Raw genomic sequence first — 57,671 nt, 5'->3', positions numbered from 1 at the left:
TTTCCCGCACCACCGCCAAGTCGTGCGAGATCATCAGTACCGTCAGGCCGAGTTCCTGCTGCAGGGTTACGAACAGCTTCACGATCTGCGCCTGAGTCGAGACATCCAGCGCCGAAAGCGGTTCGTCACAGATCAGAATTTCGGGCTCTAGCATCAGGGAGCGAGCAATCGCGACACGCTGCCGTTGCCCGCCGGCCAGAGACCATGGCAGACGCTCACCCGCCGTTTCAGGCAGCCCCACCAGATGCATCAGTCGGGCGATGCGCTGTTGACGATCCTTGCGACCGAACCTGTGGATCGAGAGGGGTTCCTCAAGCGACTGATAAACCGTCTGGCGACGGCTGAGCGCACCCAGCGGGTTCTAGAACACGAACTGCATCTGTTTTGCCAGCGCCTTACGGTCGCGCATCCCGTCGGCCAGATCCTGCCCCAGAATGCGCACCGAACCCGATGTGGCCGGTTGCAGCCCGACCATGGCTCGCGCAAGTGCGGTCTTGCCGCAGCCGGATTCGCCAACGATGGCGTGAAAAGCGCGCGCGACGGTCAGATCTACGCCATCCACCGCACGCACCATCCGGTCGGGGCCGCTGCCGGGGAAATGAACCTTCAGGTCGTGAACCTCGATTGCGTTTTGCGTCTCCATCTCAGGCACTTTCCAGTTCCGCCTGCGCCGCGTGGCAGGCTGTGACATGAATCCCGTCCTCAGGCACCGGGATGAGCGCCGGGCGTTGGGTGGCGCAGACCGGGAGCATGCGCGAACAGCGCGTATCGAACGGGCAACCGGTGCGCAGCCGCGACTGATCAGGGGACGATCCGGGGATGCCCTTGGGTACTTCGTTGCTGTTGGCCCGCAGATTAGGGACCGAGGCCAGCAACCCCTGCGTATAAGGGTGCACCGGTGCGGTTAGCACCTGCGCAACCGTGCTGCTTTCCACCACCCGACCCGTATAGAGCACCGCCACGCGGTCGGCGACCGAAGCGACCACGCCGATATCATGGGTGATCAGCACCACCGCGATATCTTCCTGTTGCTGGATATCCTTGATCAGTTCCAGAATCTGCGCCTGCACGGTGGCGTCCAGTGCCGTTGTCGGCTCATCCGCGATCAGCACGCGCGGATTGCCCGCCAGCACCCGGTCGGAGCGGTTCAGCAGCGATTGCCCGCCGCACACAGCACTGCCGCGAATATCGACTGATACGCCTTCGGGCAGAAGGCCCAACGGGCCCAACGTCATCACCGTTTTGCCCGATCCGCTTTCGCCGACAATTGCCAGAATCTCACCCGGCATCACCGACAGCGAGGCGGTATCGACCGCCCGGACCGAGACTTGCTCAGTGTAAAGATCGATCACAAGATCCTCGATTTGAAAGACGGGTTGGGTCATGCTTTGACCTCCTTGGCCTGAATCTCGGCCTCGTCGCCGAGGCGTTCCCGCTTTAGCTTACGCAAACGGCGCGGGTTCAGCGCGCGCGGCACTTTTTACAACGCGAAATGTTCACCCAGCAGGTTGAAGTTGACCACCACCATGGTCAGGGCAAGAACGGGCGCGATGACGAGGCGGGGATATTCCTCAAGATAGCTCATGCCGTCGACCAACATCTGGCCTCATTCCGGTGTGGGCGGTTCGACCCCCAAACCCAGAAAGGACAGCGTGGCAATCGCCAGCACCAGCGCGCCTGAATCCGCTGAGGCATAGACCACCACCAGCGCCAGCACATGCGGCAGGATATGGCGCGAGAATATGCGTACATGGCCCGCACCCATGATCCGCGCGGCCTCGATATACGGCTGATGCAGTTCTGATGCGACGACGGAGCGGCTCATGCGGGTATAGTTGGCCCACCATGCCATGGTCAGCGCCGCGATCAGGCTGGGCAGCGACAGTACGATCTCGATGGCGCTGATCAGCACAAGCTCGACCTTGCCACCGACATAGCCTGCTAAAGACCCGATCACCACGCCAATCAACAACGCCGAGGCCAGCACCATCGAAATGGCAAACAGAGACACACGCGCGCCATTGATCAGACGGCTGAGCATATCGCGGCCCAGATAGTCGGTGCCAAGCCAATGGGCGGCACTAGGACCCTGCAGGATGGCGCCATAGTTCTGCGCAGTTGGATCATAAGGGCTGATCCACGGAGCGAGAATGGCGATCAAGGTGAACAGGGCCACAGGGGTGATCACCAGCCACGGCAATTTTTTCAGGATATGCATTCTTCTGCCTCCGGATGCGGCGGTCGATCAGCATGCACAGCAGGTCGACAAACAGGTTAACGAACACAATGAACACGATGAAGGTCAGCAGGATCGCCTGCATCGAGACGAAATCGCGGAACCGGATCGCCTCGATGAAGAACGCGCCGACGCCGTTTGAGGGCAAAGACCGTCTCGACCACAATCGACCCGATGATCATCAGCGTGAACTGCGCGCCGAATGTGGTCAGGTAAGGCACAGCTATATTGGGCAGCGCCTCGCGCAGCAGCACGCCTGACCGGCCATATCCCTTGGCAAAGCCAGTTGTGGCGAAAGGGCGAGCCATCACCTCTTGCAGGCCGACGCGCACCACACGGCTGAGCACCGCGCCGGGAAACAGCGCAATGGTCAGGCACGGCATGATCCGGCTGGCCACGCCTGCGCCGCCAAATGCGGGCAGCCAGCCCAGCGTGACGGAAAACAGAATCACCAGCAGAGCCGCGACAAAGAAATTGGGGGTCGAGGCCGCCAGCAGCGAAAACACCCGTAGCAGCCTGTCGATCCAACCACCATTACTGATTGCGCCCGCAAGGCCGACCAGCAGCGATAGGAAAAAGGCGATCACACCACCCCAGATCAGCAGGGTGGCGGTTATGGGCAGGCGTTCGGCGAACTCCTGCCCGATGGGTTTGCCGGACCGCAGCGAGATGCCCAGATCACCGGTCAGTGCATCGCCCAGCCATCGGACATAGCGGACGGGCAGAGGGTCGTTCAGGCCCAGCTCGTCCTCGATCTGTGCAACCAGTTCCGCCTAAGCCAAAGGGCCGACGACACGCTCGGCCATCAGCGCGGCGCGGCGGGTAAGAATTGGCATTTCGATTCTCAAAAACTGTTGGGTCAGAAAGTCCGACGTCAATACTCAGAGCTTCTGATGTGACTTTTGATTGCGCATTAGATTGCCCGGGTGGGCGGACACTTCGCTATCAGTCTGAAGAAGATTTCAGCCCGTGCGATACGTGAACTTCATGCGTGCGATCACCCAAGTCTTGGAGGATGGAAAATGTCCGTTGACAGCTCAAACACCTGCGAACACCGTGACGACACAAGGCAGATCGATCGATAACCCCGCTCAGCCGCCGTCGCCAACTAAAATGCGACAAAAGATACTTCATGTACATGCGTCGTGCTGTGGTTAGCAGTGAGTTTTACCGGAGCACTGTCGTCGTCCGAGGATTTGTTACTTTGATTGTGCGACACATGTCGTGAAGCGAATTGAGCACCCAGCCCAGAAGCCACAGGAGCCGATTTGGCTGACGCTTCTGCCTGATGGGTGACTGCCCGATCTTTATGAACATGAGAACCAGCTACAAGTGAGGCTGTCAGACAATCAAGAAGCAGTCCAAAATACACTGTGCGGGCCCAGTATAGACAGCCCGTAAAGTGAAGCGGGGTGGTGCTTCTATACGTTGTAGCTCTGCAACCAACTTCGCTCCCATCCATGGGTGGTTCAGACAAAAGGCGTTTACCTTTGGCACTGAATGCCTAGTGAAGACGGATAAACACGTCCAATACCATCTTTTATAAACATGCAATACATCATTATGTCTACACATTTATTAAGGGCTTTTCGAATAGCAGCACCTCATAGGCGATCAGAGGCTCGCACCGAGCGCGTCAGCTGGCGATGCAAACTGTCGACGATGATCACATGTTTGTGTGGCCCCGCACCTTTCAGGTGAGGGTGGTCGGGCGGCAAATCTGGATGCTCATGCTTTACAGGTAGATCTGCGTCTATTGGCCAGATACACCATGCCGTAATCAAGCCGAGGCACGCCAGAACCGCCAGCACGAGCATCGTAACCAAGGTTCCGAATTCAGTGATCAACCAGCCGGAAACCGGGTAAAAGACCAACCAGCAGGCGTGTGACAATGCAAACTGCGCTGCAAACACGGAAGGCCGATCTTCAGGATGGGCGGACCGCGTCAGAACACGCCCCCCAGGAGTGAGCATTGCTGAGTACCCCGCGCCGATCGTAAACCAGCCAACCATGATGGTCGACATTGATATAGGAATGGCTACAACGCTGAGGGCCAATAGCGCCAATGCAAGTATGTTCAGTATTGCACCGGATAGCATGACCGCGCGCGCGCTGTGGTGATCCAGCAAGCTCGGGATAGTCATCGCCATCATCATTGACCCTGCCCCGAAAGCGGCAAGAACCAAAGCGACGGCACTTTCTGACAATCCCAAATCACTGCGGACAATGACAACTGTGTTGACAATGACCATGGCGCCCGTAGCAGAGATGACCCAATTTACCGCCAGCAATCCTCGCAATCGGGGCGATCTGAGATATAACCGCATTCCGCGTGTTGTCCGATCGTAGATACCTCTCGGTTTGGAAGGTTTCGGCGATGGCAGCAATACGGATGCAACCAGAACGGCTGATGCAATGAAGCCCAAGACGGTGCCCCAGAACAGATTGTCATAGCTCATGAACGTTAGCAGTGCGGCAGCCAAAATCGGGCTCAACAAGCTCTCCATATCCACGGCCAATCGCGAAAGAGAAAGTGCTTTGGTGTATTCTCTCTCATCCGGCAAGACATCAGGAATGGTTGCCTGAAAGGCCGGTGTGAATCCGGCGGATGCCGATTGGAGGATGAAGATCAGCACATAAATCTGCCATACCTCGGAAACAAAAGGCAACGCCAAGCCGACTGCCGCTCTGACCAGATCTAACGCGACCAACATTGCGCGCCGGTCCAGACGTTCCGAGAATGCGGCAGCTAAAGGCGCCACCGTGACATATGCGACCATCTTGATCGTGAGCGCAGTTCCCAGCACCAACGCAGCAGAATCTTCGGCAAGCTGAAAGGCGAGCAAACCGAGAGCCACTGTTGCCAAACCAGTGCCCGACAACGCTACGATTTGGGCGAAGAACAGACGGCGATATGTTCGATTTTTCAGAACTGAAAGCATCGGATCAAAGATATTTGCTAATACTCTTCAATTCTTCCGCGGCTTGCCTGGAATCATCCCTGCCCGTCAGACAATGATCGATATGGTCGTGAATAAGCGCTCGTTTTGCGTTCATAACTGCTTTTTCAACGGCGTGTAGTTGCTGCGCGACGTCTGCGCAGGGACTCTGCTGTTCTAACATCTTGATGACTTTCGCAAGATGGCCTTCGGCCCGCTTAAGCCGCGCGATAATTGTTGGGTGTGAGGTGTGCATGTGATTCATATCACAACCACATATCCCTACCAGGGGGATAGGACAACAGGAAATCCTGCCGCGTCAATATGGGTTCGAAATTTGACTCGATTATACTAGAGATCTGGTTCAATGGCGCACTGGCATCAACGCTAGCTGACCAGCTCAGTCGCGCTCACAATGAAATTCCGCGTGTATTAACGGCAACTGCTACTCAGCTGCGCTCTTTAGTGAAGCCATAAGGTTGCGAAACTTCTCACCCTGTACGGCGACATGGTCACGCAGCGCATTCGCTGTTTCTTCCGGTACGCCTTTTTTCAGGGCTCTGACAATTTCTTCGTGTTCGGCCATGGACTGGGCCATACGACCACGGAACCGAAGCTGCTGTCGACGGAATGGTTTGAGCCTTCTGTGCAGCTTGGAAGTTTCTTGCTCTAAGAATGCATTGCCGGACTGTTGATAGATGATTCGATGGAACCGCTCGTTTTCCAGGTAGTACGCATCGGGATTGCCCGCATCCACGGCCAGTTGGCATTTGCTGTTAGCTTCGGTCAGTTCAAGCAAAGCTTCATCGGAAATGCGCAACGCCGCAAGTCGACCACAAACGGCTTCAAGCTCGGCCATGACCTCGAACATCTCCATCAGTTCCACCGGGCCGGGCTGTCGGACAAAAGCGCCCCGCCGCGCTATCAGATCGACCAACCCCGACAAGGCAAGTCTCTGGAATGCTTCCCTAAGTGGCGTTCGTGAGACCCCGAACTGCTCAGCCAGTTTGACCTCATCTAGACGGTCACCGTCCGAAAATGTCCCGTCAAAAATCAGCTCTTCCAAATCCTGAGCGATGGTATCTGCAAGTCGTTGGTCCATAGGTTTCTGTTTTACTTGTGATTAGGCGAGAACTCAAGAAATCATATCTTGTATACAAAAACCTTGACTAAAAAAACATTACTGCCCTATGCTTCTATTCATCCCCGGCTCATCCGGGACTGAAAACGGGAGGAAAAAATGAAATCAGTGTTCAAAACGGCCGTCGCTGCGTTGGCGCTTGCATCCGCAGGTACATTGGTGTCAGCGGAGGAACTGCGCCTGTCACATCAGTGGTCGAACAAGGACATTCGCCATCAAGTAGCACAGATTGTTGCAGACGAGGTTGCGGCGGCGGACGTTGATCTGGAAATCAAGATTTTCGGCTCGAAATCGCTGTTCAAGCCGCGCGAGCAGTACAAGCCGCTCAGCCGCGGTCAATTGGATATGACCATACTGCCGCTGTCCTACGCCGGCGGTCAGCAGCCTGCCTATAATCTGACGCTGATGCCGGGATTGGTGAAAAACCACGATCACGCTGCCCGTCTGGCCGACTCGCCCTTCATGGAGGCGTTGGAAGAGAAAATGGCTCAGGACGACGTGATGGTGCTGGTGCATGGCTATCTGGCCGGTGGCTTCGCCGGTAAAGACAAGTGCATCACGAACCCTGAGGATGTCGCAGGCCTGCAGACTCGCGCGGCAGGTAAATCCTTTGAGCAGATGCTGGCCGGCGCTGATGCCTCGATCGCATCAATGGCGTCGTCAGAAATATATAACGCCATGCAAACCGGCGTTTTGCAGGCGGCCAACACGTCGTCCTCGTCCTTTGTCAGCTACCGCATCTACGAGCAGGTTGCCTGCTATACCCCAGCCGGCGATGTGGCGCTGTGGTTCATGTATCAGCCGCTGCTGATGAACAAATCCACCTTCGACGGACTGAACGAAGATCAGCAAGCCGCATTGCTGGCTGCATCGAAAAAGGCACAGGCCTTCTATTTGGAAGAGGCCAAGAAACAGGACGCCAACTCGGCGAAAGTTTTTGCCGACGCCGGTGTTGAGATTGCGGAGATGAGCGCCGAAGACTTCGAAGCATGGCGTACGCTGGCAATGGAAACATCTTACAAGGCCTTCGTAGAAGAGGTTCCTGATGGGCAGGACCTGCTGGACAAGGCTCTGGCAGTCGAATGACCCCATCTTGCCGGGCGGCCTGCCGCCGCTCGGCATCCGATCTTGGTTCTGATCTTCTCTGATCTTCAGACTTAATTGCATCTCAATCACAGGAGGCGCAAATGGCCGGTCATAGCTCTGCCGTTGCTTCCCACACAGGGAACAATCCCTTCCTTCGCTTTGTCGCTGCACTTTCAACTCTGGCTGGATGGTGTTCCGCAGGCATGATCGTCGCTGCTGTCGCAATCACCTGCCAGATGATCATCGTGCGCTTCGTGCTGAATCAATCGACCATTTGGCAAACCGAAGCGGTCATTTATCTGGTCATCGCCGCAACCCTGGTCGGTCTGCCTTATGTGCAGCGTCTGCGCGGTCACGTGAATGTTGACCTGATCCCGATTTCGCTCGCACCTCGAGCCCGCTTTGTCATGGCGATCCTGACTTCGGTCCTGTCCATCGCCATCGTCTCAGTCATGCTGTTCTACGGCTACGAATATTGGCATTTCGCATGGGAGCGCGGATGGAAATCCGACACCGTTTGGGGCGTTCGCCTGTGGATTCCCTACCTCGCCATCCCAGTTGGCTTTGGTCTGCTGCTGTTGCAACTGCTCGCCGATCTCGTCGCCGTCCTGCTTGGCATCGATAAACCATTTGGTCTGGAGTAAAGCCGATGGATCCCCTTCTGCTCGGCGCTATTGTCGCCATCGCCACCATCCTTGTTCTTTTCTCGGGCGTGTCCGTGGCCATCGGCCTGCTGATCGTCTCGGCTGGGTTCCTAATCGTCTTTGACGGACCGCGCTCGCTGGAACTGATGCCGGAAATCCTGTTCGGCAAACTCGATAACTTCGCCCTTCTGTCTATCCCGATGTTCATCATCATGGGGGCCTCAATCGCCTCTACCAGAGCTGGAGCGGATTTGTACGAAGCGCTGGAACGCTGGCTGACCCGTGTTCCCGGCGGTCTGGTCGTATCAAACCTCGGTGCCTGTGCCCTATTTGCGGCTATGTCCGGTTCGTCACCCGCGACCTGTGCCGCCATCGGCAAGATGGGTATCCCGGAGATGCGCAAACGTGGCTATCCTGACGGCGTCGCCGCCGGTTCGATCGCTGCAGGCGGTACTCTGGGAATCCTGATCCCGCCATCGGTCACCATGATCGTTTACGGTATTGCCACCGAAACCTCGATTGGCCGTCTGTTTCTGGCCGGTGTGATCCCGGGCCTTATGCTGGTGGGTCTGTTCATGGCCTGGTCGCTGTATTCGACCTGGAAATCCGGTGACGCGACCCGTCTGGGTTCGGGCAGCTACACCTGGGCCGAACGGTTCGAGATTCTGCCGCGCGTGCTGCCCTTCCTCGGCATCATTCTGGGTGTGCTTTACGCCATGTATGGCGGTATCGCCACCCCGTCGGAAACGGCTGCTGTCGGTGCCCTGCTCTGCCTGCTGATCGCGATGATCATCTACAAGCTGTGGAACCCCAAGGACATCTGGGTCGTGCTGCGCGACAGCACCAAGGAAAGCGTGATGATCCTGTTCATCATCGCCGCTGCCGGTGTGTTCTCTTACATGCTCAGCTCGCTGTTCATCACACAGGCGATTGCCGAATGGATCGGTACGCTGGACGTGAACCGTTGGGTTCTGATGGGTGCGGTCAACGTGTTCCTGCTGATCGCCGGGTTCTTTCTGCCGCCCGTCGCTGTGATCCTGATGGCGGCACCGATCCTGCTGCCGATTATCACCACCGCTGGCTTCGATCCGATCTGGTTTGCGGTTGTACTGACCATCAACATGGAGATTGGCCTGATCTCGCCCCCTGTCGGCCTGAACCTCTATGTGATCAACGGCATTGCGCCCGACATCTCGCTCAAGACCATCCTGACAGGCTCTCTCCCCTTCGTGGCCTGCATGGTGATCGCGATTGTCCTGCTGTGCCTGTTCCCCGGTCTAGCCACATGGCTGCCTGACCTGGTGATGGGAGCAGCGGTATGACCCTGCTGGCGGATCTTCTATCCACCGTGTTCGAGCGGCGTTACCGCCGCGACGGCGCGGTGGCTCCGGATGGCCGACCACTGACCGAACTGGCCGACGCGCTGGTTGGGTCAGCGGGGGAAACTTCGGGGCTGGCGCTGGCCGAGGAAATCCTGACCCGGTTCGATACGCTGAGTGATGACGACAAGCTGGAGTTCTTCCGCTATCTCGCCACCGCCATGAATATCGATCCCGAGGCGGTACGTTCGTCACTGGACGAATACGAGCGCAACCCTTCGAAAGCGACCTATCGCACCTTTGCGGCTGCGGTGGAACCGGCCCGGCAGGAAATGATCCGCCGTCTGAACCGGGTACCCGGTGCCACCGGAGCGCTGGTTCAGATGCGCGCCGACCTATTGCGACTGGGCGGCAAGGAGCCCGAATTGCAGGCGCTTGACCTGGACTTCCGGCACCTGTTTGCCAGCTGGTTCAATCGTGGCTTTCTGGTGCTGCGCCCGATCAACTGGGAAAGCCCGGCGCATATTCTGGAAAAGATCATTGCGTATGAGGCGGTCCATGCCATCGACAGCTGGGATGACCTGCGCCGCAGGCTGGAACCCACTGACCGGCGCTGCTTTGCCTTTTTTCATCCCTCGATGCCTGATGAGCCGCTGATCTTTGTCGAAGTGGCGCTGAACAGCGGTATTCCGGGTTCCGTACAGGCCTTGCTCGCCGAAGACCGCGATCCATTGCCCGAAGATCAGGCCGATACGGCTGTGTTCTACTCGATCTCCAACTGTCAGGCCGGGTTGGCCAGCATCTCTTTCGGCAATTCGCTGATCAAACAGGTGGCCTCGGACCTGTCGGCTGAGTTGGCGGGGCTGAAAACCTTCGTCACGCTCTCGCCAATTCCGGGGCTGACCAAATGGTTGTCGCAGGAAGGCATCGATTGGAACATCGAAGAGCCCGATCAGATGAAAGCACTGGCCGCACATTACCTGTTGAACGCCAAAGGTCGGGGCGATCTGCCGTTCGATCCGGTGGCACGGTTCCATCTTGGCAACGGTGCGCTGGTCCATGCGGTTCATGCCGACGCGGATGTTTCGGACAAGGGCCGGGCACAGTCCGGTGGCACCATGGTCAACTATCTTTATGACCTTGGCCGCGTAGCGCAGAACCACGAACAGTTCGCCAACACCCGCGAGGTAATCGCCTCGTCCGAGGCCAAATCGCTTGCCGCGTCAGCCTCTCTCACCACGACACAGGAAAGGTAACCCTTATGGCCAATCCTCTCTATGACGGTTTGTTCGGCGCACATGCCGGTAAAGACACAGCCTTTTTGCAGTTGCTCGACGGAACGACCATCACCCATCAGGACTTCCTGAGCACCGCGGCACAAATCGCCCATGTGGCGACGCAGCTGGGCCTGAAACCCGGCGACCGGGTTGCGGCACAGATCGAGAAATCGCCCGAAGCGCTGGCGCTATATGCTGCCTGTGCGCAGGCAGGTCTTGTATTCCTGCCGCTCAATACCGCTTACACTGTGGATGAATTGACCTATTTCATCGAAAACAGTGGCGCCTCGCTGATCGTTTGTGACAGCCGCAGCGAAGAGAAACTCGCCCCGGTTGGTGCGCAGCTTGGCGCGAAGGTCGAAACCCTGAACGCCGATGGCAGCGGCAGCCTGATGGAGCAGGCTGCAGCAATGCCTGCCAGCTTTGAGACCGTTGACCGTGATGGCGACGATCTGGCCGCATTCCTCTATACATCGGGGACCACAGGCCGATCGAAGGGTGCGATGCTGACCCAGAACAACCTGTTGTCGAATGCACAGACGCTGGTCAAAGAATGGCGATTCACATCCGACGACGTGCTGCTGCATGCACTGCCGATCTTTCACACTCACGGACTATTCGTGGCCACCAATGTCACGCTGGCTGCAGGCAGCAGCATCGTTTTTATGCCCAAGTTCGATCTGGATGAGATCATCGGGCGGATGCCCAATGCCACGACCATGATGGGCGTGCCAACCTTCTACACCCGCCTTCTGGACGATGACCGCTTCACCAAGAATCTGGCCGCACATATGCGCCTGTTTGTTTCAGGCTCGGCACCCTTGCTGGCCGAAACCCATGTACAGTTCGAAGAACGCACCGGCCATCGCATCCTTGAACGCTATGGCATGACCGAAACTAACATGAACACCTCGAACCCCTATGACGGTGACCGCCGCGCAGGCACGGTGGGCTTTCCATTGCCTGGGGTCGAGCTGCAGATCTGTGATTCAGACGGCAATGCGCTGGCTCAGGGCGAGATCGGCGAGATCGAGGTACGCGGGCCCAACGTGTTCAAAGGTTACTGGCAGATGCCGGAGAAGACTGCCGCCGAACTGCGCGAGAACGGGTTCTTCATCACTGGCGATTTGGGCCGGATCGACGAAGACGGCTATGTTCATATTGTTGGCCGCAACAAAGACCTTATTATTTCAGGCGGTTACAACATCTATCCCAAAGAAATCGAGCTGGTTCTGGATGACCAGTCCGGCGTGCTGGAAAGCGCCGTGGTGGGCGTTCCACATCCCGATTTCGGCGAAACTGTTCTGGGCGTGATCGTTGCAGAGCCGGGCCAAACCCCCGATCTGGACGCAATGATGCAGGCCGTGCGCGGTAGCTTGGCGCGGTTCAAGCATCCACGCAAACTGATCCTGCTGGACGAACTGCCCCGCAACACCATGGGCAAAGTTCAAAAGAACATCCTGCGCGACCGATACAAAGACATGTTCGTGGCAGCGTAAGATGACCCTCCCCGGCCCGATAGCCCCTCTTCTCGATAATGCTACGGGCCTAACTTCAACAACCAGGGCAGGCGGACCTGTTCCCTTCTCTGGTTGTTGAATTTTTCTACCTGCTGGAGAACCAGAAATGTATGGAAATATTCTAGTCCCTGTTTCCTTTGATACCGACCGCGACGCGCAAAGAGCGCTGGATGTCGCACAAACTCTCCGCTCGGATGGTGGTCATATTACTCTATTGCATGTCATTGAGCACCTTCCGCAATACACAAGCGACCTGCTTCCTGAAAACCATCTGGATATCGCAAAGACCAGCGTTACTGACAAACTGGGCCCACTAGTCGACGGGGTTGCGGACTCCAAAATTGAAATTGTCGAAGGACAGTCGGGCCGTGGAATTCTCGATTATGCAACGAATAACAATGCAGACTGCATCGTTATCGCAAGCCACCAGCCTGGATTGCAGGATTATCTTCTGGGGTCCACAGCGGCACGCGTAGTCAGGCATGCAAACTGTTCCGTACACGTGGTGCGATAGTCTGGTCTACGGACCAGACGCAACGCCCACACACGACCGTCATACACCGCTAATACATCTGAAATGGCACTGAGCGGTCTATTCCAAGTCGTGCTTACGATATTCTCTAAGAGGAAAAAGAGTGACCAGCCCGAATACGTCTAAAGTGTTAATCCTTCTCGGCCCTCCTGGTGCCGGTAAGGGAACGCAATCCCGACTGCTTGAGCAAAAATTTGGCTTGGTTCAGTTGTCGACAGGCGATTTGCTCCGAAGATCGATTGAAAGCGGCAGCGAAACAGGCAAGGCGGTGGAATCTATCATGGCTGAAGGCAGGCTCGTCGGAGATGACATCGTCATTTCGATCTTGCGTGACCGTATGAGGGATTCGGACTGTGCCGGAGGGGTGATATTAGACGGATTTCCACGCACGCTTAGCCAGGCGCGCGCATTGGATCAACTATTGGCGGAAACGGGGCAGCAGATCAGCGCTGTCGTCAGTCTTGCGGTGGATGACAAGAAGATGGTCGACCGCATTTCCGGTCGCTTTACTTGTGCAGGATGTGGCGAAGGTTACCATGATACATTCAAACCGCTTGAGGCAGCGGAACGCTGCGACAATTGCGGAGGCTCTGAGTTTATGCGCCGCGCTGACGACAAGGCCGAAACAGTCGCTGCACGTCTGATTGAATATCGTGAACAGACTTCACCCTTGATCGACTACTATAGCCATATGGGCGTTTTGGCGAATGTTGATGCAATGGGACCGATCGAGGCAATCAATCGAAGCATCGAGGCCACCATATCATCAAGGTCGTGATGACAAAAGAAAGCAGAGGAATAAGACCTTTGCAATTACGCTTAGCCAAAGCAAAAACAGACCCAAGAAAGGCTGTTCAGACGTCATTTTCTTAAATGCGAAGCGTCTTTAGGAAAAGAAAAGCGCTTGCGGTAATCTCCCGGCGAGAGGTCGACTATTTCGTGAAACATTCGGCGGAATGCTGAAACATCCATATACCTCATATCCCGGGCGATGGTTCGATACTGGACTGCGATAGTTCCAGCCTCTGACAGGCATTGGTGATGCGACGCTGTTGCAGGTATTCCGATGGCGTGAAACCCGTGGCCGTCAGGAATCGGAATCCAAAAGTGCGCAGCTCAAGTCGAGCGGTGCGGGCCAATTCGGAAACCGGGATCGGGCCCGCATAACGCATTTGCACCCAATGCTGCGTTCGAAGGATTGCGTTGTCCCCATGAGTCAGGTTGGTCGAAAAAGAGATGTAAAAGCTCTGCGCCCGCTCGCCAGGGTCGATCAGAAAAAAACCGGGCGACCTGCATCAGTGGTCGCGATGCGAGCAGCTTGGTAGGCAAAGTGCTACTGCCACCTCCAACGAACAAGACAGGAGATGCCAGATTGAGATCGACGTTCACTCGGTCCCAGATCTATTGTTCATAAGGCATCACCAAATTGGACTATGTAGTTCTAGGAGGTTTAGTCGGTAAGATCCTTTTGCGACGCATGTAAGGTGCGCTCTGCAGCATTCCAGCCACTACTCGAGCACCCATTGCAGAAAGCAGTCCCATGACCGTCGGAGATGATGCCATTGGGACAGTCATCACGACAAGCGCCGCTCGCACATTATTGATCGCAGCCTTGCACTCGTATTTTGCGACAAGGCTTCGCACGCGCTGCCTGAGGAAACCCGGCGAGGAAGGTTGCGATGACTGCAACCCATGTCACCAATGGGGTGTCGAAGAACGAGGCAATTACACGGCCTGCGGCGACCTCAAATATTAACCCTATGGCAGCCCAAAAGAGGATCGAACTGATTGTGAACAAGAACATCAATGCGATCCAGTCAAAAGCCACCTTAATTCGCGAGTTGCTCCTGAGTTGCAGGTTCTCTTTACACCGATCTGTCGAGATGTCGGTAAAAACTGAGTTTCGGAATACAAGCAAAATGAGAAATCCACTGCGACTGAGATTCCCAAGTGTTGTTATTGCCCGCGCCTACGCAGTGTCATGTTTTGTATTTAAGTGATTTTCTTTTCGCTCTTTCAGCAGGTTCGTCAACCAATCCGGGTCCATCTCGGGAACCGAACTTAGCAGCAGCTTTGTATAGTCCGGGAAGGGTTCGGATAGAACGGTATTCTTCAATCCCTGCTCGACGACTTGACCATTCAGCATCACAACAATCTCGTCCGAAATAGCCTCGACCGTGGCAATGTCATGCGTGATGAACAGATAGGAGATTCCGCGCTCTTTTTGTAGGCGCATCAGCAATTGCAGTATGCCTTCCTGCACAATCTGGTCCAGTGCGGACGTCACTTCGTCACAAATAATCACCTCAGGGTCCGCGGCCAGAGCGCGCGCTATGCAAATTCTCTGTTTTTGTCCGCCGGACAATTCGCTGGGAAGACGATCGTAGAAGTCTTCCGACAACTCGATGGCTTCAAGCAGTTCGATGACCCGGTCTTCCTGCGCCCGGCCCCGCAGACCATGATAGAATTCCAGCGGACGTCCAATGATTTCACCTACGGTTTGACGCGGGTTCATCGCGGTATCGGCCATCTGATAAATCATCTGAATTCTGCGCAGCTGATCACGGCTGCGATTTTTCAGTTCGTTTGGCAGGACCTCGCTATTGAACGTGACCTGCCCGCTTGTGGCTGGCAGCAAGCCGGTGATCACCCGCGCCGTGGTCGATTTACCAGATCCGGATTCGCCGACAATCGACACCGTGCGCCCCCGCGGCAGGCTGATTGACACATTGTGCAACACCTTGGCGCTCTTGCCATAGGCCGCATCCACACCGTCAATTTTAAGGATGATATCATCCGAAGTCTCGGCTTGTTTTTGCAACAGCCGCACGGACCAGAGGGATTTGGTATACTCTTGCTCGGGCGCAGACAGCATTTTGCGCGTTTCCGCCTCTTCTACCTCTTCTCCATAGCGCAGCACCTTGATCCGGTCCGCCATCTGCGCGACCACCGCCAGGTCATGGGTTATGTAGATTGCGGCGGTATGAAATTCTTCGACGATCCGGCGCATAGCAGTCAGAACCTCGACCTGGGTCGTCACATCCAGCGCAGTTGTCGGTTCGTCGAAAATGATCAAATCGGGACGGGGTGACATCGCCATGGCTGTCATGATCCGCTGTAACTGGCCACCGGAGACCTGATGCGGATAGCGGTCACCAATCGTTTCGGGATGCGGTAACGACAACGAGGCATAAAGCGCGCGGGCATCCTCACGCGCGAAATTCTCGGGTTGCAGTCCCTCGCGCACCGTTGCAGCGACGGTCTGATCCAACAACTTTTGCGCCGGGTTGAACGACGCAGCCGCCGATTGGGCCACATAGGCTATCCGCGATCCCCACAGATGCTGCAGCACGTGGTCGTCCAGATCGCGCAACTCCTGCCCCTTGAACCGGATCGAACCGCCCGTGATACGACAGCCGGGCTGCGTGAATCCCATAGCCGCTTTGCCCAGCGTCGACTTGCCCGCGCCACTTTCGCCTATCAGGCCCAGCACCTCACCGCGCTTTAGGTTCAGGTTGACACCTTTGATGATCGGATTCCACTTTTCGTCCGAGAACCCCTCGATACGGATGTCGCGCATATCCAGCAGAAGATCAGTCTCAGTGTTCATCGCGTAATCCGCTTGTTTTGTGCAAGAACCAGTCGACGACAAAGTTGACCGCCACAGTGATCAACGCGATCGAGGCAGCGGGCAGCAGTGGCGTGATCCCGGCCTTGAAATCATATTTGGCGAACTGGATCAGGTTGGCGGTCTCGCGCACCATGGTGCCCCAATCGGCGGTGGGGGGCTGAATACCGACGCCCAGAAAGCTGAGCGCAGCGATGGTTAGGAACACGAAACAGAATCGCAGCCCGAACTCGGCCACCAGCGGAGGCATGATGTTGGGCAAAATCTCGCGACGCATCACCCAAGGCAGTTTTTCGCCGCGCAGCCGGGCTGCCTCGACATAATCCATCACTGCCACGTTCACCGCCACAGCGCGAGTCAGGCGGAACACGCGGGTTGAATCCAGAATCGCAATAATCAAAATCAACGACAGCGCCGACGAGCCGAAAATCGACAGCAGCATCAGCGCGAAAATCAGGCTGGGAATGGCCATAAATACATCTACGCCCCGGCTGATCAATTGATCCAGCCAACTGCGGTTAATCGCAGCGATCAGCCCCAGACCGCCTCCGATGAAGAACGCCAGCAGCGTAGTGAAAAAAGCGATACCGATGGTGTTGCGCGCGCCATAGATCAGCCGCGACAGGATATCACGCCCGATCTGGTCGGTACCCAGCCAATGCTCGGACGACCAGGGTGCGTAAGGCGTCGGGAATACCTCGGCCTCACCATAAGGCGCGATGACCGGCGCTCCGATTGCCATGATTAGATAGAACAGGATCACAAACATGCCGAAAATTGCTGTCGGCGGCGCTTTCTTCAGCTCGATCCAAATACGCTCGCGCTTGCTGCGACGGGTCCGCACGCGACCCACCTCGGCGGCGGCTGAATATGTCTTGCTTGTCTGGCTCATTTTGGGTGCAGAAGCCTCGGGTTGGTGACGATTCCAATGATGTCGGCAATCAAGTTCAGAAGGACATATGTGGCGGCGAATATCAGGGCGCACGCCTGAACCACCGGGATATCGCGCGAGCTGACCGCATCGACCATCAGTTGGCCGACGCCGGGATAGACGAACACCACCTCGACCACGACCACTCCAACTACCAGATAGGCCAGGTTGAACGCGACCACCGTTGAAATTGGCGCCCACGCATTGGGCAGCGCGTGATGCAGAACCACGCGGCGGGCGTTCTCTCCTTTCAACCGCGCCATCTCGACATAGGGTGAAGCTAGAAGACTGATCAGCGAAGCCCGCGTCATACGCATCATGTGCGCGACGATTACAAGTGTCAGTGTAAGCGCAGGTAATATGCATTTGACGATCCGCTCGACCAGCGGCATCCCTGGCTCCACATTGGCCAACGACGGCAACACCGGCCATAGCGTTCCGAACAGCAAAATCAGGATATAGGCCACGAAGAACTCGGGGAAAGAGATCGCCGTCAAGGTGCTGGCGCTGGCCAGCTTATCATAACGCGAATTGCGCCACAGCGCGGTGGTGATGCCCAGAAACAGCGCTAGCGGAACCGAGATCAGCGCCGCCATACCCGCAAGAAACAATGTGTTCCATAAGCGCGGTGCGACCAGTTCCACTACCGGACGTGATCGATCCACACCCGAACTCGCCCGACCTGAGAACGACGTTCCCAGATCCCCGGTCGCCAACGCACCGATCCAGTCGAAATATCGAATATAGGCAGGTTTATCGAGGCCAAGCTCGGCCCGGAACGCCGCCACCGTTTCCTCAGTCGCGGCCTGGCCCAGTACAGCCTCACCGAAATCGCCGGGCAGCATTTGTATTGAACAGAAGATAATGATGGAAACGACAACTAGGGTCACTACGCCAAGTCCCAGGCGTTTCAGTATCGTCACCAGAACCGGATGCATCTGAACTCCTTGCGTCTGCGGGGCTTCATTCGGCGGGTGCGCGCAGTCTAGACAGATCATCTCCGCAACACTGACAAAGAAAACATGACCTATGTCCCCGTTTTCTTCGTTTGTTGAAGCCGTACAGCCGAGTGATCTTCGCTTGGACGTTCGGAACGGGCCTGCGTGCTGCGGTTCAAAGAACATTGTGAACAACAGGTTCAACCAGGAGGCCCCAAATGAAAAAGCCCGGATCACCTTTCCTGTCCTCTCAGATGCAGAAACTGCAGAGCGGTCGGGTTTCACGTCGCAGCTTCATGTCAAGCGCACTGGCTGCAGGCCTTGCCGTTCCAGCAGCATTGAGCCTATCCGGACAAGCACTTGCGCAGGTCCCCAAAAAAGGCGGAGCGATCAAATTTGGCTTTGGCAGCGGTTCGACCACCGACTCGTTAGATCCAGCAACCTATGAAGGTACGATCAACACCGCTGTCGCCTATCTGTTCGGCAACAACTTGGTCGAAGTAGATGCAAGCGGCAATTTGGTGCCCGAACTCGCGACCGAGTATTCCTCGGACGACGCGATCACTTGGGTATTCACCCTGCGTGAAGGGGTCGAGTTCCACAATGGCCAAATCCTTAGCCCTGCCGATGTCATCGCCACTATCGACCACCACCGTGGCGAGGGATCGAAATCTGCGGTGAACGGCTTGGTCGCCCAAATCAAATCAATGCGCGCCGATGGCAACAACGTGGTGTTCGAGCTGGAATCAGCCAATGCCGACTTCCCATACATCCTGTCGGACTATCACTTGGTCATAATGCCTTCGACCGATGGCAAATTGACCGACCCGCAATCCGGTATCGGCACCGGTGGCTATATCATTGAGGTGTACGAGCCGGGCGTGCGGGTAAAGGCGCGCCGCAACCCGAATTACTTCAAACAGGATCGGGCCCATTTCGATGAGGTCGAGTTCCTTACTATCATCGACCCGACTGCGCGCCAGACTGCGCTGATGAACGGATCAGTCCAGGCAATCGACCGGGTCGATCCCAAGACGGTCGCCCTGTTATCGCGGGCACCACATATCAACATCCTCGAGAAAACCTCGACCCTGCATTACACGATACCAATGCGGGTCGATGCCGCGCCCTTCGACAATTACGATCTGCGCATGGCGCTGAAGCTGGCAGTCAAACGCCAGGAACTGGTCGACAAGATCCTGCTGGGTCATGGCTCATTGGGCAACGATCATCCGATCTCGACCGCCAACCGCTATTTCGACGGCGATCTACCGCAACGCGAATTTGATGCTGAAAAGGCCACCTATCACTATAAGAAATCAGGCCATAGCGGCGCGCTGCAGCTGTCATCTTCAGACGCGGCATTTGCTGGCGCAGTAGATGCGGCTCAATTGATCGCCGCATCCGCGGCCGAAGCAGGTATTGAAATCGAAGTGGTTCGCGAACCCTCGGATGGCTACTGGTCGAATGTCTGGAACAAGAAACCCTGGTCATTCTCGTACTGGTCGGGCCGCCCGACCGAGGACTGGATGTTTGCATCGGCCTATACCAACGACACCGAATGGAACGAGACCGCCTGGCGCACAGGCGAAGCCGCCGATCGCTTCAACGCCATCGTGGTCGAGGCCCGTGCAGAGCTGGACGACGCCAAACGCCGCACTCTGTATGCCGAAGCGCAGACTTTGGTTCATGATGATGGCGGTGCGATCGTTCCGATGTTCGCCAATCATATCATGGGTGTTGCCAAAACCGTCGCCCAGGGCGAGATCGCCGCGAATTGGGAAATGGATGGTGCCAAAGCCCCTGAACGCTGGTGGCTTGCCTGATCGCGCGCTCTCCGTCTGGTGGCCCGTGTCGGCAGATTTCTGGCCTGCAGAGACGATAGATGTCGCTTGCAGGCCTTTCTGTCGTAATCCAGCTTGCTGCCGCTATCTTGAAACTGCACATTTCGCCCATGACACAGACTGACATTCCGAATCCTACGGACCGCCGCGCAACCGGCTGTGATCTTGTGATCCTTGCATAAAGCAGGGCCTCGGGCCTTTTGCTTTACGCTGCGATTACAGGAATTTCGGAAGACCTCATGACAACTCAAACGCTGCGCCTGGCCATCGATATTGGCGGCACCTTCACCGATACGGTCCTTGTCTCTGGCGAAGAGACAATCCTGGCCTCCACCAAGACCCTGACCACCCATCAGAACCCTGCCGACGGCGCCATGGAAGGGGCCGCGCGAGTAATGCAGCAATCGGGCCGGACGCTGGATCAGGTGACCGGCTTTATCCACGGCACCACCCTGGCGACCAATGCGCTGATCGAACGTCGCGGCGCGGTGGTGGCGACGGTGACCACCGAAGGCTTTCGCGACATCCTGGAAATCGCGTATGAGCGGCGTTATTCGCAATACGATATCAACCTCGAGAAGCCTGACCTGCTGGTGCCGCGCGAGCGTGCTCTGACCGTGCGCGAACGCATGTCGGCGGGTGGTCAGGTATTGATCGAGCTCGAAGACTCGGCCATCGACGCACTGCTGGCCGATATCGACGCGAGCGGCGCAGAGGCCATAGCGATCTGCCTGATGCACGCTTATGCCAACCCCGCCCATGAACGCCGCCTACGCGATGTGCTGGCTGAGAAGCGGCCCGATCTGACCGTCTCGATCTCGTCCGAGGTCAGCCCCGAGGCGCGCGAGTTCGACCGGCTGTGCACCACCGTTGCCAATGCTTATATCCAGCCGCTGATGCAGACCTATCTGGCCCGTTTCGTCGACCGGTTCGAGGCCGAGGGCGTGACCTGTCCGATCCTGATGATGACGGCGGGCGGCGGCATGTGCACCGTGCGCACCGCCGCGCGTTTTCCGATCCGGCTGGTGGAATCCGGCCCCGCCGGAGGGGCCATTCTGGCCGCCCGCATCGCCGCCCGCACCGGGCTGGATCAGGTGCTGTCCTTTGACGTTGGCGGCACCACCGCTAAGATGTGCCTGATCGACAAGGCCCGCCCGCAGACCTCGCGCCAGTTCGAGATCGCCCGCGCCGCGCGGTTCATAAAGGGCTCGGGCATGCCAGTGCGCATCCCGGTGATAGAGATGATCGAGATCGGCGCGGGCGGTGGGTCCATCGCCGGGGTTGACCGGCTGGGACGCCTGACCGTGGGTCCGAAATCGGCGGGGTCTGAACCCGGACCCGTGGCCTTCATGCGCGGCGGCACCGAGCCCACTGTGACAGACAGCGACATTACGCTGGGCTACATCGTGCCCGACACATTTGCCGAGGGGCATATCAAGCTGGACCCCGAAGGCTCGAAACAGTCGCTGAGCCGGGTGATCGGGTCGAAACTAGATCTCGATGCCGTTGGCTCAGCCGACGGCGTCAGCCGCATCGTCGACGAAAGCATGGCCAGCGCGGGCCGGATGCACGCGGTGGAATCGGGCAAGGATCTTGGACCGCGCACGATGATTGCCTTTGGCGGCAACGGGCCGTTGCATGCCAGCCGGGTGGCACGGTCCGCCGGGGTCAGCCGCATTGTAATCCCGCCCAATCCGGGCGTGGGGTCTGCCGTGGGCTTCCTGTTCGCACCCGTGTCGTTCGAAATCGTCCGCTCGCGCTATTCGCTGTTGGACAGCATGGACATGGATGAGATCAACGCGCTGTTCGACGCAATGATTTCCGAAGCCAAAGGCGTGGTTGCCCAGGGCGCGGGCAATGCCCCGACCGAAACCCACCGCACAGCCTTCATGCGCTACAACGGTCAGGGTCACGAGATCGAGATCACTCTGTCCGACCGGCATCTGACGGCAGACGATATTGCACCGCTGACCACCGCCTTTGAGGAAGAATATCGCAAGCAGTTCTCACGCCCGGTGCCGGGGATGCAGATCGAGATTCTCAACTGGGCGGTGCGCGTCGCCACAAGCGACTGCGCCGTGCCGCCAGTACCGGAAACTCCGGCGTTGGCTACTATCACCGCAACCGAATCCCGCCCGATCACCTGCGATGTGGACGGGGCGCTGAGACAAGCCGCATTCGTGGCGCGGGCTGACCTACACCCCGGCGATCGCATACAAGGCCCCGCCCTGATCCACGAACCGCAGACCACCACGCTGGTCTCGGCCGATTTCTCGGCCCATGTGGATGCCATAGGAAACCTCGTCCTGGTTCAGGACCAGAAAGGAGGCGCATGATGACGACCGATCTGTCCCCCGCCCGCCTACAAGTGATGTGGAACCGTTTGCTGGCGGTGGTCGAGGAACAGGGCCAGACCCTGATCCGCGCCGCCTTTTCGCCCATCGTGCGCGAATGCGGCGATATCTCCGCCGGGATCTTCGACGTCAACGGCCGGATGCTGGCACAGGCGGTGACCGGCACGCCGGGCCATATCAACACCATGGCCGAAGCGGTGCAGCACCTGCGCGCCGCCTTCCCGGTTCAGACCATGAAACCGGGCGATATCTACATGACCAACGATCCGTGGCTGGCCTCGGGGCATTTGAACGACTTCCTGCTGATGATGCCCGCGTTCAAGGATGGCAAGGTAGTGGGCTTCACCTCATGCACCTCGCATCTGGTTGATCTGGGTGGTCTGGGCATGGGGCCGGAAGGGTCCGACATCTATGACGAGGGGCTGCTGATTCCGCCCTGTAAACTGGTCGAGGAAGGCATCCCCAACGCGCTGCTGCTGGACATCATCCGCGCCAACAGCCGCGAGCCCATCGCCAACGAGGGCGACATCTATGCCCTGATCGCCTGTTGCGAGGCCGGGGTGAACCGGCTGGTCAGTATGATGGAAGAGTTCGGCCTGACCGATCTGGATGCGCTGGGGTCCTACATCATCGACACTTCGCGCCGTGGCACGCTTGAGGCCATCGCCGAGGTGCCCAAAGGTATCTACAAAAACGTCCTGAAAATGGATGGCTATGAGAATGAGCTGGAGTTGCACGCAACCCTGACCGTCAGTAAATCGGGGATGCATGTGGATTTCACCGGCACCTCGGGTTGTTCGCGCAAGGGCATCAACGTGCCGCTGAACTATGCTACCGCCTATACGGTGTTTGCGCTGCGCTGCATCGTCGGCTCGGACATCCCCAACAATGCCGGATCGCTGGAGCCGTTCACCGTCGACGGCCCCAAGGGCTGCATCCTGAACGCACAGCGCCCGGTGCCGGTGGCGATGCGGCACACGCTGGGTCAGGTGACACCCGATCTGGTGCTGGGCTGTCTGCATCAGGCACTACCTGATGAAGTGCCCGCCGAGGGCGCAAGCTGCATGTTCGACCTGCCCATGCGCCACGCCCCCGAGGTGGCCCGCGATGGTGGGCGCGAATTCGCAGTGGAACCGGTACATAATGGCGGCACCGGCGCGCGGCCTCATGCGGACGGGCTGTCAGCCACCGCCTACCCCTCGGGCGTGTTCGGTTCGCAGGTGGAGATCACCGAAAGCGTCGCGCCCGTCACCATCTGGCGGCGCGAACTGCGTGCGGATTCCGGCGGCGCGGGCAAGTATCGCGGCGGGCTGGGGCAGCGGATCGAGATGACCTCGTCCAACGGTGCGCCCTTCATCGTGTTCCTGTCGGTCGAGCGGCTGAAATTCCCCGCCCTGGGCCGCATGGGCGGTCAGCCCGGCGCGCCGGGGCGCATCCGGTTCCGTGATGGCGACAGCGACATTCCCGGCAAGGGAGAGCTGCGGGTCGAAGGCGGCGATTATCTGATCTTCGACACTCCCGGTGGTGGCGGTTTCGGCGATCCGGGCGACCGCAACTCGGATGCGCTGGCGCTGGACCTCAAACGCGGTTTGGTCAGTGCCGAGGGGGCCAAAGCTTACGGAGGTGACACATGATCCGTCCGGTTTCTTATGTCGGCGCCATGGGCGCCTATGCGCTGGCCGATCTGGGTGCCGAAGGCACAATCTCGCTGGCGCAGAACGAAAGCGCCTTTCCGGCCAGTCCGTCCGCCGTGGCGGCCGGGCAGGCGGCGCTGGCTGATCTGACGCTATACCCCGATCCCGAATGGCCCGACATGCGCGCGGCCATTGCCGGGGTACACGGGCTCGACCCGGCGCGGGTGCTGTGCGGCGCGGGCTCGATGGAGCTGATCGGCTGCCTGATCCGCGCCTTTGCCGGGCCCGGCGATCAGGTGCTGGGCACGCAATATGGCTATGCCTTTGTCACTTCGGCCACGGCACAGGCGCAGGCCGAATACGTGGCCGCGCCCGAGGTCGATCTGACCGTATCCGTCGACGCGGTTCTGGCCGCCGTCACCCCGGCGACCCGTATCGTGTTCGTCTGTAATCCGGGCAATCCCACCGGCACCCTGATCCCGAATTCCGAGATCCTGCGCCTGCGCAACGCGCTACCCGGCGACGTGCTGCTGGTGGTCGATCAGGCCTATGCCGAGTTCGCCGACCAAGCCAACGATCCAGCAGAGATTTTCGCGCTGGCTGATCGGGGGGATACCGTGATCACCCGCACCTTCTCCAAGGCTTACGGGCTTGCCGGGGCGCGCGCCGGGTGGGGCCATTTCCCCATGGGTATCGCCGGAGAGCTGCGCAAGCTGCTGAACCCCAATAATATCTCGATTGCCTCGCAGGCTGCGGCAGCGGCGGCGATGCGCGATCAGGCGCATATGCGGGACGTGGTCGCGAAAACGGCAACCATTCGCGATCGGTTCGCGCAGGACTGCCGCGATCTGGGGCTGATCGTGCCGGACAGCCACACCAATTTCGTGCTGATCCGCTTTGCCTCGACCGAGCAGGCGCAACATGCCGACGCCGCGCTACGGGCCGAGAAACTGCTGATGCGCGGTATGGGCGGCTATGGTCTGTCCGACTGCCTGCGCGCCACGATCTGCGACACGCCGGTAATGGATCGCTGTCTGGCCGTTCTAAGAAAGGTAACGTCATGAGCCACGAAACGCGTACCCGGGCCAAGATCGGCGTTCTGGTGCCCTTCACCAATACCAACCTCGAGGCCGATATGGCCTTGATGCGCTGCCCGGATACCACCGTGCATTTCCAGCGCATGGGTGGTTATGATGTCGATGAAATCCCCGGTTCTGACCAGATGGCGGGGCTTGGGGCCTCGGACATCAGCCACGATTTGCGGATGATTTCGGGCGTGCGGCCAGATGTGGTGCTGTACGGCTGCACCTCGGCCACGCTGACCCATGGACCGTCTTTCGACGCCGATCTGGCGCAGCAGATCAAGGCCGGATCGGGGGCGCAATCGCTGACAGCCGCCGGATCGCTGATCGCTGCCATTCAGGCGCTTGGGGTGACGAAAGTGGGCTTTTCCTCGCCCTATCTGGGCGAGATCAACACGCAGGCGATGGATTTCATGGCCGCAAACGACATCGAAACCGTGCGTTGCGCCGATGTTGGCCGCGAGCTGGGCAATTACGGACAGGGAGAGCTGACCCCGGACGAGGTTTACGACCTCGCCTGTGAGGCAGACCACCCGAACGCGCAAGCCGTCGTGCTCAGCTGCACCGACATGCGCGCAGTCGAGGCCATCGAGCAGATCGAGGACACGCTGGACAAGCCGGTAGTGACCTCAAATCAGGCGATGATGTTCTGCATGATGCGGGCGCTGGGTCTGCCACGCCACGAGGCTCTGCCGGGCCGGTTGTTCGATCTTCTGTAAACGAACCGGGGCAGCGGTCGACCCCCCTGCCCCGATATTCCATCAGGGTTCGCCGCTGCCGATCTCTTCCTTGCGTTTGGCGATATAGGCATCCAGCTCCTCACGCACAGAGGGGTCCATCTCGGGCATCTGATACTCGCGTAGCGCCTGCTGCCAAACCTCGGTGGCGCGTTGCAGGGCGTCCTTGGCTCCGGCCGCCTCCCAGTTTTCATAGTTCTGCCAGTCGGACAGCATCGGTTTGTAGAACGCGGTCTCATAGCGTTCCATCGTGTGATCGACGCCAAAGAAATGGCCGCCAGTGGGCACCGATTTGATGGTGTCCAGGCCCAGTTCATCCGTGTCAAATTTCATCGGTTTGAGGAATTCCATCATGTTCTGGATGATCTCGATATCCATGACGAATTTCTCATAAGATGCGGTCAGCCCGCCCTCAAGCCAGCCGGCGGCATGATAGACGATATTGGCCCCTCCCAGAACCGCGCCCCATGTGGCCATCATCGTTTCGTATGCCGCCTGCAAATCCACCACGTTGGATGCATTTGCGTTCGATGTCCGGTATGGAATACCATAGCGCCGCGCCAGCTGCCCGCCGACAATATTCGCCTTGGCATTTTCCGGTGTGCCAAAGGCCGGAGCCCCGGATTTCATGTCCACATTCGAGGTGAATGAGCCATACATGACAGGCGCTCCCGGGCTGACCAACTGCGTCAGCACCACACCGAACAGCGCCTCGGCGTTCTGTTGCGCCAGCGCGGCAGGTAGCGTGACCGGTGTCATTGCCCCCATCAGAGTGAATGGCGTGACCGTCACAGGTTGACCATACTCGGCCATCGCGATCAGGCCGTCACCCATGGCATCGTCGAACAGGCGTGGAGAGTTCACCGAAATGATTGTGATCACCCCCGGATCGCCGCGCATGTCCTCAGGTTTCTGACCGCGCGAAATCGCCATCATGTTGATGCCATCCATCGCCCGCCCGCGCCCGATAGCGGTGCAGTGAAAGCTCAGGTCGCTATAGCTCAGGTTGGCGTTGTAGGTGTCCAGATGGCGGTTGTTGGCGGGCATTTCGATCGGGGCCATCACCTGATTGCCGATCAGATGGATAGCGTTGAAGTGCTGCGCCAACCGGATGAAGTTGCAATAGTCATCGTAATTACCCTGACGGCGGCCATTGATACAGTCATGTACGTTCGGCGGCCCGGCAACCAAACCAAAATTCACATGATCGCCGCCCAGCGTAATCTGTTTCGCGCGGTTGCGAGAGGTCAGCGTGAATTCCGAGGGCACCGTTTTCAACGCTTCGGCGACAATGGTTTCGTCCATACGGATGGTCTTGGTGTCGCGGTCTACGATGGCCCCCGCGCATTCGAAAATGTCCATAACATTGTCGCCCATCACCCGGATACCGGCCTCGGACAGAATGCGCATTGAGGTTGTATGCAGCTGATCCATCTGTTCAGGGTTTAACAGCTCGAATGGCGGATAGCTGTTGCGCACCTGTTGCCAGGGCAGCTGTTCGATCCCCACCGCCGCGCGCCCGGATTTGCCGCGTCGCCCGCCGCTGCGTCTGTCTCGTGCCATTGACCTAGTATCCCCGTTGTGGATTTACGATGTTGTTCAGCACCTCGCCCTTGCGATAGCGCATCAGGTTCTCGGAAAACATGCGGACCGATTTCAGATCCCAGCCGTCATAGACCGAGCTGCAGTGCGGTGTGACGATCACGTTGTCCAGTTCCCAGAACCTGTGCCCCTGAGGCAGCGGTTCGGTAACGAACACGTCCAGCGCCGCGCCTCTGATCCGGTTCTGTTCCAGCGCGGCCAGTAGAGGTGCTTCGTCAATTACCCCACCTCGCGAGACGTCGATTGTCACCGTCGTCGGTTTCATGGCGGCAAAAGCCTCCGCCCCGACCAGACCGCGCGTGCTGTCCAGCAGTGGTACGCAAACGACGATAAAGTCAGCGCGTGGCCAGAGATCAGGCAAAGCCTCCATCCCGTGTACCTCGTCCACGTTGGGGGTCGGTTTCGGGCGGGCCCGTACACCGATTGTGTTCAGCCCCATAGCTTTGGATCGTGCCGCAACAGCCTCTCCGGTTTTGCCAAGGCCGATGATCAGCACCGTCTTGCTGTCGATGGGCTCGACTTTGCCGCCGATCCAGTCCCGCCGCACCTGCGCGGCACGAAAGCCCGGGAAATCCAGCGTGAAATGCAGCATCGCCCCCAGCACATATTGTGCCATCATATCGGCGGCGACCCCGGCGGCATTTGTCACCGTTACCTCATCAGGGTTCCAAGGGTTCAGGTGATCGGTGCCCGAGCCGCCGACCGAAGCCCATTTGATTTGCGGGTTCTCGACCAGTGCTGCGCGTGGAAAGCCGGGGGTGCCCGCAAAGCGAACGGAATAGACAACCTCAGCCCCTGTATCCTCGATCAAACCCGTGAGCGCCTCGTAGCTGTCGCAGGTGTGGATCGGCAGATCGGGATGACCTTCAGCAAGAACGGCACGGGCAGCGTCGGGGTTATCGGTGTGCAAGATCACGGTGGGGGATTTCATGCGGGTACCTCCGGTTGGAACTCAGCGCTGGCAATGGCTACCGCGTTGGCGAAAAAAGCAGTGGCGGCGATGTCGAAAAGGACATCGAACCCCACACCTTTGCGTTCGTTGCGCCATGTGATTGCCTCGACATAGCCCACGCGGGTCTGGGCGATCTTTCCCACTGGAAAGGCACCGGGCGACAGGTCGACCGGGCAAATCTTGGCCAGCAGATCGAACAGGCGCGGGCCGGTCAGGTGCATCATGGCCCAGGTTTCCTCGCGCCAGGAATAATAGCCCTTTGGCGTGGCGGCGACCTGCCACCGGGCATACAGGTCGGCAGGTGCATCCAGTACCACCACCTCTTCCTGACCCAGACGCAGAAGGCCATCGGCGGTTTCGTTGACGTCTGGCACCTTCAGGCCCCGCGATTGCAAAAACGCCACGGTGCCTCGGCCCTTGAGGCCAAAACGCGGCGTATGGGTCAGGTCCTGCACGATAATCTGCCCGGAAACCAGTAGTGTGCCTTCAGCAGCGCCCTTTGGGTCAAGCGGATAGGTTCGCATCATCACACCTCCTGCCGTTTGTTTTCAGGATCAAAAAAGGTGTGGCCGCGCACAGTTGTAACGACGCGCTTGCCATTGCGGCACTTCACCGTGACCTGCGATCCTTGCGTAGCGTCATCGCCATGCACATATGCCAGCGCGATATGGGTGTTCAGCGTCGGCGACCACAGGACCGAGGTCACATGCCCCACCGGTACATCATTCCTCAGTACCAGACAGCTTTCCCCCGGTACATCTGGCCCGTCGAATGTCAGCCCGACCAGCTTGCGCGGCAGGCCTTTGTTTCGGCGCATCTCGGTTGAGCGCTTGCCCACGAAAAACGGCTTGGTCTTCGAGATCGCCCATTCGAACCCCAGCTCATCCGGCGAGGTCAGCGCGTCGGTGTCCTGACCAATCAGGATATGGCCTTTCTCCAACCGCAGAATCCGGCTGGCTTCCAGCCCGTAAGGGCGCAACTCGTGCGCGTGACCCGCCGCCATCACCGCATCCCACAGGGTGTGGGCATAGCTGGTGGGGCAGTGCAGCTCGTAGCTCAACTCGCCGGTGAACCCAATCCGCATGGCGCGCACCGGCACCCCGGCCACCATGCCGCTGCGCCCGTCGAGATAGGCAAATCCATCGCGCGAGAAATCGATGTCGCTGTCCAGCGCTTCGACCACGGAGCGCGCCTTGGGACCGGTAATGTTGAAGCCCGAGAAGGCCGAGGTGACGTTCAGCACATCCACATCCAACCGCCACTGCGCATTCCAGAACAACATATCCGAATAAACCCGCGCCACGGCCCCGGTGGTGGCGGTGACATAGAACAGATCCTCGGCCAGCCGATACGCCACGCCATCGTCGATCACCGTGCCCATTTCGTTTGTCATCAGGCAGTACCGGCAGCGGCCCACAGGCTGCTTTTTGTAGGCCATGGTGTAAATGCGGTTGAGGAATTCGCCCGCATCCGGGCCACGCACCTCGAGCCCGCCCAGAGTTGAAACATCCAGCACGCCGACCCCATTGCGCACCGCATGCACCTCTTCTTCGATGAGGCGCTTGGCGTCTTGTTTCGGGCCGTAGAAATAAGGCCGCCACCACGCTCCGACCGGGCGCATGTCCGCCCCCAACCGGATATGTTCGTGATGCAGCGCTGTGCGCCTGTCTGCCGGGTGATGATGACCGGACAGCACGCCCAGCGTTTCGGGGCCAAAGGGCGGACGGGCCGTAGTCACGCCGATCTCCCCGATGGTGCGGTCGGTCGCCTTGGCCACCACCCGGGCGGTGGCCAGCGCCGAGTGCCGCCCTTGTGACGGCCCCATACCAACTGTGGTAAAGCGCTTGATCAGCTCCAACTCGCGATAGCCTTCCTTAACCGCGTTTTGCAGGTCCTTGATTTGAATATCCTCGTCCCGGTCGACAAAATCCTTGCCCTTGGGATGCCCGGCGATTGCCGGTTCGAAATTCGTCAACGAAGCCTCTACATCTTCGACCTGCGCGATGTCGCGGGTTGGCAGCCCCAGACGAGTCAACGCCGTCTGTGCCGCGCGTTGCGCATCGGCCACCACCGCATCAGGCGCAAAGACCCCGGCAACACCCCCGACAATGCCCAGCGGAGCGTCTGGCAGAGACAGGGAAAACCGCGCCGCCGTTTCATTGTACCCAAGGTTCGCGCCAGCATGACAGGGCAGTTGCCACATTGGCGCATAGCCGACCGAAATTACCAACAGATCGCAATCTAGCCAGTCGCCTCCGACCTTTACGCCGGTAACATGGGTCTTGCCACGCGCCTCGCCCACGGCGCCGTGAATGACACGCGTTCCCCTTGTTGCCAGTTGCTGGCCAAGCTCACTGCCGCTGCCACCGGGGCGCGGATCAACCACAGCCGCCAGTTCTACGCCTGCGTCCAACAGATCCAGCGCCACCCGATAACCGTCGAGATTGGCGGCCAGTACCACCGCGCGCTTGCCCGGTTTCACACCATAGTGCCGCATAAGCCGTTGCGCGCCAGTGCCCAGCAAGATGCCCGGCAGGTCATTGTTTCGGAAGATCGCGGGCTGTTCGATGCAGCCGGTGGCCAGCAGAACCTCGCGCGCGCGCGTCTTGAACAGCTTGTTGCCCCGGATCAGCGGCAGCCAGTTGTCCTCGAACCAGCCGTTCACCACTGTATCGGTCATGATGCGAAGGTTCGGCAGACTTTGCACTTTCGCCAGTAGGTCGGACAGCCTGTCGACATCGCGGCCATAGGTCAGCGCGCCGCCCAATACCGGCTCCTGCTCGGCCAGGATGACGTCAGCCCCGGCTTCGGCGGCTTCGATGGCGGCGGTCAACCCGGCCAGCCCCGCGCCGACGACCAGCAGGTCACAAAACAGGTTGGCCTTTTCGTAGTCTTCATTCGGTGCGTTGATATCCAGAACGCCCAGCCCAGCCTTCTTGCGGATCAGCGGCTCCCACAGTTTCAGCCAGCTATTGCGCGTCGGGCCCATGAAGGTACGATAATAGAACCCCACCGGCATGAATCGCCCCAGCTTGTCCATGAATGCGTCGCGGTCTCGCGACAGTGATCCGTTGACGTTCTGCGCCGTAACTTGCAGCCCTGCCGAAATCGGATGCCGGTCGGCCTGCACGTTCGGGTCCGAGGGCAGTTGCACCAGCGTATCGGCCTCGGTGCCCGCCATCGACATCGCACCGCGCGGTCGGTGGTATTTGAACGAGCGCGACAGCATCCACTTCCCCTTCCCGGCCAAAGCCGAGGCGATCACATCACCTTCGTATCCCTGAAATGCCTGCCCTTCAAAGCTGAACGATACCGGCGCATCTCGATTGATCCTGTTGCCCCAGGGTGCGGGAAGTCGGGCCATCACCTTTGCTCCAGCTCTGAGGGGTCAAAAGTGCGGATCACCTCGTTCGTGGTGGCGTTGCGCTCGGCCAGAAAGAAATAGTTCGAGGGCACGTGCCGCCACCATTCCACCAGCGTTCCGCGTGAATTGTCGGCGCGGAACAGGTGACGTGCCCAGTCCTGATCGCTGGTTGTATCCGGGTCGGGGTTGGCGCGCAGAGGGCCGAAGCTCTGGAATTCATTAATATTGCGGGGCCCGTTCATCGGGCAGATCAGGATCTTCATGTCAGTGGCTCGCGGCAGTTGCGCCCATTTCATTGAGCAGATCAAAGGTGGCGAAACGCTCCATTGTGAAGGGTTCGAGTATCGGCGCGACCTTCTGGTTGGCGATGGACTGCGCCATGTACTTGCCCGCCACCGGAGTGGCTTTGAACCCCCAAGTGCCCCAACCGCAATCTAGCCATAGGTTGGACAATGGGCTGGCACCCATGATGGGTGAGTAATCGGGCGTCATGTCGGTAATCCCGGCCCATTGTCGCAGCAGACGCACCCCGTGCAGGAACGGGAACAAATGTACCGCGCCTTCGGCCAGATGTTCTTTCATGTCCAGTGTCGAGCGGGTGGAATACAGCTGATAAGGGTCCGAGCCACCGCCGATCACGATCTCGCCTCGCGATGACTGCACCAGATAGGTGTGCAGGCTGACCGAACTGACCAGCGTGTACAGCCACGGTTTCAGCGGCTGCGTGACCATCGCCTGCAACGGATAGCAACGGATCGGCAATTCTACCCCGGCTTTCATCGCCATGTCGTAGTTCATGCCCCCGACAGCAATCATCACCTGCCCGGCACTGATATCACCGCGATTGGTGCGCACTTTTGTGATCTTGCCACCGGCAGTGTCGAACCCTTCAACCTCGGTACGTTGATGAATTTCCACCCCGCGCCTACTGGCTTGCGCTGCATAGCCCCAGGCCACCGCATCATGCCGCGCAGTGCCTCCATCGGCGTGCCACAAACCGCCGATGATTTCCAGCGGCCCGCCTTCATCCATATTCAGATGCGGGGACAGGTCCTTGACCGTCTGCGCATCAACGACCTCGATCCGGGTGCCCGCGTGTTTACCCATCTCGGCCCGCAGATGGAACGAGCGTAGCGTCGCCTCGGTATGGGCCAGCGTCAGTTGACCGCGCTGGCTGAACATGACGTTGAAATCCAGCTCTTCGCTCATCTTCCCGTAAAGCTGCACACCTTCCTTGTAGAACGCGATGCCCTCTTTGGTGATGTAGTTCGAGCGGATGGTAGTGGTGTTCCGCGCGGTGTTGCCGCCCGCCAGATAACCCTTTTCCAGCACAGCCACATTGGTGATGCCGTGATACTTTGATAGGTAGTGGGCACAGGCCAGTCCGTGGCCGCCACCACCTACGATGACCACATCGTAACTGGATTTAAGCTCTGGCGTGGCCGGAATGTCTCCGGTGACAGGGTAATCGGCGGATAGCCCGTATTTCAGCAGCCTTAGCGGCATTTTTGTTGTCCTGATTTCAGCGGTTGTCAGCGGCGTCATGAATCAGCGCGCCGAGATCCGAGAATTTGGCGTCCGGCGACTGCAACCCCAGAACCGCGTCGCGTATGGCGGCGGCACGGCTGACCCCCAGCGGTGGAGTGGCGAACTCCATGAACTTGGCAATCACTTCGTCACGGTCCATGGGTGCCTCGGGCCCGCCGCGCGCGTGGACGTCGCCCGACGCCAGTTCCCGCCCATCCGTCAAGGTCATGACGACATCAGCAACGCGGCTTTGAGGAAAGCGGTCGGAATGGCGCGCGGTCTCGGCCACCGAGATACGGTCGACAATCGCCGCGACCAGCGGATCGGAGAGGCCCGCGCCGGTGATATGCTCGACCCCGATACGGCCGTGCGCCACCATCGTCGCCACAGCGAAGGGCAGCGAATACTGCGCCTTCGAAGTGTCATCCGGCATACCCTGAAACAGGCAGGCACTTTCGTGGAAAGTGTTCACCTGAATCGCGGCAATGTCCTGATGAGACAAGCCATATTCACGCATAAGCGCCCTGGTGGCGTCGATCGCTGCATGGGCCCAACGACAGATCGGATAGGGCTTCACATATTGATTTTCCATCTGCCAGAAGCTGCCCAGATCCCGCCAGTGATGCGCGACCTCATCCGCCTCTATGGTGATCGCCGGCGCGCCGGTAAATCCCTTCTCGGCCAGCACTGCCGAGGATACACCCACCAGCGCGCCCCAGCCCGAGCCGTCATGCAGCATGGTGGGGTTGGCAATCTCGCGCATCATTTGACTGCGCGGCCCGTGATATTCGGCGATGCCCATGGCCTGCCGCATCTGTTCCGCGCTCAGCCCGCGCAGACGGGCGGCAACGGCCACAACTCCCAACGCGTTCCATGCGCCGGAAGTGTGGTAGTCGCTGACTGTGTCATGCAACGAAATCCCGGCGCGCCCGGCGATTTCGTATCCAATAGTTACGGTCGCCAACGCCTCGGGGCCGGAAAAATCCGCGACCGTTTCCGCCAAAGCCGCCAGAGCCGGCACAACGGCAACACCGATATGGCCCTTGGTGGGGTTATAGCCGTCATGGCCATCCAGATTATCGGTCTGAGTCGCAGCGGCATAAGCCGCGCCGGCAACGCTAACCTTGCGGCCATCGAACAGCATCCGTGCGCTGAGGCCCGGATCGCCCGCACCGTAAAGCGCCACTGCGCTGTCACGCGCGATCTGACCGGCCTGCATCGGTCCGGACCCGATGGTGATCCCCATCGTGTCCAGCAGCATCAGTGCCGCCGCTTCGAGCGCGCTGTCGGGGAAATCCTGCACCCTTCGATTTAGCGCAAACTTTGCGATAGTTTGAAATGTGTTGGTCACGATGCCCTACAGATGAGGTTTCGGGTTCGGCCAAAACCTAAGTGTGTTTGCCCATCGCAGCACGAAAACAATACGAGGGCAATGGCCCCGGAAAATTTGTAGCTTTGGCTCCGCTCCATTGTAGCATATGAACCAGATCAATTCCCGCCGCGAAACAGGATTCCCGGCGCACCACCCATCCGCCCGCCCAGGAAAATGTCGCCATGATGAACCTGCCCCACCTGATCTTCCTGCGCTCCTTCGAGGCCGCCGCCCGGTACCTCAGCTTTACCAGCGCGGCAGATGAGCTGAACTGCACCCAATCCGCCGTCAGCAACCATGTGCGTTCGCTCGAAGAGTTTTTGCAGCGGCCTCTGTTCGTGCGCCATGCCCGGTCATTGTCGCTGACCGACGTGGGCGAGGCGTATCTGCCTTCAGTGCGGCATGCTCTGCATGAGATTGACGTGGCCACACAATCGGTCATCCAGCGGTCACACACCCGCAAAGTCGTCGTGTCTTGCCCGGTCAGCCTGGCCGAGAATTGGCTACCGGACGTAATCCGGGGCTTTAGCGACCAGCACCCGGATATCGACCTGACGGTACACGGCACCGTCTGGATTGATGTCGAGCCGAACGTCTCGGACATTTCGATAACGGTCAATCATATTGACGATGTGACGGTGGGCGCACGGCAGCTGTGGGCCGAAAAGCTTGCGGTCGTGTGTGCACCCGAATTCACAGTCAATGGCGCGCAGCTAACCGATCCGGCACAACTGCAAGAGGCACCTCTGATCCATATTCTGGGTCGTCCAGCTTATTGGGAACGGGTCGCACGTCATTTTGATCTGGCAGACCTGAACCAGAAGGAAGGGCTGCGGACCAACGCTTCAAATCTGGCAATGGAGATGGCGGCGAAGTCGTTGGGCTGCGTCGCCCTACCCCGCTCTCTGGCCGGGTCTTATGTGGACCGGGGGCTGCTGATCGAACCGTTCGAATTCGATTTGGACAGCCCCTGGGCCTATTTCGTGCGTCTCAAGGAAAAACCCGTTTCACCGTCGGTCAGGCTGTTTCAGGACTGGCTACTAAACGCCGCCGCCAGCATGAACCGCTGACCTGCAACGGGGCTGCTCAGGCAGCCCCTTCCAGTGCCGGTTTAACATCGCGCAGGCGGTTTCCATCCGGATCAAAGGGAGGCTCGGACAGGATTTTCGCTTCATGGGGCTTGCCAAGGATGAACACTTCGACCGTATCACCAGGTTGTGCGACCTCAGGGTTTAAATAGCCAAGCGCTAGCGATTTGCCGACCGAATAGCCGTATGCACCGGATGTCACGCGGCCAACCGGGGTACCATCCGGGGTAAAAATCGGCTCACCGCCGGTAGCGTCGGCATCCTCGGAGACTTCGACCTCGAAGATTGACAGCACTTCGCGCGCGGCGTTGTCCTTGACCGACAGATACGCATCCTTGTGCAGGAAATCCTTGTCTAGCTTGATCAGGCCCGCCAGCCCGACCTCTTGCGGCCAGTATTCCTGCGAATACTCACGGCCCCAAGAGCCATAACCTTTTTCGATCCGCAACGACCCCAGCGCGCGGCCGCCAACGGGGCCGCCATCCAGCAGCTTGGCCGCATCCAGAAGCGCAGCGTACAGGCGGGTCTGATCTTCTTCGGCGCAGTGCAACTCCCACCCTAGATCGCCGGTAAAGCTGACGCGGATGGCCAGACAGGTGACACCTGCAACCTCGATTGTGGCCGAGCGCATAAAGCGGAACGCCTCGTTCGACAGGTCTGCATTGGTCAGCCGCTGCAGCAGGTCACGCGCTTTCGGACCGGCGACGTTGAACCCGGCTATGCGGTCGGTGGCGACTTCGAGGGTTGTGTCCTTTGGCAGGTCGATCATGTTGAAAAAGCGTTGATGATAGCGCTCGGCCATGCCCGATCCGATCATCATGTATTCGTCATCGGCCACCTTGGTTATGGTGAAATCGCCAGCCACGCCGCCACGCACAGAGATCAGCGGCGTCAGGCAAGACCGCCCGATCACGGTGGGTACGCGGTTGGCGACCAAGCGATCCAGCCAATCTTGCGCACCGGGTCCTTTGATGATGTAGTTCGCAAAATTCGATATGTCGATGACGCCCACATTCTCCCGCAGCATCTGTACCTCACGTCCCACCGGCTCCCACCAGTTCTGGCGTGTGAAGCCGTTGGTTTCCTGCACGCCGGGCTGATCGGCGAACCATAGGGGATGCTCCCAGCCGCAGTTCAGACCAAAGACACAGCCCATGTCTTTCTGCATTTCAAAGGCAGGGCGGACTCGGGCGGGGCGACCTGCACTACGCTCCTCGTTCGGGAAGTGGATGGCAAAACGGTGGGTATACTGGTCCTCAACCCGTGCCTTGGTGAATTTTTTGTCGGCCCAGTCGCCGAAGCGGGCCAGATCCCATGCAAACATGTCGTATTGCGGCTCGCCCTCGATCATCCACTGCGCCGCCAGCAGGCCCAAACCACCCGATTGCGAGAAACCCGGGATCAGTCCGCCGCAGAGGAAATAGTTCTTCAGTTCGGGCACCGGACCCCACAAGGCGCTGGAGTCCGGAGACCAGATCATCGGCCCGTTGATCACCCGTTTGACCCCTGCGGTGGCGGCAACTGGCACACGTTCGGTAGCGCGGATCACGTTTTCCATGATCCGATCCAAATCGTCGGGGAACAGGTCATGAGCAAAGTCCAGCGGCGTACCGTCCTCGGCCCAGAACTTCATGTCCTTCTCATAGGCCCCGATCAGCAATCCGTTGCCTTCCTGACGGAAATAGTACTCGCCATCCCGGTCTGCAATTGACGGAAGGCGACGGCCCAGATTGGCAACTTCTTCGATGGATTCAGTCACGAAGTACTGGTGCTCGGTCGGTTGCAACGGCAGAGTCAGCCCCGCCAGCGCCGCAACTTCGCGGCCCCAAAGACCAGCGGCATTCACCACCCATTGCGTGTGAATATCGCCCTTTGCGGTACGCACGATCCAAGACCCGTCGGGTTGCTGATCCGTACCTAGTACCGGACAGAACCGTTCTATGGTTGCTCCCATGGCGCGGGCACCGGCAGCATAGGCGTGGGGCACGCCCGAGGGATCCACATTGCCGCCATCGGGTTCATACATGATGCAGCGGATATCGTCGAACTGCGCCAGCGGGTGCAGTTCCTTGGCCTGCTCGCGACTGACCTCGTGGAAGTTCAAACCATAAAATTTAGCCTTGGCTTCCTGCAGGCGCAGCTGATGCTCGCGTTCTTCGGTTTGCGCCAAATAGAGCGAACCGGGCTGGAACACGCCGCAGCTTTGACCGGTTTCCTGTTCCAGTTCTTTATACAGATTCATCGTATAGTGCTGGATGCGGGTGATATTGTTGTTGTCATGCAGCCCATGAATGTTAGCCGCCGCGTGCCAGGTCGAGCCGCTGGTCAGTTCGTCCCGCTCTAGCAGGACCACATCGGTCCAACCCAACTTGGCGAGATGATACAGAATTGAACAGCCGGCTAGGCCGCCGCCGATTACAACCGCTTGCGCATGCGTTTTCATGTGCTTCCCCTCTCAAATGCCTCAGGCGGCGATGGTTTTCATTGCACCCAGAAACTGGGCCACTTCGGCGACGCTGTTGTAGTGGCACATCGAAACACGCACGCAGCTGTCCATGCCAAGCGGTGTCAAGATGTTGCCCGAGTAGTGATCGGCCTTGCGCAAATGCGTACGGATGCCTTGTTCGTTCAGTTGCTTGACCACATCGACCGACGGCACGCCCTCGACCTGCAGTGACACCAGCCCCTCGCGTGCTGGGTTATCGACACCGCCCAGAATGGTCACCTTCTCCATCTCGGCCAGCCCGGGCAGGTTGCCGGTTCCGCGGATCATCGCATCAGTCAACGCTTTTTCCTGCTCATGGATCGCCTCTCCGGCAGCGACGAATTTTGCGCGCCGGTCGGTGGCGTCGCTGACCTGTGCGCCCAGCCATTCGAAATAGCTGATTACGTCAGACATTGTAGCGTAAGAGCCGGTATCACGCGTCCCCATTTCCCAATTGTCGGCGGGGCCGTCGATCAAGCTGTTATGTGGCAGCTTGGTCAGCCGGTCAGAAATCCAGGCCACCCCGTAACCATGGCGCGAGAACACCTTGTAAGGCGAGATCACATAGCCATCGACATCATAGGCGGTCAGGTCGATCCGGCCATGCGCGGCGTGCTGGATACCGTCGATTATGATGAAGCAATTGGGCGCAACGGCGCGGATCTCGGCAGCCACAGCCGCTACATCCACGCCCATACCGGTCACCGGCGAGGTGTGCACGATAGTCGCAACCTTTGTGTCCGGCGTTACCTGCGCCGCATAAGCATCTGCGGTGACGGTGCCTGTGGCGTCGTCATGGACCACCAGAACATGATCTTGCCCGGCCACCCCGGCCCAACGCGCGCAAGCGCTTCGGGTCGCGGGATGTTCCAGCGTTGTGCCAAGCACCCGACCGGTGCCTGTGCCCAGACAGGCGTTCATTATCAAACGAAACAGCAGCTCGGTCCCGCTTTCGCCGACAAAGAACTGGCCACCGGGGGCGTTCATGAACACGGCCATATCTTCTTTGGCCTTGTTGATTACCCGCACCAGTTCGTGACTTCCCGGGTTGTCGCGGCCCTGATTGTCAGGGATCGCAGCATAAGCCTGCGAGGTGCCCACAACCGAATTCAGCGTCAGCGCGCCACCCGCGTTTTCAAAGAAAATACGCGGTCCCTGCTGCGGGCAGTGGTCGACCTGCGCAAATCGGGCACGGATTTGTTCAAGCAATTCTGGAGTGATCTTAGTCATCGGGAACCATTCCTGCGAAAATGTCATTCTGGCAAGATATATGCGCCCTTTTGCAAAACTACTCACAAAAAAACTTGGGGCATTGTGGGTGGAAATTGAGACCATCGAGCCAAGAGAACTCAGCCACAAGAACAATGTGGTTCGCGAATTTCAGATTCGTCGGCCCGATCACACCCTCAAGCATGCCTTCGCTCGGTTGAGAAACCGCTGGTCAGGCCGACGGTTTGTAACCTGAGCGTTGTTCTAGAGACATCGCTTTGCAGGACGGTGTTGAGAGAGTGACGATCCAACCTCATTGGCGCAGCCTGTACCGCCATCACAAACCAGACATCGTAGAAGCGGGCATGCATCCTGCATTCCAGATATTCCCATATCGGCAGGGGTATTTAGATTGATAGCGAATCATGCATTTGTTTACAGCAGTTTGGGATTTCGTCACGCCTTTCAGACCTGACTAATCGCCATTGTAAGAGATCACGAACTTGCCTTCGACGCGGCGATACCGCGAACCACTCCCGCGCTGGTGGCGCATTCGTCGATGGTCAATAGCTTGTAACATATTGGTGTATAGAGCTTGCTGATTGAAAGCTGAAAAGTTAATCGTCTGCAACAGGTTAGCTTATGTCCAGACTTCGAGTATTAAATCAATTTGCCAAAATTTCTGCTAATTAGGCTTAAACCCATCATCGACGCACCAAGGACATGCGCAGAGCAGCGACAGACCGGTGTTGCGACCCAAACGCCGTTGCCCCGCAAAAACTGACATAATTCACCTGAACGATGAACATTGGTTGTCCGGCCCACCAAAAAGGCAGGCCGGACAGTGTTAATAAGTACTTTTAGTCGTACAGAACGGCCGAGATCTTCGGGTCGTCAATATTCGAGGCATCGTAGTAGTAGAAGCCTGTGTCGATCAGACCTGGAACCTCTTCCCCATTCAGAGCCGCAACCGCTGCTTTCACAGTCTCATAGCCGATGCCCACAGGGTTTTGCGTGATCGCACCCGCCATCAGACCGCTCTTGATTGCGTCTTTCTGGGCCTTGCCACTATCATAACCGATGATCACCAAACCCTCGGTGCCCAGCTCCTGAACACCGTTTACAACACCAATAGCTGAGCCTTCGTTGGTGCCAAAGATACCATTTAGATCAGGGTTAGCAGTCAGGATCGCCTTGGTGACTTCGGTCGATTTCAGGTGGTCGCCCTGGCCGTACTGAACCGTGACAACTTCAATATCCGGATACTTCTCAGCCATGCGATTGACGAAACCGTCGCGACGATCAATACCTGTGCGGCTTGTCTGGTCATGGGCGACAACAGCAACCTTCCCTTTGCCCCCGATTTTTTCAGCCATCTTGTCTGCTGCCAACCCTGCTGCCGCCAGGTTGTCCGTTGTCGCGGTTGAAAGCGGAATATCGCTATCAACACCACTGTCGAAGGCGATAATCGGAATGCCCTTTTTGTTGGCCTGTTTCAAAAGCGGGATAGCAGCCTGGCTGTCCAGCGCGGCAAAACCGATTGCCTTTGGATTATTGGCCAGAGCGGCAGCCAGCATGTCGATCTGACGGTCCACCATAGTCTCATTGTCCGGGCCTTCGAATGTGATGGTGACATCAAATTCGTCAGCCGCCTGCTCCGCACCCGACTTCACGGCCTGCCAGAACTGATGCTGGAAGCCTTTGGATACCAGCGGGATGTAGATCTCTTCGGCTGCCGCCATCGAGGCGGGTCCTGCCAGGGTGGCTGCACTCAGCGCACCCAGAATGAAACGACGTGATAACATGTTTTCTCCTCCAGTTGGTCGTTTTGGTCTTTGAATTAGCTGCTAGGTCATCCCGATTTCTTGCGCCGTGCCATATCGGCATAGACGGCCAGGATGATGATTGCGCCGGTCACAACGGTCTGCCATTCCTGCGCAACGGACAGCACGCGCAATCCGTTGGTCAGCACGGCCATGATAAGCGCACCGATCAGCGTACCCAGGATCGTCCCGCGTCCACCGGACAAGGAGGTGCCGCCGATCACCACAGCTGCGATCGCCTCCAGCTCGTAACCCAGTCCCAATGCCGGTTGTGCGGAATTCAGGCGCGAGGCGATGAGGATTCCGGCGATGCCGCAGATCGCGCCGGCCAGAGCGTAAATGCGCATCTTCCACATGTCGGTGTTCACGCCGGACAAGCGCACTGCTTCCTCATTTGAGCCAAGTGCAAAGGTGTACCGGCCTAGAACCGTGCGCCCCAGAATGTACGAGGCCGCGATGGCAACCAGGAACAGGATCAAGACCCCATTGGGGATGGGCAGCGACGGGAAAACCTCTCCGATCAGCGACCCGCGCGAAATCAGATCGAAGCCCGGCGTATCATTGAAGTAGATTGGTCGCGTGCCCGAGATCACCAGCGACAGGCCTTTGAGGATCAACATCATTCCAAGCGTCGCAATGAATGGCGGAATTTTCATTTTCGCTACGAAAGTGCCCGAGCAAAGTCCGCAAAATGCGCCCGCCGCTATGGCTGCGGCCACACCCAACAGCAAGGGCATGCCGAGATATGTCAGGACCACCCCGGCGATCACAGCACAGAAGGTCATCAGTGTTCCGACTGAAAGGTCGATCCCGCCGGTGATAATGACCAGCGTCGCGGCGACGGCCAGAACGCCATTCACTGATGTCGCCTGCAGAATGGCGATCATGTTCGATGTCTGCATGAAATTCGGCGACGCAATAGAAAATCCGATCAGCAGGACGATCAAACTGGCAAAGGCCAACAGCTTTTGATAGGCGCCACTGTCCGCGAGGCCCGATAGTGGCTTTTTCTTTTCGATGTCGGTTGCTGTGGTCATTGGACTGTCCCTGTTACCTGCATCGCCGCCGCACGTTGCGTGGCCAGATGCATGATGTCTTCCTGAGTTGTGTCTTTTCCGCCGGGCAAAATGCCGGTCAGCCGCCCTTCGCACATCACGGCGATGCGATGGCTGAGGCGCATGATTTCGGGCAGTTCAGACGAGATCACGATGATCGTCTTGCCCTGCCCTGCCAGTTCTTCCAGCAACTTGTAAATCTCGGATTTCGCGCCGACGTCGATACCGCGGGTCGGTTCGTCAAAGATCAGAATATCGCAGTCGCGCAGCAGCCATTTGGCGATGACAACCTTCTGCTGATTGCCGCCTGACAGCAGGCGAACCTCCTGCACATCCGATGGCGTTCTAATGCCCAATTGCTGGATGTAGCTTTTGGCGGTGTCGCTGATTTCACCATCGTGCAGAACCCCGCCTGCGCCGGTGAATAGGTCCATCGAGGCAAGCGCGATGTTGTCGCGTACATTCATACTAGTGGCGAGACCGAAGTGCTTTCGGTCCTCGGACAGGTATCCAATCCCCGCTTTGACGGCGTCGGTGGGTGATTTGATCGACACCACCTGACCATGTACCCGGATTTCTCCGCTATCCTTGGGGTCGGCCCCAAATATGGCGCGCGCGACCTCGGTGCGACCTGCGCCCATAAGACCGGCGAAGCCCAGAATTTCACCCTTTTGGACCGAGAAACTGACGTCCTGAATTTCGTTGCTCCGGCTCAGCCCGGTGATCTGCAGAGACATCTCCGCATCACCCAGATCGGGCACGTCCAGCGGTTCTTCCTTGACCTCTCGGCCCACCATCATGGCGATGATCTGGCTGATCGGGGTTTCAGCAGCCCCAACTGTTCCGACATATTCCCCATCGCGCATAACCGTCACGCGATCCGAGATCTGCTTCAGCTCGTCCATCTTGTGGCTAATGTAAACGATGCCTACACCTTCAGCCTTGAGGCGGCGGATGATCACGAACAGCTCAGCAATCTCGGCGTCATTCAGGGCCGCTGTTGGCTCGTCCATGATGAGCACCTTGGACCGAAAGGACAGTGCCTTGGCGATCTCGACCATTTGCTGTTTTGCGATGGTCAGGCTGCCAACCAACGCCTTGGGATCAAGGCTGAGGTTCATCGAAGCAAAGATTTCGGCAGTCTGCGCATTCAGCGCCGCCTCGTCCAAACGGCCAAAGCTCTTACGCGGTTCGCGTCCGATAAAAATGTTCTGGGCTACGGTCAGGTCGTTCATCAGGCTCAATTCCTGATGGATGATCCCTATACCTAGATCCTGCGCCTCGCGCGGGGTTGTCGGGCTGACTTCGCGCCCTTCGATCTTCAAGGTCCCGCCGTCACGTTGATAAATACCCGACAGGATTTTCATCAACGTACTTTTGCCGGCACCGTTCTCGCCCATCAGCGCGTGAACTTCACCCGGTTCAAGATCGAATTGCACGGATTTCAGCGCGTGCACGCCGGGGAAAAACTTATCAATCCCCGTCATTTCGACCAGTCTATTTTTATTGCCTCCCATTTGCCCCTCTCCCCTTGGACCAACGCGGTTTACATCACCGCACCAATTTGCCAGGGGACGAATTCAACGCCCCCAAATCCAAGTTCCTCGCTTTTGGTTTTCTTGCCTGAGGCGACGCGGATCAGTATTTCGAACAGTTCTTCGCCCTTGCTCTCGATGCTGATCCCGTCTGTCACGATGTCACCGCAGTTCAGATCCATATCTTCGGCCATGCGGGCATACATTTCGGAATTGGTGGCCAGCTTGATGCAGGGCGTTGGCTGATATCCAGAGACCGAACCACGCCCAGTGGTAAACACGATCAGGTTCGCACCCGAAGCGACTTGCCCGGTGACCGAACACGGATCAAAACCGGGGCTGTCCATGAAGACAAACCCGCTCTTGTCGATCATCTCACCGAATTTGTAGACGTCTCGCAGTGGCGCGGTGCCTCCCTTAGCTACGGCACCAAGCGATTTCTCAAGAATGGTTGTGAGCCCCCCGCGCTTGTTGCCGGGGCTTGGGTTGTTATCCATCTCACCGCCGTTTCGGGCCGTGTAGTCCTCCCACCAGTGGATGCGTTCGATCAGTTTTTCACCCACCTCAACAGTCTCGGCCCGCCGGGTCAGCAGGTGTTCGGCACCGTAGATTTCCGAGGTTTCCGACAGGATCGTTGTTCCTCCATGGCGCACAAGTAAATCCGACGCATACCCCAGCGCCGGGTTCGCGGTTATCCCAGAATACCCGTCCGAGCCGCCGCATTGCATACCGACCGTGATGGCACTGATCGGAGCCGGGGCGCGTTCGGCTTGATTGGCCAGATGGGCGATGCCGCGCAACTCCGCCAGCCCCCGTTCGATAGTGCGGCGTGTTCCGCCCTCGTTCTGAATGGTCATATAACGCAGCGCACCGTCAGCGCGGATTGGTCGACCGCCGACAAGATCTGCCACCTGCATGACTTCGCAGCCCAGACCGATCAGCAGAATACCCCCGAAATTCGGATGCTGTGCATAGCCGGCCAACGTCCGAAACAGGGTAGCATAGCCCTCATCCTTGCTGGACATTCCACATCCGGTCCCGTGCACAATCGGGACCACACCGTCAACATTGGGATAGCTTTCCAACAACCCGGTCTTTTCCGCTGCGTCGGCGATAAAACGCGCTACCGAACCCGAGCAGTTCACGGTGGTTAGAATCCCGATGTAGTTTCGGGTTCCCACTTTACCGTCAGATCGATGGTATCCGTCGAATGTACGCTTTTCAGTCAGAACAGGCAGCGGGGTGTTGGCGCTGGCATGTGCATAGTCCTGCTGATGCGCCCCCATGCCAAGGTTGTGCACATGGATATGTTCGCCAGGCGCTATATCGCATTTGGCCTGCCCGATGATCTGACCGTAGCGGACAATATTCTCGCCAGATTGGATTGATGACACGGCTAGCTTGTGGCCGCGGGTAACGGGCGCAGCCAATTGCACGGGAACATGTGCCGGCTGCTCACCCGCCTGCAAGTCACGCAAAGCAATAACGATGTTGTCCTGCGGATTTAGCTTTACGACATCGCGAGTCGCCTCTTCCAAAACGTTTATGCCGCCGTTCGCTCGCATCTCTTCTCCACTTGCTTGGTCAATGTTGCTAAATCCAATATCTCTACTTGTCAACTAACATGTTAGAATGCTAACTTATGCAGTATGAACAAATACCAAGATATTGATGCCGAACTGTTGCCCGAGATCACAACGATCGAAGGACCGCTCGCTCAGCGGGTTCACCACTCATTGAAGCAGGCGATTCTCTCGCTGGACTTCCCACCCGGAGCGAACCTCAGGAAGGCACCTGTGTGTGAAAGATTGGGTGTGTCGCGCGCACCTGTGGCCGATGCGATTGCGCGTTTGGCCTCGGAAGGGCTGGTGGATGTAGTGCCGCAATCAGGCACTCGCGTATCCTACTTTTCGATGGACGAGATCCGCGAAGGCGTATTCCTGCGTGAAGCGCTTGAACTTGCAACTGTCGCCAAAGTCGCGCGCGACATAACCGACGTTCAGCGTAAAAGGTTAAGCCGCAACATGCGTCTGCAGGAACTGTTGATCATGGATGATGATATCCCGGGCTTTTATCAGGCCGATGAAGAGTTCCACAGTCTTCTGATGGAATTTACAGGCTTCCGCCGCCTCGCCGACGTTGCCCAAACCGTTTCCTTACAGGTCAGCCGCGCACGCATGCTGTTGCTGCCCACCCCCGGCAGAATTGCCGAGACACTAGAGGAACATAGGGCCATTTTCGAAGCAATCAGCAATCGCGACGAACAGGCCGCGCAGGTCGCTATGCGCGCCCACCTCGGGCAGTTGATGCCGCGCATTGAGCAGTTGGAGCAACTGAAGCCGCATCTGTTCAACCTCACCCCACAGCTGAATAGCGAGGCAGGATGACCGTTTCCCAAACAGAATTACTGAACAACCGGACCACGCGGCCCGTTCCCCTGACCCGCATGGGGTTCGGTGGGGCACCATTGGGGAACCTGTACCGAAAAGTCTCGGACGAGGACGCGCAGGCGGCATTGCAGACCGCTTTTGACGCAGGCATCCGGTTTTTCGACACAGCGCCGCAATACGGGCTTGGCCGATCAGAGCATCGGTTTGGGCAGGCGATTGGTCGGTTCGGGCGCGAAAACATCCAGCTTTCAACCAAGATCGGTCGCCTGTTACTGGATTGCGAACCGCATGAAGTAACGCCCGAAGCTTTCGTCGATGTACCGCAGAAACGGATCGTGTTTGACTATACCTATGACGGCGTAATGCGGTCTTACGAGGCAAGCCGCAACAGGATCGGTGTCGCCAATTCTGACATTCTTCTGGTCCATGATGTCTGTGTCTTCAGCCAGGGCAGCCAAGAGGTTTCGGACGCCAAGGTGCGTGAACTGTTTGATGGCGGAGGTTACAAGGCTTTGACCGAGCTGCGCGATGCGGGTGAAATCGCAGCAATCGGCGCAGGTGTAAACGAATGGCATGTGTGGATGGCTCCTGCATAGCAAGACATTTTTGATCTGATTTGTGCGTTTGTCAGAAGCAGTCATGTGTCCGGCCTGTTTGCGCGGTTTTGACCGCTGGCCTTGATGGGTTCCGCAAACCAGGTCCCTTACAGGTTAGCGGGCTGTAACGCCCGGGCCATTCGGCGGGGTGTCCTGGTTTTGGCGGCTGACTTATGCACCATCATCTCGCGGGTCTTGCTAACTCGATGTTCCTTTCGTCTCAGACTACAGCGCGTGGGCTGTAAGGTTCGTTGCGGGTGAGCACCGCCCAGACGATCCGGGCTGTTTTGTTGGCCATGGCGACGGTCGCAACGCGGGCGGGTTTGCGTTCGAGTAGTGATGTCAGCCACTTGCTGGCGCGTTCGGGGTGTGACCTAGTTTGTCGGACCAATGATGTCATGCCGACAACTAACAACGATCGCAGATACTGGTCGCCCATCTTGGTGATCCGTCCCAGCTTCTCCTTGCCGCCGCTGGATTTGTTCGCGGGCGTCAGACCAAGCCAGGCTGCGAACTCTCGACCATTGCGGAACTGGTGCCCGTCACCGATGCTGGCAATGATCGCGGAGGCCGTCACAGCGCCAACACCAGGGATCGTACGCAATAGGCGTACGCGTTCATCTTCTTTGGCCACCTGCTTGAGGCGCTCTTCGTACCAGCGGATCCGCTTGTGCAATGCCATGAGCTGCTCGCACAGATTGTGGATCACTTCGTTGGCAATGTCAGGTAGGTCAAGAACCTCACCCAGAGTTATGTCTTCAGCAAACCCAATTACCCTGGCGAACCCTCGTGGGATAAAAATACCAAACTCGGCAACCAGACCACGCAGATTGTTGATGAGTTGCGTTCTCTGGCGCACCAGAAGATCACGCGCCCGATGTAGGGACAGCAATGATTGCTGCTCGACTGTCTTGATCGCAACAAAGCGCATGGTCGGACGGGTCACAGCCTCGCAGATCGCCTCGGCATCAATGGCGTCTGACTTCCCGCGTTTGACGTATGGCTTCACGTACATCGGCGGGATCAATCGCACATCATGGCCCAATGCCGCGAGTTCGCGCGCCCAATGGTGTGCACTGCTGCAGGATTCCATGCCAATTAGGCAGGGCTCCAACTTGGCAAAGAACGGCAGAAACTGCGTCCGCCGCAACGGTTTGTTGAAAACAACTTCCTCGGTTGCGGAGATTCCGTGAACTTGAAAAACGTTCTTGGCGAGATCAACGCCGATTGTGGTAACTTGCATGGGGTGGCTCCTCTCATAAGCAGATTTTGACACCTGCACTATGGCGCATTGCGACGCCGGTTGAAGCAGGAGCCATCCACCCCATCAGGTTTGCGAGAAACTTCTTGGGCTGGGCGACTTCGACGGGTTCCTTTTGGCTGGGCGCTATACATTGCTTGAACAAGAGGCCCTCGACAGTTTCCTGCCACTCTGCGAGCAGCGCGATGTCGGAATCATCCTCGGAGGACCTTACAATTCAGGCATTCTCGCGACCGGAGCAGTGCCCGGCGCCAAGTACAATTATGCTGACGCGCCCGAAGACATTCTGGACCGGGTCCGCAAAATCGAAGCCGTTTGCGCGGCGCACGACACTCCGTTGATTGCTGCAGCACTGCAATTTGTTCTGGGTCATCCTTGCGTCAAAACAGTAGTTCCCGGAGCCGTAAACGCATCCGAAGTACAATCCAACGTGGCACTAATGGAGCGCAACATTTCTTCCGGTCTGTGGTCGGACTTGCGGTCCGAAGGCCTGATCCGACCTGATGCGCCACTGCCAAGCGAGACAGCTGATGCTGCGTAACATCGACCCGATCCTTTCGCCGGAGTTGCTTTTCACCCTCAGGGCCATGGGCCACGGGGATGAGATTGTTATTGCAGATGCAAATTTTCCGGGCGCCAGCATGGGACCAGACTGCATCCGGGCCGATGGGTCTACAGCCAGTGAAATGTTGAAGGCCGTACTTTCTGTGATGCCTTTGGATACGTTCGTTCCTGATCCGGCGTTGACCATGCAGGTTGTCGGCGACGCAGAGGCGGTTCCCGACGCAGTCGCGGACTTTCAACGCATCATCGACAGGACCGCCGACAACCCGGCCAAAGTTCAGGGCTTGGAACGGTTTGCATTCTACGAGCGTGCGGCCAACGCGTTTGCCATCGTTCAAACGGGCGAACGCAGGCTTTATGGCAACATCATCCTGAAAAAGGGTGTGATCGCATGAGGATCGACGCGCATCAGCATTTCTGGGCTTTGGCGCGCTGCGACTATGGCTGGCTGACGCCCGATCTGGACACGATCTACCGGGATTTCACGCCGGACGATCTAATGCCCCTGCTTAAGGCTGCCGGGATCGATGGCACAGTCCTTGTCCAGGCGGCGCCCACTGTGGCTGAGACGGAATACATGCTCTCGCTGGCCGACCAGAATGCGTTTATCAAAGGTGTTGTCGGCTGGGTTGATTTTGAAGCCGATGATGTTGGCTCACAGATTTCTGCGTTAGACGCCCATCCGGCACTGGTCGGTCTTCGTCCGATGATACAGGACATCGCTGACCCTCTGTGGATGCTCGGCGACACGCTGCCTCCAGCTTTCGAGGCTGTCCAACGGCATGACCTGACATTCGATGCATTGACCTTGCCCCAACATCTGGGCCCGCTCAGACAACTTCTGGAACGCCATCCGAAAATGCGTGTAGTCGTCGACCATGGCTCGAAACCGCTGATCAAAGACGCAATCTTGGGTGACTGGTCCGACAACATGACCGCATTGGCCCGAGATACAACTGCATGGTGCAAGCTTTCAGGCCTTGTGACTGAGGCTGCTAAAGACTGGACGATCGACGATCTGCGCCCGTACGTGGATCACCTGCTGAACACCTTCGGTCCATCGCGTCTGATCTGGGGTAGCGATTGGCCAGTTTGCACCTTGGCCAGTAGCTATGAGCGCTGGTGTGAAACCACCGACATGTTGCTGAAACATCTGAGCAGCGCAGAACGACAGGCAATAATGGGTGGCAACGCCGCCCGCGCCTACAACCTCAGGAATTAAAATGACCATAGGTACATTGGATTCGAACGGGCTGTGGCTCGGCCGTATTGAGCGCGGTGGAATCGGCCCCAGCGTGGTGACCCTGCGCAATGGGCGGATTATCGATATCACGTCAAAAACGGCACCAACTGTCAGGGACATTCTGGAACGCGACGATGAAGCAGATCATGTGCGCAACGCTCAAGGTGAAGATATCGGCCCTTTGGACGCCGACCACCAATGGCTGGCCCCGTGTGACCTGCAGGCGGTCAAGGCCTGTGGTGTCACATTTGCCGGGTCCATGGTCGAACGCGTAATCGAGGAACAAGCCGCCGGTGATCCTGCCAAAGCCGACGCGATCCGGGCGCGCATCGGAGACCGGATCGGAGACAGCCTCTCGAACATCGTACCTGGATCGGACGCGGCCGCAGAGGTCAAAGAAGCACTGATCGCTGAAGGCCTCTGGAGCCAGTATCTGGAAGTCGGGATCGGCCCCGATGCCGAGGTGTTCTCCAAAGCACAAGTTTTGTCTTCGGTCGGGTTTGGTTCAGAAATCGGTCTTCACCAGATTTCGACCTGGAACAACCCCGAGCCCGAAGTCGTTCTGGCCGTTACTTCTAAGGGCGAGATTAAGGGCGCTACGCTGGGGAACGACGTCAACCTGCGTGACGTTGAAGGTCGTTCGGCTTTATTGCTGAGCAAAGCAAAGGACAACAATGCCTCTTGCGCGATCGGACCGATGATCCGGTTGTTCGATGATGGGTTCACACTGGACGATGTACGCCAGGCTGAACTTGCGCTAACCGTGACCGGATCGGATGGATTTGTGCTGAACGGAAGCTCATCTATGTCCCAGATCAGTCGCGATCCTGCAGACCTTGTGAAGCAGACTATCGGGCGCCATCACCAATATCCTGATGGGCTGATGCTTTTCCTTGGCACTCTGTTCGCCCCGACCCAAGACCGTGACACACCTGGCGGTGGGTTCACTCACAAAATTGGCGATGTCGTCACTATCTCCAATACGCGCCTTGGAGCGCTGACAAACACCGTGCGCCTGTCGACGGAATGCCCCGAATGGTCCTTTGGGGCCTCACACCTGATGCGAAACCTCGCCCATCGCGGCCTGCTGTAAGAGAGAACGAATATGTTGACCGGAAAACACCTGATTGCTGGCGAATGGATCGGCGCAGACACTACTTTTGCGTCGGAACCAGCGCATGGACCAAGCCATGACTTTTCTGTGGGGACAGCGGCGATGATTGATAGCGCAGTGGAGGCAGCAGAGTCGGCATTTGCCACTTTCGGGTGGTCCTCGCGTACCGAACGTGCCGCGCTGTTGCGCAAGATCGCAGATGAGATTGATGCCCGCGGGGATGCCATCACCGAAATCGGTACGCAGGAAACCGGCTTGCCCGAGGCACGCCTGCAGGGGGAACGTGGCCGTACCGTCGGCCAGCTGCGCCTCTTCGCCGATCACATCGAAGCGGGCGATTACCTGGACATGCGCCATGACCCGGCCATGCCGGATCGTGCACCCCTGCCCCGCCCCGACCTGCGCATGATACAGCGCCCGCTGGGTCCTGTTGCGGTGTTCGGCGCTTCGAACTTCCCATTGGCCTTCTCAGTCGCAGGGGGTGATACAGCCGCAGCATTAGCCGCAGGATGCCCTGTCGTTGTCAAAGGCCATTCGGCCCATCCCGGCACTGGCGAAATTGTCGCCCAGGCAATCGACGCCGCCATCAAAGCGACAGGGATTCATCCCGGAGTGTTTTCATTGGTACAGGGTGGCAAACGGGATGTGGGCACGCGATTGGTGCAACATCCCTTGATCCGGGCGGTTGGCTTTACGGGCAGCCTCGGAGGTGGACGGGCGCTGTTCGATTTATGCGCGCAACGCGATGAACCCATTCCGTTTTTTGGCGAACTGGGTTCAATCAATCCGATGTTCATACTGCCGAAAGCGGCGGCCGCGCGCGGTGCTGAAATCGGCAATGGCTGGGCCGCGTCCCTAACCATGGGCGCTGGACAGTTCTGCACCAATCCCGGTATCGCCGTGATCATCGAAGGTCCGGATGCTGACGCGTTTCAAGCAGCGGCAGAGGCTGGCCTGTCTTCGGTGGCCGAGCAGACAATGCTGACCGATGGAATTGCGGAGGCATACCGAAACGGAGTTTCGCGTGTAGCTGCTGGTACCGGTGTATCGAAGATTATCGGCACAAGCCGCAAGTCACGCGATGCGGCCCCATACCTGTTCACTGTTTCAGGTGATGACTGGCTCGCCAATCGGGAGCTGCAAGAAGAAGTCTTCGGACCATTGGGCATCATCGTGCTCGTGAACGACAGCTCTCAGATGCAACAGATCGCGCGGGCCATCGAAGGGCAGTTGACCTGCACACTACATCTGGACGCAGGTGACAAAGCGGACGCTCAGGCACTGCTACCGCTGCTTGAACGAAAGGCTGGGCGATTGTTGGCCAACAGCTTTCCGACCGGGGTCGAAGTTTGCGACAGCATGGTTCACGGAGGCCCCTACCCCGCCTCAACCAGCTTTGGCGCAACATCCGTGGGAACATTGTCGATACGCCGTTTCCTGCGGCCGGTTTGTTATCAGGACATCCCATCCGAGCTTCTACCCGAGAAATTGTGAGGTTGTTCATGTCGACAATCAACCCATCCAACCGGCTTGCAGATAAGACCGCTCTCATCACAGCAGCTGGCCAAGGCATTGGCCGTGCAACCGCCGAATTATTCGCTGCCGAAGGCGCACGGGTGATAGCCAGCGACATCAACGATGCTGCGCTTGCCGAATTGGGCGGTATTCCGGGTATCGAACCGCTGCAACTGGACGTAATGGACGATAAGGCCGTTACAGATGCAGCGGTCAATCTGCCGCAACTGGACATTCTGTTTAACTGCGCAGGTTATGTAGCGGGGGGGTCAATTCTTGAATGCACTGAAAAGGATTGGGATTTCAGCTTTGACCTCAACGTAAAGGCCATGTTCAGACTGATCCAACTGACTCTACCCGGAATGCTGAAAGCAGGCGGAGGATCGATCATCAATATGTCGTCGGTTGCATCGTCCATGAAAGGCGTGCCCAACCGATTTGCGTATTGCGCGTCAAAAGCAGCGGTGATTGGCCTGACCAAGTCTGTGGCAGCCGATTTTGTGACCCAGGGCATTCGGTGCAACGCGATTTGTCCAGGTACGGTGGACAGCCCCAGCCTGCATGACCGGCTTCGCACCACCGGGGATTATGAGCAGGCAATGACTGATTTCATCGCCCGTCAACCGATGGGCCGTATTGGCACAGCGGAGGAGATCGCTGAACTGGCTCTGTATTTGGCCAGTGATGCCAGCAAATACACTTCGGGCCAGCCCTTTGCCATAGATGGCGGCTGGACGATCTGAGCAGGAAGGACCTGACAATGAAACTACTACGCTATGGCCCGAAGGGCGCTGAGAAACCCGGCATATTGGCCTCAGACGGCTCGGTTCGCGACCTTTCCGGTGTAGTGGATGATATCTCGGGCGATACTCTTGGCGATGTCGTTCTTGAAAAGCTGCGCGCACTAGATTTGGCCAGCCTGCCATTGGTAGACAGCAACCCGCGCATCGGTCCTTGCGTTGGCAATGTTGGAAAGTTCATATGCATTGGCCTGAATTATGCCGATCACGCAGCAGAAAGCGGCATGGAATTGCCTGCTGAGCCCGTGATCTTCTTCAAAGCCACCTCGGCCATCGCCGGCCCCGACGATACCGTAGAAATCCCGCGCGGATCGGTCAAAACCGATTGGGAAGTTGAGCTGGGCGTCGTTATCGGCAAAGAGGCCAAATATGTCTCTGAGGCGGAAGCCATAGACCACGTCGCCGGATACTGCGTAGTGAACGATTTGTCAGAACGTGACTTTCAGCTTCATCGCTCTGGCCAATGGGTCAAAGGAAAGTCTGCGGACACGTTCGGCCCAATTGGCCCCTGGCTGGTAACACGAGACGAAGTCCCCGACCCGCAGAACCTTCCGATGTATCTTGAGGTAAACGGGCACCGATATCAGGACGGATCAACCAAAACGATGCATTTTGGCGTAGCGACGGTCATCTCGCATCTGTCGCAATTTATGTCTTTGCAACCCGGTGACGTGATTTCTACAGGCACACCCCCGGGTGTTGGTATGGGACAGAACCCGCAGACCTACTTGAATCCCGGCGACAAAATGGAGCTTGGTATTCAGGGGCTGGGCACGCAACGTCAGAACGTCATCCAGGGATGAGAGCGCGCTGTTGGCGAACACCATATTTAGCCTTGAAGCAACAAAAGTAAGCGAGAAGGTTTTGTCTCAGATAACGCCGCCCGTATACTGATTATCTATCAGGCCAGTATATAATCTTTTAGGCGCTTCTCGCGCGATTAATCCGGTATTTGTTGTATCGGATCATTTTACCGAACATCTTCCTAGTTGCTTCGGGCGTTTCAATACTGAGAAGAGTCTTTATTTTTTTGCAAGCTTTGACAAAGCCTGTCCTTAAGTCACGATTCAGCAGGCCCCCAAGCCGGCAAGATGGGTGCCCTTCGCGTTAAAGTAGGCAGACCGATACAGCTCTTAATAATACTTATTAAAGTATTTTGCACACTACGCCCAAATGACCTTCTACTCGGTCAATCATTCAACCCATCGCCGCCTTTTCTTTGGCAAGCCACAGCACAATCATATCCATCATTGATAGGTGCTCACGGCCAATCCGTTATTTGCTCACGCGCCTCGAATATGTTTCGGTACGCTATGTTGGTCTTCCCGATGAAATGTAGTGCCGGGGCGCTCGAAGATAGAAGCGATCGCGTCGTCCCTGCCCTGCCCTGCCGCGAAAACTGTGTATCTGTTCAGCCGCGACCAACTACATAAATTGTAGATTATCTGCCCTAGTTCCATATCAATACGTTAAGAAACCTTCTACTGATGGCCTGAACTTGTATTCGTCAACTCTGCTCGGAACGTACCTGCCCGAACTACAAAACAAGAATTTGAGGCCGGGCGGTAAAAGCTAAGCGTTTAGATGGTCTCCCAGGGTACCGTATTACACGATTGGTCTTTTTATGCAAAAAACGGCGCTGAGATTAACCAGCGCCGCGCTTCGGATCTATCTCGCTAAGCCCGTCTTACCCGTGGGTAAGATCGTCTTCTTCTCGCAGATCCTCGATCAAGGTGGCCACAGCACGTTCTAATTTAGCCCTATCGACACGAGTAAAGTCGAGATCATAGCGAAGTTCGATCCTTCCGCTGGATGCAGAACATTTTGCAATCCCTGCCCTGCCCCTTACCTGAAACGTTGTCTTCGCGCGGCGTGGTTTACCTACGGCTTCAGCCTTTGGCTTAGCGGCGGTCGCATTTTCGATTGTGAGAAAATCGCGAAGAATGGCCACTTCGCGCACGCTGTCGCGATTTGGTTCACTCACCAAAGCCGCACTGACTTGTCGGATCAATCCAGGATCAGAGTCGAGCTTTCGTTTGAGTTCAACGCCCACATTCCGTGGAATGTCGTTTGGGTGCATAAGAACCTTTTCCAACATGGCCAGCAAACTCGCAAACGCCCGTATATAGCTGCGCTTGGTATAGCTTGCAGATTTAAACAAGGTTGAAACCGCTTTGTCGACATCCGGACAATCATTGGCGGGGTCTTGCGCATAGGCACGCGCAAGCGCGCCCATTTCCGCAAACGAGATATCCTTTCGGATCAGGTTTTCATCGACCATGCGACGATAGCTATCATCCAGCTCTGCAACGTCAGAAACACCGGCCGGAATCGTCGCAAATCGCGCGTCGCCAGTTTCCTCAAGTAATGCGCGAAATGCCGATAATCTGCGCATTCCTTGAATTAACTCAAAGCGTCCATCGTTGCGACGCTCGACCCGGATCGGGTTCGAAAGACCCACATCCTGAATAGAAGCCTTCAACTCATCCAACTCAGGATCAGGGCCAGGCTTGCGGTCGCGCGTCAGGCGCTCGGTAACAACATCCGCCAATGCGATCTGCTCAGTAACATACCCTTCTGAACGTAGTCGCACAAGCTCGTGCGCTAACCTGTCATTTTCGACCCTGATTGCATCTTCGGTAGTTTGCTGGTCGCGTAGCGCATTAGCGTTCTCGGAGATTGCAGTAGCCATCGGTCCGCGCCTTTTCTCAAGCGCTTTATCCGGAACCTTGCCAACCGGGATTTCTTCCATCGCTGGCATATCGATATCGAACATTCTGCGTTTTCGGCTCATACGTCATCCTCCAGCTTGTCCCAGGCCGATAGCATGACGCCCCGGAATTCATCATAAACATTATCAAATGTCGAACGCGCGCGACGCCAGGTTTCCCTCGTCATCTCACGGTAATCCATCTCATAAACTGAACTCAGGAATCGACCCGATTGCTCGACCGCGCGCGTCATCTCGACCGGGTGCTCGGCGAGGTGCTCACCAAAGACTTTGCGGAATGCGTCATACATCGCTGTGTGCAGTGCATTCCCCGGTTCGTAGCGCGTAAGCAAAAACCGAATTTCGCAGAATGTCTTGGGTAAACCAATCTTACCCGTGGGTAAGGTCTTGTCGAAACCATAGGCCAGATCTTCGAGGGCTTCAGCCAACTGTCCAATGAATGAGGTGGTTGAATCGTATTCCCAGTATCCGGGCCCCGACGGGATATACAACATGTCTGCTGCGAACACCGCATTCATCGATTGGTATCCTATCGCAGGCGGGCAATCGAACAGAATCAGGTCATAAGCATCATTCGGTATTTGATCCAGATAGCGAGACACAGCTGCAAAAAAAGACCACTCAGGATTCAGGTGCCGATATTGTGCTGATGCGAATTCGACGAAAGCAGCATTGGCGCAAGAAGGGATCGCATCAATCGTTGACCATGAGGTCTGCTTGATAAAATCAGAAATGCGCAGTTCGCCGAGGCCCATATCCGTGATGGAAGGTGGTAACTCTCGGCGGGGCAGGGCGGTTCCTGACTCCGCAGCCGCAGGGCGGTTATTCATGCGCTCGGTTTCACGGATCAGATCCCGCGCCATGATACCCCAGACGGTGAAATCTTCAGCGACATCGGTCAGACCCATCGAATGGCTGAGCGTCGCCTGAGGGTCAAAATCCACCACTAATACTCGGTAGCCGTCCAGAGCAGCGGCGTGCGCAAGATGCAACGCCACGGTCGACTTGCCAGCCCCCCCTTTGAAATTGGCAACAGCGGCCCGAACCGCCCGCTTGCCCGCAGGGCGTGGGGGAGTGAGCGCTTTGCGATTGACCTTAAGCCGCCGCCTGAGCTCATTTACCTCTTCCAGACTAAACCAACGCTGCCGCCCATCAGGCTCGACCTCGCCTCCCGGCAATGAAGGATCGGCAGCCAGCTTTCCTCGGAAAGTCGATTGGTTCACCTTAAAGATCAGCTCAGACACCTCCCAGCTTGAGAACCGCCTTAGCGTCTTCTCCATCTCAGGGCTGAAAGTCTGCTGGCGAATCCAGCCCTGCAATTTCAGGGACTGGGTGCGCAATGCATTCAGGTCTTCGTGCGTGTACATGCCTCAGTTCTCATTCTTCTGGACGTTATTTTTCTCTCTTTTGTTATTTACGCCCGATTTGCATATTTGGCAAAAGAAATTATTGTAAGGTTGTGATGTTACCCACGGGTAAGAAAATATGGCCGTATCTAGTGCTGACCGATTCGGAACGCTGCTTCTTTCTGCGATCCTCCTGACTTCGGATATCCTACCAGATTTAGGGGGACACAACTCAAGCAAATACGGCATATAGGGGG

47 protein-coding genes and 2 pseudogenes are annotated in these 57,671 nt (G+C 57.7%); 22 read left to right on the top strand and 27 right to left on the bottom strand.

Annotated features, from left to right (window positions below; translation table 11 throughout):
- Window positions 1-127 precede the first annotated feature (127 nt).
- The 7 genes and pseudogenes from I5192_RS22645 to I5192_RS19750 all read right to left on the bottom strand — a co-directional run.
- A pseudogene (locus I5192_RS22645) lies at window positions 128-574 on the bottom strand (ATP-binding cassette domain-containing protein); the annotation flags it as partial.
- Window positions 575-644: 70 nt separating this feature from the next.
- Window positions 645-1,385: an ABC transporter ATP-binding protein gene (locus tag I5192_RS19775; protein WP_223118577.1), complete on the bottom strand. Its 741-nt coding sequence runs from the start codon at window positions 1,383-1,385 to the stop codon at window positions 645-647.
- 221 nt (window positions 1,386-1,606) lie between these two features.
- Window positions 1,607-2,218 (bottom strand): ABC transporter permease, encoded by a 612-nt coding sequence (locus tag I5192_RS19770; RefSeq protein WP_255612242.1) that lies wholly within the window; start codon window positions 2,216-2,218, stop codon window positions 1,607-1,609.
- Between the two features lie 56 nt (window positions 2,219-2,274).
- Window positions 2,275-2,823 (bottom strand): ABC transporter permease, encoded by a 549-nt coding sequence (locus I5192_RS22640; RefSeq protein ID WP_255612241.1) that lies wholly within the window; start codon window positions 2,821-2,823, stop codon window positions 2,275-2,277.
- A gap of 1,017 nt (window positions 2,824-3,840) precedes the next feature.
- A complete protein-coding gene (locus I5192_RS19760; RefSeq protein WP_223118576.1) occupies window positions 3,841-5,178 on the bottom strand; it encodes an MFS transporter in 1,338 nt (445 codons plus the stop codon).
- A gap of 4 nt (window positions 5,179-5,182) precedes the next feature.
- Window positions 5,183-5,431: a metal-sensing transcriptional repressor gene (locus I5192_RS19755; RefSeq protein ID WP_370644472.1), complete on the bottom strand. Its 249-nt coding sequence runs from the start codon at window positions 5,429-5,431 to the stop codon at window positions 5,183-5,185.
- Between the two features lie 189 nt (window positions 5,432-5,620).
- Window positions 5,621-6,277: a GntR family transcriptional regulator gene (locus I5192_RS19750; protein ID WP_170423179.1), complete on the bottom strand. Its 657-nt coding sequence runs from the start codon at window positions 6,275-6,277 to the stop codon at window positions 5,621-5,623.
- A gap of 138 nt (window positions 6,278-6,415) precedes the next feature.
- On the opposite strand from I5192_RS19750, the gene dctP reads away from it, so the two are divergent.
- From dctP to I5192_RS19715, 7 genes are all read left to right on the top strand, one after another.
- Window positions 6,416-7,402, top strand: coding sequence for a TRAP transporter substrate-binding protein DctP (gene dctP / locus I5192_RS19745; RefSeq protein ID WP_223118574.1), 987 nt, complete (start codon window positions 6,416-6,418; stop codon window positions 7,400-7,402).
- A gap of 101 nt (window positions 7,403-7,503) precedes the next feature.
- Window positions 7,504-8,046, top strand: coding sequence for a TRAP transporter small permease (locus I5192_RS19740; protein WP_170647033.1), 543 nt, complete (start codon window positions 7,504-7,506; stop codon window positions 8,044-8,046).
- A 5-nt stretch (window positions 8,047-8,051) separates the two neighbouring features.
- Complete coding sequence (locus tag I5192_RS19735; protein ID WP_170423173.1) at window positions 8,052-9,368, top strand: TRAP transporter large permease; 1,317 nt, start codon at window positions 8,052-8,054, stop codon at window positions 9,366-9,368.
- The gene (locus tag I5192_RS19730) at window positions 9,365-10,621 is read left to right on the top strand and encodes a malonyl-CoA decarboxylase (protein ID WP_170423171.1); all 1,257 of its coding nucleotides are present in this window, start codon (window positions 9,365-9,367) and stop codon (window positions 10,619-10,621) included. Before I5192_RS19735 ends, I5192_RS19730 begins: the two co-directional genes overlap by 4 nt.
- A gap of 5 nt (window positions 10,622-10,626) precedes the next feature.
- A complete protein-coding gene (locus I5192_RS19725; RefSeq protein ID WP_223118573.1) occupies window positions 10,627-12,141 on the top strand; it encodes a malonyl-CoA synthase in 1,515 nt (504 codons plus the stop codon).
- Window positions 12,142-12,268: 127 nt separating this feature from the next.
- Entirely contained in the window at window positions 12,269-12,676 is a 408-nt protein-coding gene (locus tag I5192_RS19720) for a universal stress protein (RefSeq protein WP_170423167.1), read from the top strand.
- A gap of 121 nt (window positions 12,677-12,797) precedes the next feature.
- Complete coding sequence (locus I5192_RS19715) at window positions 12,798-13,472, top strand: adenylate kinase (protein ID WP_223118572.1); 675 nt, start codon at window positions 12,798-12,800, stop codon at window positions 13,470-13,472.
- A 199-nt stretch (window positions 13,473-13,671) separates the two neighbouring features.
- Here I5192_RS19715 and I5192_RS19710 read toward each other — a convergent pair whose 3' ends face one another.
- The 4 genes from I5192_RS19710 to I5192_RS19695 form a co-directional block, all read right to left on the bottom strand.
- Entirely contained in the window at window positions 13,672-13,872 is a 201-nt protein-coding gene (locus I5192_RS19710) for a hypothetical protein (protein WP_223118571.1), read from the bottom strand.
- A gap of 791 nt (window positions 13,873-14,663) precedes the next feature.
- Entirely contained in the window at window positions 14,664-16,304 is a 1,641-nt protein-coding gene (locus I5192_RS19705) for an ABC transporter ATP-binding protein (RefSeq protein ID WP_223118570.1), read from the bottom strand.
- Window positions 16,294-17,214, bottom strand: coding sequence for an ABC transporter permease (locus I5192_RS19700; RefSeq protein ID WP_223118569.1), 921 nt, complete (start codon window positions 17,212-17,214; stop codon window positions 16,294-16,296). Before I5192_RS19700 ends, I5192_RS19705 begins: the two co-directional genes overlap by 11 nt.
- A complete protein-coding gene (locus I5192_RS19695) occupies window positions 17,211-18,191 on the bottom strand; it encodes an ABC transporter permease (protein WP_170465664.1) in 981 nt (326 codons plus the stop codon). The genes I5192_RS19700 and I5192_RS19695 overlap by 4 nt, the downstream gene beginning before the upstream one ends.
- A gap of 218 nt (window positions 18,192-18,409) precedes the next feature.
- Here I5192_RS19695 and I5192_RS19690 point away from each other — a divergent pair, with 218 nt between their 5' ends.
- The 5 genes from I5192_RS19690 (at window position 18,410) to I5192_RS19670 (ending at window position 25,824) form a co-directional block, all read left to right on the top strand.
- Window positions 18,410-20,017, top strand: coding sequence for an ABC transporter substrate-binding protein (locus I5192_RS19690; RefSeq protein ID WP_170596386.1), 1,608 nt, complete (start codon window positions 18,410-18,412; stop codon window positions 20,015-20,017).
- Between the two features lie 257 nt (window positions 20,018-20,274).
- On the top strand, window positions 20,275-22,371 hold the full coding sequence (locus tag I5192_RS19685) for a hydantoinase/oxoprolinase family protein (RefSeq protein WP_223118568.1): 2,097 nt from the start codon (window positions 20,275-20,277) through the stop codon (window positions 22,369-22,371).
- Complete coding sequence (locus I5192_RS19680; RefSeq protein ID WP_223118567.1) at window positions 22,368-24,023, top strand: hydantoinase B/oxoprolinase family protein; 1,656 nt, start codon at window positions 22,368-22,370, stop codon at window positions 24,021-24,023. Before I5192_RS19685 ends, I5192_RS19680 begins: the two co-directional genes overlap by 4 nt.
- Window positions 24,020-25,087: a histidinol-phosphate transaminase gene (locus I5192_RS19675; RefSeq protein WP_223118566.1), complete on the top strand. Its 1,068-nt coding sequence runs from the start codon at window positions 24,020-24,022 to the stop codon at window positions 25,085-25,087. The genes I5192_RS19680 and I5192_RS19675 overlap by 4 nt, the downstream gene beginning before the upstream one ends.
- The gene (locus I5192_RS19670; RefSeq protein ID WP_223118565.1) at window positions 25,084-25,824 is read left to right on the top strand and encodes an Asp/Glu racemase; all 741 of its coding nucleotides are present in this window, start codon (window positions 25,084-25,086) and stop codon (window positions 25,822-25,824) included. Before I5192_RS19675 ends, I5192_RS19670 begins: the two co-directional genes overlap by 4 nt.
- 42 nt (window positions 25,825-25,866) lie before the next feature.
- On the opposite strand, the gene I5192_RS19665 is transcribed toward I5192_RS19670, so the two are convergent.
- From I5192_RS19665 to I5192_RS19635, 7 genes are read right to left on the bottom strand one after another with little or no spacing between them, the layout of a single operon-like run.
- On the bottom strand, window positions 25,867-27,405 hold the full coding sequence (locus I5192_RS19665) for a trimethylamine methyltransferase family protein (protein WP_223118564.1): 1,539 nt from the start codon (window positions 27,403-27,405) through the stop codon (window positions 25,867-25,869).
- 4 nt (window positions 27,406-27,409) lie between these two features.
- Window positions 27,410-28,375 (bottom strand): D-2-hydroxyacid dehydrogenase, encoded by a 966-nt coding sequence (locus I5192_RS19660; protein ID WP_223118563.1) that lies wholly within the window; start codon window positions 28,373-28,375, stop codon window positions 27,410-27,412.
- Window positions 28,372-28,923: a hypothetical protein gene (locus tag I5192_RS19655; RefSeq protein WP_223118562.1), complete on the bottom strand. Its 552-nt coding sequence runs from the start codon at window positions 28,921-28,923 to the stop codon at window positions 28,372-28,374. The genes I5192_RS19660 and I5192_RS19655 overlap by 4 nt, the downstream gene beginning before the upstream one ends.
- Entirely contained in the window at window positions 28,923-31,760 is a 2,838-nt protein-coding gene (locus tag I5192_RS19650) for a 2Fe-2S iron-sulfur cluster-binding protein (protein WP_223118561.1), read from the bottom strand. Before I5192_RS19650 ends, I5192_RS19655 begins: the two co-directional genes overlap by 1 nt.
- Window positions 31,760-32,023, bottom strand: a complete 264-nt coding sequence (locus I5192_RS19645) for a sarcosine oxidase subunit delta (protein WP_223118560.1) — start codon at window positions 32,021-32,023, stop codon at window positions 31,760-31,762. The genes I5192_RS19650 and I5192_RS19645 overlap by 1 nt, the downstream gene beginning before the upstream one ends.
- A gap of 1 nt (window position 32,024) precedes the next feature.
- Window positions 32,025-33,266 (bottom strand): FAD-dependent oxidoreductase, encoded by a 1,242-nt coding sequence (locus I5192_RS19640; RefSeq protein WP_223118559.1) that lies wholly within the window; start codon window positions 33,264-33,266, stop codon window positions 32,025-32,027.
- A 16-nt stretch (window positions 33,267-33,282) separates the two neighbouring features.
- The gene (locus I5192_RS19635; protein WP_223118558.1) at window positions 33,283-34,638 is read right to left on the bottom strand and encodes an MmgE/PrpD family protein; all 1,356 of its coding nucleotides are present in this window, start codon (window positions 34,636-34,638) and stop codon (window positions 33,283-33,285) included.
- Between the two features lie 203 nt (window positions 34,639-34,841).
- On the opposite strand from I5192_RS19635, the gene I5192_RS19630 reads away from it, so the two are divergent.
- Entirely contained in the window at window positions 34,842-35,729 is an 888-nt protein-coding gene (locus I5192_RS19630; RefSeq protein WP_170423129.1) for a LysR substrate-binding domain-containing protein, read from the top strand.
- Between the two features lie 16 nt (window positions 35,730-35,745).
- Here the strand turns inward: I5192_RS19630 and I5192_RS19625 are convergent, their stop codons facing one another.
- From I5192_RS19625 to I5192_RS19600, 6 genes are all read right to left on the bottom strand, one after another.
- The gene (locus tag I5192_RS19625) at window positions 35,746-38,190 is read right to left on the bottom strand and encodes an FAD-dependent oxidoreductase (RefSeq protein WP_223118557.1); all 2,445 of its coding nucleotides are present in this window, start codon (window positions 38,188-38,190) and stop codon (window positions 35,746-35,748) included.
- Between the two features lie 21 nt (window positions 38,191-38,211).
- Window positions 38,212-39,462 (bottom strand): aminotransferase class V-fold PLP-dependent enzyme, encoded by a 1,251-nt coding sequence (locus tag I5192_RS19620; protein ID WP_170407417.1) that lies wholly within the window; start codon window positions 39,460-39,462, stop codon window positions 38,212-38,214.
- An 839-nt stretch (window positions 39,463-40,301) separates the two neighbouring features.
- Window positions 40,302-41,246 carry an ABC transporter substrate-binding protein gene (locus I5192_RS19615; RefSeq protein ID WP_170423123.1) on the bottom strand — a complete coding sequence of 315 codons (945 nt, stop codon included), beginning with the start codon at window positions 41,244-41,246 and terminating at the stop codon, window positions 40,302-40,304.
- Between the two features lie 47 nt (window positions 41,247-41,293).
- Window positions 41,294-42,301, bottom strand: coding sequence for an ABC transporter permease (locus I5192_RS19610; RefSeq protein WP_170423121.1), 1,008 nt, complete (start codon window positions 42,299-42,301; stop codon window positions 41,294-41,296).
- Window positions 42,298-43,836: a sugar ABC transporter ATP-binding protein gene (locus I5192_RS19605; protein ID WP_255612237.1), complete on the bottom strand. Its 1,539-nt coding sequence runs from the start codon at window positions 43,834-43,836 to the stop codon at window positions 42,298-42,300. Before I5192_RS19605 ends, I5192_RS19610 begins: the two co-directional genes overlap by 4 nt.
- A 29-nt stretch (window positions 43,837-43,865) precedes the next feature.
- Window positions 43,866-45,419, bottom strand: a complete 1,554-nt coding sequence (locus I5192_RS19600) for a UxaA family hydrolase (protein WP_223118556.1) — start codon at window positions 45,417-45,419, stop codon at window positions 43,866-43,868.
- Window positions 45,420-45,503: 84 nt separating this feature from the next.
- Between I5192_RS19600 and I5192_RS19595 the strand changes: the two genes are divergently transcribed.
- Both I5192_RS19595 and I5192_RS19590 read left to right on the top strand, forming a co-directional pair.
- Window positions 45,504-46,241: a GntR family transcriptional regulator gene (locus I5192_RS19595; protein ID WP_223118555.1), complete on the top strand. Its 738-nt coding sequence runs from the start codon at window positions 45,504-45,506 to the stop codon at window positions 46,239-46,241.
- Window positions 46,238-46,840, top strand: coding sequence for an aldo/keto reductase (locus I5192_RS19590; RefSeq protein ID WP_255612236.1), 603 nt, complete (start codon window positions 46,238-46,240; stop codon window positions 46,838-46,840). The genes I5192_RS19595 and I5192_RS19590 overlap by 4 nt, the downstream gene beginning before the upstream one ends.
- Before the next feature lie 220 nt (window positions 46,841-47,060).
- Here I5192_RS19590 and I5192_RS19585 read toward each other — a convergent pair whose 3' ends face one another.
- Entirely contained in the window at window positions 47,061-48,083 is a 1,023-nt protein-coding gene (locus I5192_RS19585; protein ID WP_223118424.1) for an IS110 family transposase, read from the bottom strand.
- Between the two features lie 85 nt (window positions 48,084-48,168).
- Between I5192_RS19585 and I5192_RS19580 the strand changes: the two are divergent.
- The 7 genes and pseudogenes from I5192_RS19580 to I5192_RS19550 form a co-directional block, all read left to right on the top strand.
- Window positions 48,169-48,642 (top strand): annotated as a pseudogene (locus tag I5192_RS19580) (aldo/keto reductase); the annotation flags it as partial.
- Window positions 48,632-49,060, top strand: coding sequence for an RbsD/FucU family protein (locus tag I5192_RS19575; protein WP_223118554.1), 429 nt, complete (start codon window positions 48,632-48,634; stop codon window positions 49,058-49,060). The pseudogene I5192_RS19580 and the gene I5192_RS19575, both read left to right, overlap by 11 nt.
- Window positions 49,057-49,887 carry an amidohydrolase gene (locus tag I5192_RS19570; RefSeq protein ID WP_170394149.1) on the top strand — a complete coding sequence of 277 codons (831 nt, stop codon included), beginning with the start codon at window positions 49,057-49,059 and terminating at the stop codon, window positions 49,885-49,887. Before I5192_RS19575 ends, I5192_RS19570 begins: the two co-directional genes overlap by 4 nt.
- Before the next feature lies 1 nt (window position 49,888).
- The gene (locus tag I5192_RS19565) at window positions 49,889-51,001 is read left to right on the top strand and encodes a fumarylacetoacetate hydrolase family protein (protein ID WP_223118553.1); all 1,113 of its coding nucleotides are present in this window, start codon (window positions 49,889-49,891) and stop codon (window positions 50,999-51,001) included.
- 12 nt (window positions 51,002-51,013) lie between these two features.
- The gene (locus tag I5192_RS19560; RefSeq protein WP_223118552.1) at window positions 51,014-52,516 is read left to right on the top strand and encodes an aldehyde dehydrogenase (NADP(+)); all 1,503 of its coding nucleotides are present in this window, start codon (window positions 51,014-51,016) and stop codon (window positions 52,514-52,516) included.
- A gap of 8 nt (window positions 52,517-52,524) precedes the next feature.
- Window positions 52,525-53,280 carry an SDR family oxidoreductase gene (locus tag I5192_RS19555; RefSeq protein ID WP_223118551.1) on the top strand — a complete coding sequence of 252 codons (756 nt, stop codon included), beginning with the start codon at window positions 52,525-52,527 and terminating at the stop codon, window positions 53,278-53,280.
- 17 nt (window positions 53,281-53,297) lie between these two features.
- Complete coding sequence (locus I5192_RS19550) at window positions 53,298-54,140, top strand: fumarylacetoacetate hydrolase family protein (protein ID WP_170423108.1); 843 nt, start codon at window positions 53,298-53,300, stop codon at window positions 54,138-54,140.
- Between the two features lie 884 nt (window positions 54,141-55,024).
- On the opposite strand, the gene I5192_RS19545 is transcribed toward I5192_RS19550, so the two are convergent.
- On the bottom strand, window positions 55,025-56,131 hold the full coding sequence (locus I5192_RS19545; protein ID WP_223118550.1) for a ParB N-terminal domain-containing protein: 1,107 nt from the start codon (window positions 56,129-56,131) through the stop codon (window positions 55,025-55,027).
- Complete coding sequence (locus I5192_RS19540) at window positions 56,128-57,435, bottom strand: AAA family ATPase (protein WP_170423104.1); 1,308 nt, start codon at window positions 57,433-57,435, stop codon at window positions 56,128-56,130. The genes I5192_RS19545 and I5192_RS19540 overlap by 4 nt, the downstream gene beginning before the upstream one ends.
- Window positions 57,436-57,671: the final 236 nt, after the last annotated feature.

It is taken from the genome of Ruegeria sp. SCSIO 43209 (assembly GCF_019904295.1).
In the GTDB taxonomy this organism is placed as follows: Bacteria; Pseudomonadota; Alphaproteobacteria; order Rhodobacterales; family Rhodobacteraceae; genus Ruegeria.
The sequence above is the reverse complement of the archived record's forward strand: the minus strand, read 5'-3'. Positions and strand labels throughout refer to the sequence as shown.

Bases quoted from the DNA above. Each gene is read 5' to 3' on its own strand.
- I5192_RS19655 (WP_223118562.1), bottom strand. From the start codon at position 28,923: ATGATGCGAACCTATCCGCTTGACCCAAAGGGCGCTGCTGAAGGCACA.
- I5192_RS19690 (WP_170596386.1), top strand. From the start codon at position 18,410: ATGAAAAAGCCCGGATCACCTTTCCTGTCCTCTCAGATGCAGAAACTG.
- I5192_RS19730 (WP_170423171.1), top strand. From the start codon at position 9,365: ATGACCCTGCTGGCGGATCTTCTATCCACCGTGTTCGAGCGGCGTTAC.
- dctP (WP_223118574.1), top strand. From the start codon at position 6,416: ATGAAATCAGTGTTCAAAACGGCCGTCGCTGCGTTGGCGCTTGCATCC.
- I5192_RS19590 (WP_255612236.1), top strand. From the start codon at position 46,238: ATGACCGTTTCCCAAACAGAATTACTGAACAACCGGACCACGCGGCCC.
- I5192_RS19615 (WP_170423123.1), bottom strand. From the start codon at position 41,246: ATGTTATCACGTCGTTTCATTCTGGGTGCGCTGAGTGCAGCCACCCTG.
- I5192_RS19700 (WP_223118569.1), bottom strand. From the start codon at position 17,214: ATGAGCCAGACAAGCAAGACATATTCAGCCGCCGCCGAGGTGGGTCGC.
- I5192_RS19600 (WP_223118556.1), bottom strand. From the start codon at position 45,419: ATGCGAGCGAACGGCGGCATAAACGTTTTGGAAGAGGCGACTCGCGAT.
- I5192_RS19675 (WP_223118566.1), top strand. From the start codon at position 24,020: ATGATCCGTCCGGTTTCTTATGTCGGCGCCATGGGCGCCTATGCGCTG.
- I5192_RS19560 (WP_223118552.1), top strand. From the start codon at position 51,014: ATGTTGACCGGAAAACACCTGATTGCTGGCGAATGGATCGGCGCAGAC.
- I5192_RS19670 (WP_223118565.1), top strand. From the start codon at position 25,084: ATGAGCCACGAAACGCGTACCCGGGCCAAGATCGGCGTTCTGGTGCCC.
- I5192_RS19650 (WP_223118561.1), bottom strand. From the start codon at position 31,760: ATGGCCCGACTTCCCGCACCCTGGGGCAACAGGATCAATCGAGATGCG.
- I5192_RS19565 (WP_223118553.1), top strand. From the start codon at position 49,889: ATGACCATAGGTACATTGGATTCGAACGGGCTGTGGCTCGGCCGTATT.
- I5192_RS19695 (WP_170465664.1), bottom strand. From the start codon at position 18,191: ATGCATCCGGTTCTGGTGACGATACTGAAACGCCTGGGACTTGGCGTA.
- I5192_RS19720 (WP_170423167.1), top strand. From the start codon at position 12,269: ATGTATGGAAATATTCTAGTCCCTGTTTCCTTTGATACCGACCGCGAC.
- I5192_RS19645 (WP_223118560.1), bottom strand. From the start codon at position 32,023: ATGAAGATCCTGATCTGCCCGATGAACGGGCCCCGCAATATTAATGAA.
- I5192_RS19540 (WP_170423104.1), bottom strand. From the start codon at position 57,435: ATGTACACGCACGAAGACCTGAATGCATTGCGCACCCAGTCCCTGAAA.
- I5192_RS19555 (WP_223118551.1), top strand. From the start codon at position 52,525: ATGTCGACAATCAACCCATCCAACCGGCTTGCAGATAAGACCGCTCTC.
- I5192_RS19630 (WP_170423129.1), top strand. From the start codon at position 34,842: ATGATGAACCTGCCCCACCTGATCTTCCTGCGCTCCTTCGAGGCCGCC.
- I5192_RS19725 (WP_223118573.1), top strand. From the start codon at position 10,627: ATGGCCAATCCTCTCTATGACGGTTTGTTCGGCGCACATGCCGGTAAA.
- I5192_RS19685 (WP_223118568.1), top strand. From the start codon at position 20,275: ATGACAACTCAAACGCTGCGCCTGGCCATCGATATTGGCGGCACCTTC.
- I5192_RS19575 (WP_223118554.1), top strand. From the start codon at position 48,632: ATGCTGCGTAACATCGACCCGATCCTTTCGCCGGAGTTGCTTTTCACC.
- I5192_RS19770 (WP_255612242.1), bottom strand. From the start codon at position 2,218: ATGCATATCCTGAAAAAATTGCCGTGGCTGGTGATCACCCCTGTGGCC.
- I5192_RS19550 (WP_170423108.1), top strand. From the start codon at position 53,298: ATGAAACTACTACGCTATGGCCCGAAGGGCGCTGAGAAACCCGGCATA.
- I5192_RS19760 (WP_223118576.1), bottom strand. From the start codon at position 5,178: ATGCTTTCAGTTCTGAAAAATCGAACATATCGCCGTCTGTTCTTCGCC.
- I5192_RS19545 (WP_223118550.1), bottom strand. From the start codon at position 56,131: ATGAGCCGAAAACGCAGAATGTTCGATATCGATATGCCAGCGATGGAA.
- I5192_RS19665 (WP_223118564.1), bottom strand. From the start codon at position 27,405: ATGGCACGAGACAGACGCAGCGGCGGGCGACGCGGCAAATCCGGGCGC.
- I5192_RS19585 (WP_223118424.1), bottom strand. From the start codon at position 48,083: ATGCAAGTTACCACAATCGGCGTTGATCTCGCCAAGAACGTTTTTCAA.
- I5192_RS19705 (WP_223118570.1), bottom strand. From the start codon at position 16,304: ATGAACACTGAGACTGATCTTCTGCTGGATATGCGCGACATCCGTATC.
- I5192_RS19595 (WP_223118555.1), top strand. From the start codon at position 45,504: ATGAACAAATACCAAGATATTGATGCCGAACTGTTGCCCGAGATCACA.
- I5192_RS19640 (WP_223118559.1), bottom strand. From the start codon at position 33,266: ATGCCGCTAAGGCTGCTGAAATACGGGCTATCCGCCGATTACCCTGTC.
- I5192_RS19610 (WP_170423121.1), bottom strand. From the start codon at position 42,301: ATGACCACAGCAACCGACATCGAAAAGAAAAAGCCACTATCGGGCCTC.
- I5192_RS19620 (WP_170407417.1), bottom strand. From the start codon at position 39,462: ATGACTAAGATCACTCCAGAATTGCTTGAACAAATCCGTGCCCGATTT.
- I5192_RS19750 (WP_170423179.1), bottom strand. From the start codon at position 6,277: ATGGACCAACGACTTGCAGATACCATCGCTCAGGATTTGGAAGAGCTG.
- I5192_RS19605 (WP_255612237.1), bottom strand. From the start codon at position 43,836: ATGGGAGGCAATAAAAATAGACTGGTCGAAATGACGGGGATTGATAAG.
- I5192_RS19755 (WP_370644472.1), bottom strand. From the start codon at position 5,431: ATGCACACCTCACACCCAACAATTATCGCGCGGCTTAAGCGGGCCGAA.
- I5192_RS19570 (WP_170394149.1), top strand. From the start codon at position 49,057: ATGAGGATCGACGCGCATCAGCATTTCTGGGCTTTGGCGCGCTGCGAC.
- I5192_RS19735 (WP_170423173.1), top strand. From the start codon at position 8,052: ATGGATCCCCTTCTGCTCGGCGCTATTGTCGCCATCGCCACCATCCTT.
- I5192_RS19660 (WP_223118563.1), bottom strand. From the start codon at position 28,375: ATGAAATCCCCCACCGTGATCTTGCACACCGATAACCCCGACGCTGCC.
- I5192_RS19625 (WP_223118557.1), bottom strand. From the start codon at position 38,190: ATGAAAACGCATGCGCAAGCGGTTGTAATCGGCGGCGGCCTAGCCGGC.
- I5192_RS19740 (WP_170647033.1), top strand. From the start codon at position 7,504: ATGGCCGGTCATAGCTCTGCCGTTGCTTCCCACACAGGGAACAATCCC.
- I5192_RS19775 (WP_223118577.1), bottom strand. From the start codon at position 1,385: ATGACCCAACCCGTCTTTCAAATCGAGGATCTTGTGATCGATCTTTAC.
- I5192_RS19680 (WP_223118567.1), top strand. From the start codon at position 22,368: ATGATGACGACCGATCTGTCCCCCGCCCGCCTACAAGTGATGTGGAAC.